Origin of the sequence: Rhodococcus sp. GXMU-t2271 (assembly GCF_041414735.1) — a bacterium.
Lineage (GTDB): Bacteria > Actinomycetota > Actinomycetes > Mycobacteriales > Mycobacteriaceae > Rhodococcus > Rhodococcus indonesiensis.
This window is the reverse complement of the sequence record NZ_JAUIZP010000027.1, coordinates 115,344-173,014: the sequence shown is the minus strand read 5'-3', so window position 1 is coordinate 173,014 and position 57,671 is coordinate 115,344. Positions and strand designations below refer to the sequence as shown.

Sequence of the window (57,671 nt, the reverse complement as noted above, 5' to 3'; positions counted from 1 at the left end):
CGTCGTTCAGTTGCCCGACGTGTCAGCCGCCGCCCCGGAGCGCGCGGCGAGTCTGAGCTCCGCCCACCTCCGAGTCGAAGCAGCGAATCCGCCTCACGATCCCGCTCCGGGCAGGCACAGTGGGAGCGGCGGAGGAGGACGCACATGCGAACATGGAGGAGAGCCGTGCCCGTGGCTGCGGCAGCGCTGACGGTGGCACTCGCGGTCGGCGGCTGCGGCACCGACGACACCTACCCGAGCGAGTCGGCGCAGACGACCACCGAGGCAGCCCCGGAGACGACCCCACCGACCGGGACGGCCGGTTCCGAACCCGGGCAGCCGGGCACCGAGCCGCAGGTCACCGAGGCGACGGGTGGGATCCCGGCCTATCAGCCGTCGACACTCGTGAGCCGATCGATCGGCTCGACCGTCCTGACGACCTCCGACCCGATCGAACAGGTCGGCGCCTTCTACCTCGACTTCGTGGACCGGGAGGGGTGGCAGACGGTCTCCGAAAGCGTCACCCCGTACAGCACGAGTCTCACGATCAGGAAGGAAGGTGAGGGCGCCTCCATCTCGGTCTCGTCGGGCGGTGACGGGACGCTGGTCTCCATCAGCACCTATCCGTCCCCGTGACGGGCCGCCCGGTTGTCTCGGCTCGAATCGGGGACCCGGGGTGGGATACGGTGGATCCGGTGCGCCGGGAAGTCTGGTCGGCAGACGATGACCGCTACCCGAAATCCGAGGACGATCGATGACGACACCCTTCTCCCGCCTGCCGTTGCTCTCACGTGGATCGTGGGAGGAATCCAAGCGGGTGACCGAGATTCTCCGCAAGGAGACGGTCGGCGGTGTCCTGCTGCTCATCGGCGCGCTCGTGGCCCTGATCTGGGCCAACACGCCGTGGTCCGACGCCTACCACAGCCTACGTGACACGACGGTGGGCCCGTCCGCCCTGCATCTGGACCTCTCGCTCGGGACGTGGGCGGCCGACGGTCTGCTGGCCATCTTCTTCTTCGTCGTCGGCTTGGAACTCAAGCGCGAGTTCGTCGCCGGCGACCTGCGCGATCTACGGCGCGCGGCGGTGCCGATCACCGCCGCGGTGGGGGGAATGGCGGTTCCCGCCGTCGTGTTCGTCGCGGTGAATCTGCGCGGCGGAGGGGACGCCCTGGCGGGGTGGGCCGTGCCCACCGCCACCGACATCGCCTTCGCCGTGGCCATCCTGGCCGTCATCGGCACACACCTCCCGGCCGCACTGCGTACCTTCCTGCTCACGCTCGCCGTCGTCGACGACCTGCTCGCCGTCACCGTGATTGCGGTGTTCTACACCGACGACCTCGACTTCGTGTACCTCGGACTGGCGGTGCTGCCGCTGCTCGCCTTCGCGCTCGCGGTGCAGCGCGGCATCCGGTTCTGGTGGCTCCTGGTGCCGCTGGCGGCGCTCACGTGGTTCCTCGTCCACGAATCCGGCGTGCACGCCACCGTGGCCGGCGTCCTGCTCGGGTTCACCGTGCCGGTCGCCCGCCGGACCCGCACCGGCACGGAAGCCATGGCCGAGCAGTTCGAACATCGCCTCCGGCCACTGTCGGCCGGGGTGGCTGTCCCGATCTTCGCGTTCTTCGCCGCCGGCGTGACGATCGGGGGCCTCGACGGCCTGGGTGAGGCGCTCCGCGACCCGATCTCGATCGGTGTCGTCGCGGGCCTCGTGCTCGGCAAGGTCGTCGGGATCTTCGGCGTCACCTACCTGATGGCGCGGTTCACCCGCGCCCACCTGGACGAGGGTCTGAGCTGGCTGGACGTGCTCGGGGTCGCGCTGCTCGGCGGCATCGGCTTCACCGTCTCTCTGCTGATCGGGGATCTCGCGTACGGCGCCGGCACCGTCGCGGCCGACCACATCAAGGTTGCCGTCCTCGTCGGCTCCCTCACGGCGGCACTCGCCGCCTCGGTGGTGCTCCGCTCCCGGAACCGGGCCTACCGCAGGATCGCCGAACTCGAGACCGTCGACGCGGATCACGACGGCATCCCGGACGTCTACCAGCGCTGAGGCTCCGCCGGGTCGCGTGGCAGGGGTCGTCGGTTTCCTGGGCGGGGTGATCGCCCCCGCCTAGAATGGACGGACGGACATCGCGGCGGCACCCGCTCCGGCGTCGCCCCGGGCACCGCGGTGTACGCGGGTGATCGGAGGTGGACGTGCATCCCTCCGAACCCGCACGCGTGCTACCCCGCCGGGCGTATCGGGCGCTCGTCGCGTTTCTGGTCCTCTTCGCTCTGCTCCTCGCCGGACCTCGCCTGGTGGCGGTGTACACCGACTGGCTCTGGTTCGGAGAGGTCGGCTACCGGGACGTGTGGGGCACCGTCCTCGTGACCCGGCTGGTGCTGTTCGCCGTGGTGACGCTCGTGGTGACGGGGCTGCTCTTCGGAGCGACGGTGTGGGCGTACCGATCGCGGCCCCTGTTCGCCACCGGTCCGGACGATCCGATCGAGCGATACCGGATCATGGTCCTGCGGCGCCCGAAACTGTACGCGATCGGCATCCCGCTGCTGCTGGGACTGTTCTTCGGCCTGAGCGCACAGAGCCAGTGGGCCAGGGTGCAGCTCTTCCTCCACGGCGGAGCATTCGGAAGCACCGACGCCGAGTTCGGGCACGACATCGGGTTCTACGTCTTCGACCTGCCCTTCTACCGGCTCCTGCTGACGTGGGCGTTCCTCGCGCTGTTCCTGGCACTCGTGCTCTGCACGGCCACCCACTTTCTCTTCGGCGGACTCCGGGTGCCCTTCGTGACCGGCTCCGGCACTCGGCGCGGCACCACCGGCGCGACGACGCGCGCGGCCCGGATCCAGATCGCGGTTTTCGCCGGGAGTTTCATCGCGCTCAAGGCGGTCGCATACTGGTTCGATCGGTACGAGCTGTTGTGGAGCGGCCGGAAGGAACCGACGTTCACCGGGGCCGGGTTCACCGACATCAACGCGGTCCTGCCGGCGCGCCTGATCCTGGTGGCGATCGCCGTGCTCTGCGCGGCGGCGTTCTTCGCCTCGATCCTGCTGGACGACCTGCGGGTGCCGTTGATGGCGACCGCGCTCCTGGTCCTGTCGTCGATCGTCGTCGGCGGTGTCTTCCCGGCACTCACGGAGCAGTTCTCGGTGCGCCCGAACGCCGCCGATCGTGAGAGCCCGTACATCGAGCGCAACATCGCCGCGACCAGACAGGCGTACGGGATCGAGGCCGATCGCGTCGAGTACCTCGACTATCCCGGGGTCGGAACCCGGCCACCACGGGAGATCCCGGCCGACGTCACCACGATCGCCAACGCCCGGCTGCTGGACCCGAACGTGCTCTCCAGGACCTTCACCCAGCAACAGCAGCTGAAGAACTTCTACGGGTTCACTCCGCAGCTGGACATCGACCGGTACACCATCGACGGGGAGATCGGTGACTACATCGTCGCCGCCCGGGAACTCTCCCCGGACAGCCTGAGCGGCAATCAGACCCAGTGGATCAACCGGCACACCGTCTACACCCACGGCAACGGATTCGTGGCGGCGCCGGCGAACCGGGTCAACGCCGCCGTCCGGGACGCGGCCGCGGCCGGCAGCGGAAGCGACAGCGGATACCCCATCTACACCGTCAGCGACATAGCTTCCCAAGCTTCCGACCGGCAGCTGATCCCGGTCGAGCAACCGCGCATCTACTTCGGTGAGTTGATCGCGGCGTCGGACCCGGACTACGCGATCGTCGGCGGGCCTGCCGGTGCGGCGCCGCGCGAGTACGACACGGACACCTCCCAGTACACCTACACCGGAAGCGGGGGAGTGCCGATCGGGAACTGGATCAACCGGCTGGCCTTCGCGGTGCGCTACGGCGAGCGCAACATTCTGTTCTCCGGCGCCATCGGGGTGGATTCGAAGATCATCTTCGATCGTGATCCGAAGACCCGCGTGGAGCGGGTCGCGCCGTGGCTGCGCACCGACGGCAATCCGTACCCTGCGGTCGTGGACGGCCGGATCGTCTGGATCGTCGACGGCTACACCACCCTCGCGCACTACCCGTATTCCCAGTCCGGCGCGCTGCCCGGCGCCGGCCTCACCGATACCGGCCGGCTGTTGCCGGGTGAGGCCGTCTCCTACATCAGGAACTCGGTCAAGGCCACGGTGGACGCCTACGACGGCACCGTCACCCTCTACCAGGTGGACCTGAACGACCCGGTCCTCGTGGCGTGGATGGGCGCCTTCCCCGGTGCCGTGCAACCGCCGGAATCGATCAGCCCGGAACTGCGCGCCCACTTCCGATACCCGGAGGACCTCTTCGGTCTCCAGCGGGAGCGGCTCGCGAAGTACCACGTCGACGACCCGCGGGAATTCTTCACCAACAATGCGTTCTGGTCCGTCCCCAGCGATCCGACCTCCGAAGCCGTCGGGTCTCAGCCGCCGTACTATGTGCTGGTCGGTGACCGCGAGAACGCGGAACCGTCCTTCCGTCTGGCCAGCGCGATGGTCGGGTTCAACCGGGAATTCCTCTCCGCCTACATCTCGGTGGACTCCGACCCGGACAACTACGGCCGGATGGAGGTGCTGCAGCTGCCGACCGACACGCAGACCCAGGGTCCGCAGCAAACCCAGAACTCGATGATCTCCGACACCCGGGTGGCCTCCGAACGCACCCTGCTCGAGCGGTCCAACCGGATCCACTACGGCAATCTGCTGACGCTGCCGATCGCGGACGGCGGGGTGCTCTACGTCGAGCCCCTGTTCACCGAGCGTCTCACCAGCACCGCCGACGGCTCGACGTTCCCGCAGTTGTCGCGGGTGCTGGTCAGCTATCGCGAACCCAGCGCCGGCGGCGTCCGCGTCGGGTACGCACCCACCCTCGCCGAGGCACTCGACCAGGTCTTCGGTGCGGGAACGGGCCGGGTGGCAACCGCACCCGGCGGTGACGCCGCGACCGCGCCGGATCCTGCTGCGACCGCACCGCCGCCCGAGGAAGGCGCTGCGGTGCCGCCGACCACCGCGCCAGCGGAGCCGACCCCGGAACAGCTGACCGCTGCCGTCGTCGAACTGAACAGTGCCCTGGCGGATCTGCGCGAAGCCCAGCGCACGGGCGACTTCACGTCGTACGGCGCTGCGCTCGACCGGCTCCAACGCGCCGTCGACAACTTCCTGGCGGCTGGGGGAAGCCTCAACTGAAGTTCACGTGGCCGATGTCGGGGACCGTCCGGCACCGCAAGCTCCGTCCCGAGACCGCGGGATTTCGGTCGCGTCCCGGCAGAAAAGCGGTAGCCGTGCCAGGGTGATCCGCCTCGCCGTCGTAGTCGGGCAAGCGCTCGCCACCACGCAGCGGGTCCACCTGGACGTGCGCCCGGTGCACCTCCGCGTACCGCGCAGTGCGCCGGTCAGTCGTCTGACCTTTCGGGGTCGGCGACCTCCACGAGCTGGTCCAGTGCATCGGTCGTGGTGGTGGCCGCCAGCGCGAAGGGGTCGACCACAAGGTCGGCGCTGGCGTCGCGGAGCCGCTCGGAGTCGTGGCTGCCGTGGGCGGTGACGGCGACCTTGCCGCGAAACCCGTGGTGACGCAGTCCGTGCAGGAGCGCGAGATTCGTCTCCAGGACAGGGATCGTGCTGATCACGTACCGCGCGGTCGACAGAGGGAGGGTTTCGAGGAAGTGTGCGTCCTCGGCGCTGCCGTAGACAGCCGTGATGCCGAGCCGACGGTTGGTCGACACGCGGTGCGGATCGAAGTCCACCGCGAGCACGCGGTGGTCGGTCTCGCTCAGCCGGTCGGCGAGGTGCCCACCGAACCGGCCCAGCCCGTAGACGATGCCGTCGACGTCGGCATCGGGCCCGTCGAGAGCGACACGGCGGACGTCGGAACGCTCGAAGAGACGCAGACCGCCCGCGAGGCGCTCGTAGATCCGGTGCGAGTACAAGATCAGGTAGGTCGATCCCCCGATCGTGACCACGCCGACGACGGTGATCAGGCTGACCGTCGCGTTCGTGATGTGCCCCAGGCTCAGCCCGAGTGCCGCCAGGATCAACGAGAACTCGGAGATCTGCGCCACCGTGAGACCGGCGAGGAAGCCCACCCGCACCGGGTACCGCATGAAGGACATGATCGCCACGACGATCAACGGGTTGCCGACCAGTACGAAGACCGAGAAGACGATGGCGGGCACGATCTGTTGCCCGGCGTCCGTGAAGTCGAGCCGGGCGCCCAGATCGAGGAAGAAGAACAGCAGCAGGAAGTCCCGCAGGCTCACCATGCGGGCGCCGAGGGCGTCGCGGTACGGCGTGCTCGCCAGCGACACACCGGCGAGGAAGGCACCCACTTCGGAACTGAAGCCCAGCCACTCGCTGAAGGCAGCAACCGAGACCGCATACGCGACACCGAAGAGCACCAGTAGTTCCTGGGAACGCGCGACGTGGCCGAGCAGCCACGGCAGGACGTAGCGCATCAGCACGACGATGCCGGCGAGCAACCCGAGCCCCTTGACGAGCACGAGTGCGACCCCGACGGCGACGTGATCGTCCGTCGACTGGCCGAAGGCGGTGAGCACGATCATCACCAGCACGACCACGATGTCCTGGACGATGAGGAAGCCCACGGCGATGCGGCCGTGCAACTGCTCGAGCTCGCGCTTGTCCGACAGCAGCTTGACGATGATGATCGTCGACGAGAAGGTCAGGGCGACGGCCACATACATCGCCGATACCGAATCCATGCCGAGCGCCAGCGCGATGAGGTAGCCGACCACCGAGGTGAACAGGACCTGCCCGAGCCCGGTGGCGAGTGCCACGGGACCGGTGGTGCGAACGAGGTGGAGGTCGAGCTTGAGCCCCACCAGGAACAGCAGGATCGCGATTCCCATCCGGGCCAGCAACTCGACGGTGCTGTCCGCGACGACCCACCCCGTACCGGTCGGACCGACGAGGATGCCGACGCCGATGAACGCGACGATCATCGGCTGCCGCAGCCGCGTCGCGAGCAGCCCTGCCAGCGCAGCGAGGGCGAGGATCGCGGCGACGAGCGGGAAGGAGTGCACGTCCACGGCGGGTCACCTACTCACGGTCGGTGCGGCGACGGGACCGCGTCTCCGGCGGGGTGTCGTGGTCCCTCGTGCGGTCCGGGCGCGCAGGGACTTGTCGACGGCGACGACGAGCACCGCCAGCGTGGCGAGGCCGACGATGCGCAGCCATGCGCCGGCGTCGATCGGCGCGGTCTGGAAGAGCGTGTTCATGGCGGGTACATAGGTGATGGCCAGTTGCGCGAGCGTCTGGACGAACACCCCGACGAGGATCCACCGGTTGCCGAAGAACCCGATCCGCCACACCGACGACGTGAGCGAGCGGCAGCTGAAGAGGTAGAACAGCTCCACCGCCACGACGAGATTGACGGCCGAGGTGCGTGCCTCGTCGACGCCGGCGCCGTTGCCCAACTCCCACTCGAACAGCCACCACGCGCCGCCCACGATGAGCCCGGACACCAGCAGGATCCGGGTGACGAGCGCACCGGTCAGCAGCGGGCGAGTGGGGTCCCGCGGGGGCCGGGACATCGTGTCGGGTTCCTTCGGCTCGAAAGCCAGCATGAGACCCAGCGCGACGGCGGTCGTCATGTTGATCCACAGGATCTGGGTGGGCAGGATCGGCAGGGTCGTCCCGAAGACGATGGCGGCGAGGATGACCAGGCCCTGCCCGAGGCTGGTGGGGAGTACCCACACGATGAACTTCGTGAGGTTGTCGAAGACGCCGCGTCCTTCCTCGACGGCGGCCTCGATGGTGGCGAAGTCGTCGTCGGTGAGCACCATGTCGGCGGCCTCCTTGGCGACCTCCGTTCCGCCATGTCCCATGGCCACCCCGATGTCGGCCTGCCGCAGGGCGGGAGCGTCGTTGACGCCGTCACCCGTCATGGCGACGACGTGGCCGCGTTCCTGCAGGGCCCCGACCAACCGGAGCTTCTGTTCGGGGGAGACCCGTGCGAACACCCTCGCCCGGCCGACCGCCTCCGCGAGTTCCTCGACAGGGATCGCGTCGAGATCCTGTCCGGTGAGCACCAGGCCGTCGTCGGCCTCGCCGATCAGCCCGAGTTGCCGCGCGATCGCCGCTGCGGTGGCCGCATGGTCGCCGGTGATCATCTTGACCGCGATGCCGGCGACGTGGCACACGTGCACGGCGTCCACGGCAGCCTGCCGGGGCGGGTCGAGCATCGCGTGCAGGCCGGTGAACACCATCTCGTCCGAGACGACCGGCAGGTCGAACACCGCCTCCGCATCGATCGTGCGGACGGCCGTGGCCAGCACGCGCAACCCCTGCCGCGCCAAGTCCTCGACGGCCCGGTGGACCGAGTCCCGGTCCAGGGGAAGAAGGCCGCCGTCGGGACCCATGGCGTAGCGGCACCGTTCGAGAATCCGCTCGACGGCACCCTTTGCGAGCACGATCCGCTCACTCGGGTGCGACCCGGCGTGCAGTGTCGCCATGAACTGGCGTTCGGAACTGAACGGGATGGTGCCGACACGGGGATGTTCGGCGCGGACCGCGTCGGGCCCGAGGCCGGCCTTGCCCGCCACGACGAGCATCGCGGCCTCGGTGGGATCACCGACGACGGACCACCGGCCGTCCTGCCGGTCGAGGTGGGCGTCGTTGCATCCGGCACCCGCGACGATCGTCCACCGCAGGGCCTCGTCCGAATCGGTCGGCGCGACGGATCCGGTGGGATCGTGGACGGCGCCTTCGGGCGCGTATCCCGATCCGGTCACCGTGTACAGCGAGTGCATCGTCCACAGGTGGCGCACGGTCATCTGGTTCGCGGTGAGAGTTCCCGTCTTGTCCGAACAGATAACGGTCGTGCTGCCGAGCGTCTCCACGGCGGGTAGGCGACGGATCACCGCTCGGCGCCGGGCCATTCGCGCCACGCCGATGGCCATGGTGATGGTGACGACCGCCGGGAGTCCTTCGGGGATCGCACCGACCGCGAGCGCCACCGCGGCGGTGAACGTTTCCGGCGCGTCCTGACCGCGGACGAGACCGATCGCGAAGGTCGCCGCCGCCAGTACGACGATCGCCACGGTCAGAACCCTGCTGAACGAGGTCAGTTTGGCGGTGAGCGGCGTGGCCAGCACGTCCGCCGCCCCGACGAGGCGATGGATCTCCCCGAGTTCGGTCCGGTCGCCGGTCGCGACGGTGATCCCGGCGCCTGTCCCGGCGGTGACCAACGTGCCCGAATGCACCATGTTGCGGCGATCCGCCACGGCGGTGGCGCGCGGAAGGACCACCTCGTCCTTGAGCACCGGGACGGACTCCCCGGTCAGCGCGGACTCGTCGACCTGCAGTTCGGCCACGCGGATCAGGCGCAGGTCCGCGGGAACCTTGTCGCCGGCCTCGAGGACGACGAGATCACCGGGTACGAGGTCGTCCGACGGCAGGGTCTGCTGGCGGCCGCCGCGGATCACACGTGTCTGTGTGCGCACCATGGACCGGAGTGCGTCGAGCGCCGCCTCGGCCTTGGACTCCTGGACGAAGCCGACGGTGGCATTGACCAGCACGACCGCGAGGATGACCGCCGAGTCGACGTATTCGTCCAGCCACAGCGTGATCGCCGCTGCGGACAACAGGACATAGATGAGGGGATTGTGGAACTGGCGCAGAATCCGCCGCAGCAACCCGTGGCCCGACGCCGCCGGCAGGACGTTGGGCCCGAAGCGATCCAGTCTGTGGACGGCCTCGTCCGCGTCGAGGCCGCGATGTGGATCGGTCTCGTGCAGGAGCACGACCTCGTGGGCCGACAGGTCGTGGTAAGTGTCGACGGGCGAGGAATCGAGGGGGGCAACCATCACGCGACCTCCGGCATCGATTGCGGGGATGACGAGAGCAGCAAACGGGGTCGGTCCGGCACGCCGGATGCAGAGCAGGCGGTCGTCGACTCCGACGGTGAGGGCCTCCGGCGATCCGACGTGCAGCCCCGCCCGCCGTGGATGATTGCGAGCACGATGTCGGGCAGATCTTCGACCGTCTGCACGACGCCGAGTGTGGCCGTCACGACGCCCAGCAGTTGCCCGGCGGCGACCTCGAGCATCGACGGATTGGTGTCGACGACCACGATCCGAGACGGCGGGACGCCGTCCCCGAGCATCGCGTCCACCGCGGCACGGCTCATGGTGCCTCCCTGGTCGTGAGATGCGAACACCGATCGCCGACCAGACTTCCCGGCACTCCGGGCATCACCCTATCGTGCGTGCGGCCCGGATCGAAGGGGCTTCGGTCCCTCCTGGAGTCACTGATGCACGAGGCTGAGCCGGCGCCACGACCACAGGGTCAGCCCCGCCGAGACGACCGGAACGGTGAGTGCGAGTGCGAGCTGCGGAGCGTTCACGGAACCGGCTTGCGGTCCCGCCGCCCACAGACCCGGAGCGGAGAACGGGAACCAGCCGCCGGCTCCGGTCATGACCGCCATCTGGGCGGCAATCACCACGGCGATGATCGCCCCGATCGCGGGCAGGTATCCCCGTGCCACGGTGGCGACCCAGGCGCAGGGAAAGGCGAGCCCCGCGGTGAGCAGGGCTACGGCGAGGAATTTGCCGACGAGCGCAGCCGTCCCCGGGTCGAGGGGATCGTCGTCGACGAACGTTCCCGCGACCGCAAGCGCGGCGCCCGTCGCGACGCTGACGGCGACGGACCAGGTCAGCAGGATCAGCAGTTTCGCTGCAGCGACGGCCGAGCGGGAGACCGGGGCGGCCCACAACCCGCTGATCGCCCCGTCGGTGAACTCGCGGCCGAAGACCCAGCCGACGACTACACCGAACCCGAGAAGCCCGCCCACCGAGACGATGGTGTCGGCTGCGGCGAACAGCCCCGCACGGCCTCCGTCCCCGACGATCGCCTGCGCCTTTCCCGCCATCGCGGCGTCGGCACCGTGCACGGATCGCAGAGTCAGCACGCACATGGCCACCACCCCCGTCGTGAGAAGGACAGTGGTGACCCATACGGGACGTGCCCGCCGGAACTTGGCCCATTCCACCGCCAGCGCGGCCCGGACCTGCTCGGACGTGGTCATCGGCGCGCCTCGCTGTCGCGGTACACGAGGTCGAAGAACTGCCGCTCGAGGTCGATGCCGCAGGGGTCGAGGGCACCGACGGTGCGCCCCTCGTTCACGACTGTGATGCGGTCGGCCACGCGGGCGACCTCGTCGAGGTGGTGACTCGACACCAGCGTCGCCGCGCCGCGCTCCCGGCTGCGCTGCAGCAGCGTGCGCAACAGCATGATCCCGGCCGGATCCAGCGCATTGGTCGGCTCGTCCAGGATCAGCACATCCGGGTCCGCGATCAGCGCCGCAGCCAGCCCCAGTCGCTGCCGGTTGCCGAGGGACAGTTTCCGGGCACTGGTCCGTGCCCACCGGGTCAGGACGAGTTCCTCGATCCACCGGTCGGCCGCGGCGGTGGCGCCCGCCGCGGACAGGCCGGCGAGACGCCCCGCGATGCGCAGGTTCTGCGTGACGGTCAGTTCGGGGTAGAGAAGCGGTGTTTCGACGAGGTGCCCGACTCCCGTCCAGTGCCGAGCCGGCATCGATGCCGGTGCCAGGCCTCGGACGCGCACGATTCCGTCGTCGGGCTCGATCATGCCGAGGAACAGGCGCATCAAGGTCGTCTTGCCCGCCCCGTTGAGGCCCACGAAGGCGTGCACCTCGCCCGCGCGCACCTCGGTGGAGACGTTCTCGAGTACGGCCGAGGAGCCGTAGCGTGTGCACACGTTGCGGCACTCGAGCACGACGTCGCCCACCGCGGTCATGACGTCTCCCGCGACTGACGCGAAGGACGGGCCTGCGGTGCGAGCTGGTGCAGGGCCGACACAATTCGGTTGCCGAGAGTCCCGTCGCCGGTCTCTGCCCAGTCCGTCAGCGCCGCCATGAGGGCGCCCATGCAGGCCCCGGCGGCGACGGCGGCGTCGAGTCGTCGGGTGCCCGGTTCGGCGAGCGCGGCAGCGACGGCCTCCTGGGTGCGCAGCGTGTTCTCCCACATCCGCGCGCGCAGCCGGGGGTGCGCCGCGACGATTCTCAGGCGGGTGCGCACGTCCCCGAGGTCGCTCTCGGGAATCTGCGCCCAGGCGTCGAGGACCCCCCGGCACACCCGTTCCAGCGGGCTCCGGTCCGCCGATTGCGCGGCCACGGCCTCCGCGATGACCGGGTCGTAGGGGTCGTCGAGCAGGACCGCGTCCTTGGACGGAAAGTGCCGGAAGAACGTCATGTGCGACACCCCGGCGGCGGCGGCGATCCGGTCCACGGTGACGGCGTCGTAGCCGTCCTCGGTGAACAGTTGCACCGCCGTCGCCTGGATGCGCTGACGGGTTCGCGCGGACTTGGACACCCAGAAATGTTATCGACTAACATTTCGGGGGGCAAGGAGATTCCACCGCGGGTGAGTCATGCGCTCAGGAGGTCGCGGCGCCGGAACGCGGCCAGCCCGGCCGCCGTGACGAGCGCGGCAAGAGCGACGAGAGCGACGAAGGAACCCGCGGCGAACGGTTCGAGCGGCATCTGCCGTACATGGTTCAGCGGGGAGAAGGCGCCGGCGCCGTCGGGCAGATTCAGGATCGGTCCGAAACTGCCCACCAGGTAGCCGCAGACGACCAGCACCCAGACCAGATCGAAGGCGCGAGGGACGAGACCGAACAGCGCCGCTGCGATCGCCGCGATGCCGAGCACGGCGGGAACGTAGCCGACATGCGCCCATACCGACGCGGCCGCCCGGGTCGGCTCGCCGGTGGACGCCGCGGCCCCCAGCCCGGTCCCCAAGCCGGCGAGTGCGAGGAGCGCCACCACGCCCACGGCGGTCACGGACAGCCCCGATGCCATCCATCCGGCGCGGCTCGTGGCGGTCGCCAAGACGGGCTCGATCCGGCCCGACTGCTCCTCGCTCCGCAAGCGACGGACCGACAGGATCGCGAAGCAGGAGGCGAGGAAGGCCATCGTGTACCCGGTCAGGCCCAGGAAGCCGTCGACGAGATTCGCGGTCGAACCACCCATGAGAACAAGAATGTCCTCGGGCAGGTTCGCGAAGCTCTCGGCGATCGAGCCGGTCAGGGAGCCGTAGAACAATCCCGTCAGTGCCAGGCCCGTGCCCCACCCGGCGATACTTCCGCGCTGCAACCGAAGCGCCAGCGCGAACGGGGTCGCCAGCGCCGGTGCCGCCTCGTCCCGGCCCGGCCGCGGGGGCACCAGTCCGGCGCCGAGGTCGCGACGGTCCACGACACGGTACGCGGCCGCTGCGGCGACCGCCGCGAACCCGAACGACAGGGCCAGCGGGCCCCACCGCGGATCGACGAATGCTCGCGTCTGCTGGGACCAGGCGATGGGGGACAGCCAGGACACCGCGCTGCCGTGCCGCTCCAGGACGTCGCCGACGCCCCGCACGACGAAGGCCGTTCCCAGTGCCGCTGCGGCCAGTCCTGTGGCGGTGCGCGCGTGTTCGCACACCTGGCACACCACGGCGGTGAGTGCGGCGAAGAACAGCCCCAGCGCCGCGAACCCGGCGGCGAACAGTACCGCCCCGCCGGCGTCCACCCCGGCCGCCGTCATCGCCGCGCCGCCGGCCACGACGAGGGCGGCGTTCGCGACGAGCGCGGTGGCCAGGGCCGCGGTCAGCGGGGCGCGCCGTCCCACCCGGCCTGCCAGGACGAGTTCGGTGCGACCGTTCTCCTCCTCGCCCCGGGTGTGCCGGACGACGAGGAGGATATTCATGAACGCGGCGGCGACCAGCAGGTACAGCCCGTACTGGTTCGCCACGAATGCCTCGAGCGTGGGGTCGTCCATCCCGTAGCCGGGACCCGACATCATCACCCCCGCCGGGTTGTCGGCGAAACCGGCCACGCTGCGGAGGTCCTCGGCGTCCGGGTACGCCAGCCGCAGGGCCGCGACGAAGTACGCCGCCAGCGCCGAGATGCCGCTCACCCACAGCGGCAGCCGGATCCGGTCCCGGCGCAGGTCGAAGCGGACCAGGGAGGCGGTCCCGGCGAAGGCGTTCATCGCCCGCCGCCCACGCCGGCAACCTGTCGATCGCTGCCGTAGTGGCGCAGGAACAGCTCCTCGAGCGACGGCGGTGCGCTCTCGAGGCTGCGGACGCCGTACTCCGCGAGCCGGCGGACCACCTCGTCGAGGTGACCATTGTCGACCTCGAACACGATGTGCCCGTGCTCGTTTCGCAGCTCGTGCACCCCTTCGGCCTGCGCCAGGTCGGACGCGTCGAGGTCGGTGCGGACCGTGATCGTCGACCGGGTGAGATGCCGCAGCTGGGCCAGCGACCCGGATTCCACGGTCCGTCCGTCCCGGATGATCGTGACGGTGTCGCAGAGCTTTTCCACCTCGGCGAGGATGTGACTCGACAGCAACACCGAGGAGCCGCGCCGGGTCGCTTCGGCAACACAGTCCTGAAACACCCGTTCCATCAACGGGTCGAGGCCGGACGTCGGCTCGTCGAGGACGAGGAGATCTACGTCCGAGGCGAGTGCCGAGATCAGCGCCACCTTCTGGCGGTTGCCCTTGGAATAGGCGCGGCACTTCTTGCGAGGGTCCAGTTCGAAGCGTTCGACCAACTCGGTGCGACGTGCGCGGTCGGCCCCTCCCCGCAGGCGGCACAGGAAGTCGATGGCCTCGCCGCCCGTGAGCGACGGCCACAGGTTCACCTCGCCCGGGACGTACGCGAGGTGCCGGTGCAATTCGACGGCATCGCGCCACGGATCGAACCCGAGCACGGTTGCGGAGCCGCCGTCGGCGCGCAGGAGCCCCAGCAGGATCCGGATGGTCGTGGACTTGCCGGCACCGTTGGGGCCGAGGAAGCCGGCCACCTCACCGCGGCCGACCTGAAAGCTGAGACCGTCCAGCGCGGTCGTGGCGCCGAACGTCTTGGTGAGGTCGTGGACCTCGACGATCGTGTTCATGACTGTGTCCTGAAGGTAGGCGGGTTCCGGATCAGGAAGGGGGAGCGGCGGATTCGCCGCCCCCGGCGCCCACCGGCGGGTCCGGGACGTACATCAGGTACTCGTCGAGCAGCTTGCGGCTGGTGAGCAGGCCCTCGGAATACAGCTCGAGGGCCGGTGCAGTGACGGTCTCGGTCAGGTGCCGGAAGAACCCGGTGAAGTCCCCGCCCTGCAGGAGTTCCGGGTGCAGGGTCATCTGCAGCAGCATCGACCCCACGTTCATGCCGGTGAGCAGGCGGGCCCGGGCGTGGTTGTCCCGGGACGGCCGGATCAGGCCGCTGCGTTCGCCCTCGGCGAGGTAGTCGACCGCGTCGTCGACCAAGTGGTCGAAGAACTCGGCCGCGCTTTCGCCGCCGGCCTGAAAGGTGCGGGCGACGTAGACGGCGAGCGGAGCGTACCGCTCTGCCCGGCCGAGTTGGGCCAGCCACGGGCCGGAGTCGCCGGCCGCGAGAGTCGTCCGCTTGGAATCGCGGATCTGTTCCAGGACCCACGCGTCGCACGCGCGTCGCAGATCCTTCTTGGATCCGAAATGGTGCACGATCAACGCCCCGCTCACCCCTGCGTCCGCGGCGATGGTCCGCAGGGGCGCGCCGAAGCCGTCGCGGGCGAAACGGAGGATTGCGGCCTCCCGGATGCGCGCGGCGGACGTGAGATCCCGGCGCTCGGCCGCCGAGAGCCGACCCGGCGTTGAACTCATGATCAGTATGTTAAACGCGTGTTCAGCCGCGGGCAAGAAGGGAGTGCTGGCTCCGCCCGTCGACAAACGAGGAGCGCCTACGGCGAGCCCTGCACGCGCGCGTTGTCGAGCATGCGCATCACGCGCGTCGCGCTGACCCCGTGTATCAGGACGGAGAGGACGACGGTGAAGGCGACGGCCGCCCACAACTCCTGCTCCTGTGCGAGGTCGAATTCCGCCGCTGCGTACGCCAGGTAGTAGACGGAGCCGATGCCGCGTACGCCGAAGAAAGCCGTGACGCGACGTTCCCGACCGTCCAGCTCGTCGCAGCCCAGGAGCGAGAGCCAGCCGACCACGGGCCGGATCACCAGGACCAGGGCGGCACCGACGAGAACCGAACCCCACGACAACTCGGCGAGCAGACCGGTGGTGAGGCCGGCCCCCAGCAGGAGCAGGACGGCGAGCGTGAGGACGTGCTCGAGCTGCTCGATGAGGCTGTGCATCTCCGCGTGGTACTCGTGTGCGCGTTCGATGCGTCGCATGGCGACCGCGCACACGAAGACGGCGAGGAAGCCGTAGCCGCCGACCAGTTCGGCGATTCCGTACACCGCGAAGGTGGCCGCGAGCGCGACGATCGGTTCACCCCGGTCCGCGAGCCGGACGTGTTCGACCGGGAAATGGAACACCGCCCGGCCGACGAGATGACCCGCCACCGCTCCCACCACGGCGCCCACGACGATCTTGCCGAGCAGCTCCCACAGGACCCAGGAGACGATCCAGTCCTCGATCGGTCCCTTGGTGTACAGGAAGAGCGCGAGGTAGACGAACGGAAACGCCAGCGCGTCGTTGAGGCCGGCCTCGGAAGTGAGCGCGAAGCGCACCTCGTCGTCCTCGCGATGAGAACCCTCCCCGGAGGTGGGTCCCTCGACCTGCACGTCGGACGCGAGAACGGGATCGGTGGGGGCGAGGGCCGCCCCGAGCAGCACGGCGGCCGCGGGGGTGAGGGCCGCGGCCCACCAGCCGAGCACCGCGACGGCCGCGATGCCGAGGGGCATCGCGATCAACAGCAGCCGCCGGGTGGACTTCCACGACCGCCACCCGAGGGGACGGTCGATCGCGAGGCCGACGCCCATGAGCGCGACGATCACGCAGACCTCGCTGAGGTACTCCGCCACGGCCGGATGCCAGCCGGGAGTGACGGCTTCGACGTTGTCGAATACCAGCCCGAGCAACGCGCCGGCTACCAGCACGATCATCGGTGCCGAGATCGCCCGGTTGTCGAAGAGCCGCGGCACTGTGACGGCGAAGAGCAACGCAAGTCCGGCGGAAACGTAGATGATCGCGGTGTCCAGTGCCGTGGCCTTCGTTCGCTGCGACGTGGTCGGACCAGGGATGCCCACGCGACCCCCACCCGAAACGCGCGATCACGCCCTCGGCACCCGGTCAGATGTCGAAGAACACGGTCTCGAGCCCGCCTGCCGGGGTGTCCTGCAGGTACACATCGAAGGTGTAGACGACCCGGCCGTCGCGTTCGGAGCGCTTCGCGACCAACGTGTCGCGGCGGGTCTCCCACTCGATCCCGTTCAGGACGGGATCGGCGGCGTTGGCGTCGGCCTCGTCGTCGAAGTAGACCCGGGTGTGCAGGCCGAGGTTGATCCCCCGGGCGAAGAGCACCATGAGGATGTGCGGGGCCTGGGTTCCGCCGTTGCTCGCCGGCACCGGTCCCGGCTTGATCGTCTCGAAGGTGTAGACGCCGGTGTCGAAGTCACCGCCCGTGCGGCCCCAGCCGCGGAACGTCGGATCGAGCTCCCTGCCCTGGGTGTCGCCGTCCGGGGTGTCGCCGGGGTGGGCGTACCTGCCTGCGGCGTTGGCCTGCCAGATCTCGATCAGCACGTCGCGCACGGGGGTGCCGGTGCCGTCGAAGACCCGGCCTTCGAGGGTGATGTGCTCGCCCTTCGTCTCCGGGGTGGTGAGGACGTTGCCGAAGTTGTTGTCGAAGATGTCGAACCCGGCCTGCTGCGGCGCGAGCCCGATGTGTACGTACGGGCCGCCGGTCTGCGAGGGGGTCTCCGGGTGGCGCGTGACCATGCTGTGCGGGGAAAGGCTCATCGGGGGGCTCCGGGAAGGGTGACGTTGTCGAAGAAGGTGGCGCGGCGGCCGCGCAGGGTGAGGTCGAAGCGGTAGGTACGCGCATCGAACGGGGCGTTGTTGGCCGGATCCTCCTGCGCGATCAGGCTGCGCAACTGGTCCAGGGTGGGAACGGTCTTCGCGATGGGGCACCGCTCGATGAGCGGGTCGCCTTCGAAGTACATCTGGGTGATCAGGCGCTGTGCCCAGCCGGTGCCGTGGATCGAGAAGTGGATGTGCGCGGGCCGCCACGCGTTGGTGCTGTTGGCCCACGGGTACGGTCCGGGCTTGATGGTGCGGAAGAAGTAGTAGCCGTTGTCGTCGGTGATCATGCGGCCGCAGCCGCCGAAGTTGGGGTCGATCGGTGCGAGGTAGCGGTCCTTCTTGTGGCGGTAGCGACCCCCGGCATTGGCCTGCCAGGCCTCGACCAGGGCGCCCTTCACCGGGTTGCCGAACTCGTCGCGGACGTAGCCGTGCACGATCAGCCGTTCACCGATCGGCAGGCCGTCCCTGGCGAAGTTGAGGATCAGGTCGTTGTCCTTCTCGCCCAGCTCGCGCGGGTCGAACACCGGTCCGGTCGTTTCGGAGAGCGTGTTGCGCGGCGCGATGAGCGCATTGCGCGGGGAACGCAACACCGAGGTGCGGTACCCGGGGGTCAGGGCGGGCGGGTGCTGGGTGTGGTCGCGTTCGACGAACTCGCCGGACGCGGCGCCGGGGGCGGCGATGATCATGAGCGGTACTCCTGGGAACTGTCGCACTGCGACGGACGGGATGTACATCACGCTATGGGTGAGCGATAGTCATGTAAATTGACGATTTCGGCGATTGTGCATAACTTTTGGTGATGCAAAGTGATGTCGTGCCACCGGGCGACCGGGCATCGCGGCTTGTCGATCGCATCCGGCTACGTCACCTGACGTGCTTCGTTGCCGTCGCCCAGGAAGGCAACCTCGGGCGGGCGGCGGCCCGGCTGCATCTGAGCCAGCCGGCGGTCACCAAGACGCTCAACGAACTCGAAGCCCTCTCCGGCGTGCGCCTGGTGGACCGGGGACGGCACGGCGCCCGGCTCACGCCCGCGGGAGAGGAATTCCTGAGTCGTGCCGTCGAGGTCACCGACGCGCTGGCATCCGCCGCGGGTGTGCTGGCTGGAACGGGACAACCGGCCGTCGCCCCGGTGCGGGTCGGCGCCCTGCCCACCGTTGCGAGCACCCTGCTGCCCGGCGCGGTCACGCGGCTGCGGCACCGGCGTCCGCATGTCGGCGTGCAGATCCGGACGGCCCCGAACACCGCCCTGCTGGGCGCGGTGCGCGCCGGTGAGCTGGACTTCGTCCTCGGCCGGACGGCCGACCCGGAGACGATGCGAGGGCTCTCGTTCGAGCTGCTGTACGCCGAGTCGCTGGCCCTCGTCGTGCGCCCCGATCATCCGCTGGCCGGGGGGCCGGTGTCCGTGCCGTCGGTGCTGAACCACCCCCTCGTCGTCGCCACCGCCGGGACGGTGCCGCGGCACCACACCGAGGGTTTCCTCGCCCGGCACGGCCTGCGGCTGCCGGCCGGCACCGTCGAGACCCTCGACGTGTCGGTCGCGCGGGGGCTGGTCCGCGCCGGTGACGCGGTGTGGCTGACCCCCGAGCGGGTGCCTCAGGGCGACCTCGACGACGGCACGCTCGTGCGGCTGCCGGTGCCCACGCCCGGCACCGCCGAACCCGTCGGGCTGCTGCGCCGCACCAGCACCGACACGCCCGTCGCCGCCGAGGAGCTCATCGCGATCCTGCGCGAACTGGCCGTCGGGTGATCATGGCAGGATCTCCCGCATGGCCGAACAGACTTCCGACACCCCGACGACCGAGCTGTGGGTCGAACGCACCGGCACCCGCCGCTACACCGGGCGCAGCTCCCGCGGTGCCGAGGTCCTGATCGGATCGGAGACCGTCGAGGGTGTCTTCACTCCCGGAGAACTGCTGAAGATCGCGCTGGCAGCCTGCTCAGGGATGAGCTCGGACTTCCCGCTCTCGCGCCGCCTCGGCGACGACTACGACGCCACGATCCGGGTCTCCGGCGCCGCGGACCGGGAGAACGAGGTATACCCCCACCTCGTCGAGGAGATGATGCTGGACTTGAGCGAGCTCGACGAGGAGGCGCAGCGGCGCCTCGTCGCGCTCGTCGAGCGATCCGTCGACAAGGTGTGCACCGTCGGCCGTACCCTCGAGGCCGGCACCGAGGTGACGCTGAACATCGTTCCGGACGCGTGAGCGGCGGACATCGGCAGGGAGGGCGGATGAAGCGGACAGCGACCGGACTCGCGCTCGCCGGCGCACTCCTGGCGGGCGGAGCGCCGGCGGCGGCCGCACCCGCCGCGGCGGACTGCACGCCGTGGCGGGTGGACGTCGTCGCGTCCGGGCTCGGCATCCTGGAGAATCTCGCCTTCGACGGTCGGGGCCGCTTGCTGGTCTCGGCGTCCACCCCGGCTGGCGGCGGGTCGCTGTCGAGCCTCACCCCCGACGGGCGGACCGATACCGTGGTGGCCGAGGTCCCGGCGCCCGGCGGCATCGTCGTCGACGAGGGCACCGCGTTCTTCACGACAGGCAACGGCACCGTCTCCGGGCTGCTCGGCCGCACCGACGGCACCCTGGAGGCCGTCGACCTCGACACCGGGGACCGGCGCACCGTCGCGGCGGGCCTGACCATGCCCAACGGTCTCGTCCGTCTCCCCGGCGGCGACTTCCTCGTCAGCCGGAATCTGGGCAGCCCCCCGGGCCTGACACGGGTCCCGGTCGACGGCCGCGCTCCGCAGACGCTCCGCACGGATCTCGGATCCGTCAACGGACTCGCTGTCGACGGCGAAACCGTGTATGCGGCTACGACATTCGATCCGACCACTCGGATTCATGCGCTCGACGCCGACGATCTCGACGGCCCCGTCCGGACTCTGGAACCGTCCGGGCCCGGCCCCCTCGAAACCGCCGACGACCTCGACGTGGGCCCCGACGGCGCGCTGTACGTCCCGCTCAACGTCGCCGGCCGGATCCTGCGCGTCGACCCCGTGACCGGCGCCGGCTGCACGATCGCCACCGGGGTGCCCTTCGTCTCCGCCGTCGCGTTCGGTGACGGTCCCGGCTGGGACCCGGAGGTCCTCTACACCACCGGATTCGACGGCTCCGTCCACGCCGTGCGTCCGGTTCGCGGTTCCGGGGAGGCGTCGTGACGCAGTCGTCGCCGGATGCGGTCCGGCTCACCGCCTGGGTGCACGGGTATGTCCAAGGTGTGGGATTCCGCTGGTGGACGCGCTCGCGCGCCCTCGAACTCGGTGTCGTCGGTCACGCCACCAACCATCCCGACGGACGCGTGCTCGTCATCGCCGAGGGGCCCCGCGACGCCCTCGAACGCCTGCTCGCCGCGCTGCGCTCGGGGGAGACCCCGGGCACGGTGCGGCTGGTGGTGGAGAGCTGGGAGCCGGCGCGCGGCGACCTGACCGGCTTCGTCGAGCGGTGACGGCCCGCCGGTAAGGTTCTCGCACATGTATTTGAAGGGTCTGACGCTCAAAGGCTTCAAGTCTTTCGCGTCCGCGACGACTCTGCGGTTCGAACCTGGCATCACGTGTGTCGTGGGGCCGAACGGCTCCGGCAAGTCCAACGTCGTCGACGCCCTCACCTGGGTGATGGGCGAGCAGGGCGCCAAGGCGCTGCGCGGCGGCAAGATGCAGGACGTCATCTTCGCCGGCACCGCCGGCCGGCAACCCCTGGGCCGGGCCGAGGTCACCCTCACCATCGACAACTCGGACGGCGCACTGCCCATCGAGTACTCCGAGGTGTCCATCACCCGGCGGATGTTCCGCGACGGCGCGGGGGAATACGAGATCAACGGGAACTCGTGCCGGTTGATGGACGTGCAGGAACTGCTGTCCGACTCCGGCATCGGCCGGGAGATGCACGTCATCGTCGGTCAGGGCCGCCTGTCCGCCATCCTCGAGTCCCGGCCGGAGGACCGCCGTGCCTTCATCGAGGAGGCGGCCGGAGTCCTCAAGCATCGCAAACGCAAGGAGAAGGCGGTCCGCAAGCTCGACGCGATGCAGGCCAACCTCGCCCGCCTGACCGACCTCACCGCCGAGCTGCGCCGCCAGCTCAAACCGCTCGGCCGTCAGGCCGAGGTGGCGCGCCGCGCCCAGACCATCCAGGCCGACCTGCGCGACGCCCGCCTCCGGCTCGCCGCCGACGATCTCGTGACCCGGCGCGCCGAATTCGCCGATCAGGACGAGCAGGAACGCGTCCTGCGCGAACGACTCGACCACGTCGCCGCCGAACTGGACGACGCCGGCGCCGAACTCGCGCGCCACGAGAAGGCGGTCGCTCGGCTCACCCCCGGCGCCGAGGCCGCGTCGCAGACCTGGTTCCGCCTGTCCGCGCTCGCCGAACGCCTCGGTGCCACCGTGCGCATCGCCCAGGAACGCGCCCGCCACCTCGACACCGCCCCGGCAACCCGCGACGGCCAGGACCCGGACGAGATGGAGGCTCGCGCCGACCGGATCGCCCAAGAGGAGGCCGAACTCCTCGAAGCCGTCGAGATCGCCCACGGCACCCTCGAAGCCGCAAAGGAGCAGCTCGCCGTCCAGGAGGAGGCCGCCGCGGCCGCCGAGCGGGCGCACCTGGCGGCCGTGCGGGCCGTCGCCGACCGGCGGGAGGGACTCGCCCGCCTGGCCGGCCAGGTCGAGACCGTGCGCACGCGTGCCGAGTCCATCGACGCCGAGGTCACCCGGCTGACCGTCGCCATCGAGGAGGCCCGGCTGCGGGGTGTCGCCGCCCAGGCCGAGTTCGAGACGGCCCAGGCCCGCATCGACGACCTCGACGCCGGCGAGATCGACGCCGACGCCCAGCACGAACGCGCCCTCGAGGCGCTGCGGCTCGCCGACGCGCGGGTGAAGGAACTGCAGGACGCCGAGCGCGCGGCCGGCAAGGAGGTCGCCTCCCTCGGGGCGCGCATCGAGGCACTGTCGATTGGCCTCGAACGCAAGGACGGCGCCGCCTGGCTCCTCGAGCACCGCCCCGACCTGGGACTGGCGGGACCCCTCGCGGAACGCGTCCGCATCGAGACCGGATACGAGGTCGCCGTCGCAGCGGCGATGGGCCCGGCCGCCGATGCGCTCGCCGCGGACTCCGTCCCGGCGGCCGCCGCGGCCGTCGCCGCGCTGGTGGACGCCGACCAGGGCCGGGTCGCGTTCGTCGCCGGCGGCATCACCGCGCCGGCCGAGCCGGCAGGACTGCCGGACGGGACGCGCTGGGTGCGGGACGTGATCGACTGCCCCCCGGAACTGCGCGGCGGACTCGACGCGCTGCTGGCGCGCACCGTCGTCGTGGACGACCTGCCCTCCGCGCTCGAACTGTGCCACGTGCGCCCCGACCTGCGGGCCGTGACCCGCAGCGGTGATCTCGCGGGCTCCGGCTGGGTCGTCGGCGGATCCGGGCGTGCCCCGAGCACGCTCGAGGTGCAGGCCGCGATCGACGCGTCCCGCACCGACCTCGACCGTGCGGTGCGGCGTTCCGAGGAGCTCTCGGCGGCACTCGCCGGCGCCCTGGCCGAGCAGGCGGCGCGTGCCGAGGTGGCCGAACAGACCCTCGCCGCCCTCAACGAATCCGACGCCGCGATGTCCGCGGTGTACGAGCAACTCGGCCGGCTCGGGCAGGCCGCGCGCGCCGCCCACGCCGAGTCCGAGCGGCTCGCCGCGCAGCGCACCCGCGCCGAGACGGAACGGGACACGGCCCGCCGCGAGGTCGTCGAACTCGAGGAGCGGCTGCGGCTGGCCGAACAGGAGCAGAGCGACGACGGCGCCGACCCGGGCACGGACGCGACGGCCGTCGACCGGGAGGTCGCTGCGGCCGCCCTCGCCGAGGTCCGCGCGGTGGAGATGGAGGCGAGGCTTGCGGCCCGCACCGCGGAGGAACGCGCCCAGGCGTTGCGTGGCAAGGCGGACTCGCTGCGCCGCGCCGCCCAGGCCGAACGGGAGGCGCGGGCGCGGGCGGAGCGGGCGCAGCGGGCCCGCAAGCAGGCCGCGACCGTCGCCGCGGCGGTGGCCGAGTCCGGGGCCCGGGTCGCCGCCCACCTGGACGAGGTGATCGCCGCCGCGTCGGACCACCGCGACGAGCTGACCCGTCAGCGCGCCGAGCGCGCCGAACAACTCGACCGGGTCAAGGAACGGGTACGCGACCTCGGTGCGCAGCGGGAGCAGCTCACCGACGCCGTGCACCGGGACGAGGTCGCCCGCGCGCAGGCGGCACTGCGGATCGAACAGCTCGAGCAGGCCGTCGTCGAGCAGTTCGCCGTTGCGCCCGACGACCTGGTCGCCGAGTACGGCCCCGACGTGCCGCTGCCGCCCAGCGAACTCGAGATCGCCGAGTACGAGCAGGCGCGCGAGCGCGGCGAGCAGGTCGTCGCGCCGCAGCCGCTGCCGTACGACCGTGCCACCCAGGAGCGACGCGCCAAGCGCGCGGAGAAGGACCTGACGACCCTCGGCAAGGTCAACCCGTTGGCCCTCGAGGAGTTCGCCGCCCTCGAGGAGCGGTACAACTTTCTCGCCACACAGCTCGAGGACGTCAAGAACGCCCGCAAGGACCTGCTCGGCGTGGTCGCCGATGTCGACGCCCGCATCCTGCAGGTGTTCACCGAGGCGTATGCGGACGTCGAGCGCGAGTTCGAGCAGGTCTTCGCCAAGCTCTTCCCCGGCGGCGAAGGCCGCCTCGTGCTGACGGATCCGTCGGACATGCTCACCACCGGGATCGAGGTGGAGGCCCGGCCACCGGGCAAGAAGGTCAAGCGCCTGTCGCTGCTCTCCGGGGGCGAGAAGTCGCTGACCGCGGTGGCGATGCTCGTGGCGATCTTCCGGGCCCGGCCCTCGCCGTTCTACGTGATGGACGAGGTGGAGGCCGCCCTCGACGACACGAACCTGCGCCGGTTGATCGGATTGTTCGAGCAACTGCGGGAGAAGTCCCAGCTCATCGTCATCACCCACCAGAAGCCGACGATGGAGATCGCCGACGCCCTGTACGGAGTCAGCATGCGCGGTGACGGCATCACCCGCGTCATCTCCCAGCGGATGCGCGGTCAGGATCTTTCTCGCCCAGAGCTGAACGCCTCCGCGGCGCCTGACAGTATGGGGGCGTGAGTACCGGAGCCTGGATAGCCATCGCGGCGGCGCTTGCCGTCCTCCTCGTCGCGCTCGTCGTCGGCTTGACGCTGTACCGGAGACGGCAGGTGTCGCTGACGGCGCGGCAGACGCCGCAGCTCGAAACCACCGAGCAGAAGGACCGATCCGGCGGCTACAAGGCCGCGGGTGGATTCAGCTTCAGTCAGGGTGCGACCGCGGCGGCGCCCCCGCAGCCGGTCGAGCGGCCGGCCCCGGCACCTCCGGTGGTCCCGGAACCGCCGGCGTCCCCCAAACCGCCGGTCGCTCCGGAATCGACGGTGATACCGGAACCGAAGGTCGTGCCCCTCCCGGAGGAGGTGTCGGAGGCTCCGGCACCGACGATCGAACCCGAGCAGGCTCCCGAAACCGGCGCCGCGCCCACCGTCGAACCGACTCCCCGGGTCGAGCCCGTGCCGGGCGTCGAGCCGCAGACCGCGCCGGCACCGTCCGAGGTCGTCCCGCCGGTCGAGGAAGCCGCACCGGTCGAGGAAGCCGCACCGGTCGAGGAGGCCGCGCCGGCGCCCGCCGCCGAACCCGAGGTGGTCGCCCCGCCGGCCGCCGAACCCGAGGTGGTCGCCCCGCCGACCGTCGAACCAGCGCCGGTCCCGCAGGTGCCCCCGATCGAGGAGATCGCCCCGACCGAGGGCCGGCTCGACCGTCTGCGGGGTCGTCTCGCCCGGTCGCAGTCGGCCGTCGGCAAGAGCCTGCTCGGTCTGCTCGGCGGTGGCGACCTCGACGAGGACTCGTGGGAGGAGATCGAGGACACCCTGCTGATCGCCGACCTCGGCGCCGCGACCACCACGCAGATCGTCGAGCGGCTGCGCGTGCAGATGGCCGCCCGCAGCGTGCGCACCGAGGCCGAGGCCAGAGCCGTCCTGCGGGACGTGCTGGTCGAGGCGCTGCACCCGGAACTGGATCGGTCGATCCGGGCCCTGCCGCACCAGGATCACCCGGCGGTGCTGCTGGTCGTCGGGGTCAACGGCACCGGGAAGACCACCACCACCGGCAAGCTCGCCCGGGTCCTCGTCGCCGACGGCCGCCGCGTCCTGCTGGGCGCCGCCGACACCTTCCGCGCGGCCGCCGCCGACCAGTTGCAGACGTGGGCCGAGCGGGTCGGGGCCGAGGTCGTGCGCGGCAAGGAGGGGGCCGACCCGGCCGCGATCGCCTTCGACGCCGTCGCCCGGGGCACCGATCAGGGCGTGGACGCCGTGCTCGTCGACACCGCCGGCCGCCTGCACACCAAGACCGGTCTGATGGACGAGCTCGGCAAGGTCAAGAGGGTCGTGGAGAAGAAGGCCGCGGTCGACGAGGTCCTGCTGGTGCTCGACGCGACGATCGGGCAGAACGGCCTGATGCAGGCACGTGTGTTCGCCGAGGTCGTCGACATCACCGGTGTGGTGTTGACCAAGCTGGACGGCACCGCCAAGGGCGGAATCGTGTTCCAGGTTCAGCACGAACTCGGGGTCCCGGTGAAGCTCGTCGGCCTCGGGGAGGGCGCGGACGATCTCGCGCCGTTCGAGCCGGGCGCGTTCGTCGACGCCCTGCTGGGCTGACGCTCCCGCACCTCACCGCCACCTCGCGACCGAAACCGGCCACCCGGCCTCCGACCGGGTGGCCGATTTTTGTCACGGAAAGATAACAAATTGTCACTCGGTTCCCATGCGCCACTCGGGTTCGGTAGAAACAGGTGCCGGACGGATCCCGCGGGCGCGGGTGGCGACGGGGAAGCAGCGACGAGAAGCTCCTGCGGGAGTTCGCCGCGCTGGCCACCCGGTCCCGCCGGATCCGTTCGGCCCGAGTTCCGCGTCGATCCGCAGTCGTTGTTTCCCGCGAGCACTCCCGCAGCACTCGTGGGCCGGCCCACGGCGTGCGCCGGCGCGCGCGACGAAACAGGAACGAAACACATGTCCGATTTGCGTTCACTGCGCTGAAACAGCGCGGCGCTCCCACCGAAACATCACCACAGCATTCTTCTCTCGACGACGCGCTGACCGGCGCGGCCAACAGGGAGGTTGCAAGTGGAGGAAGTGGTGAACACCGGCGACGCGGCATGGATGCTGATATCGGCGTCCCTGGTGCTGTTGATGACGCCCGGTCTGGCGTTCTTCTACGGTGGCATGTCGCGCACGAAGGCCGTCCTGAACATGATGATGATGTCCTTCGGGGCGATGGCGGTCATCGCGGTGATCTACGTCCTGTGGGGTTGGTCGATGTCCTACGGCACCGAGGACATCGGGGGCATCTTCGCCAACCCGTTCCAGATGTTCGGTCTGCAGGGCGCCATCTACGACGACGCCGGTGAGTTCCTGCCCGGTCTCGGCGACTATCCGCAGATCATCGACATCGGCTTCCAGGTCACGTTCGCGGTCGTCACCACCGCCCTGATCAGCGGTGCCCTGGCCGAGCGCGTGAAGTTCGGCACCTGGCTGGTCTTCGCCGGCGTCTGGGTCACCGTCGCGTACTTCCCCCTCGCCCACATGGTGTGGGGCGGTGGCCTGCTCTCCGGCTCCGCGGACAGCATCGCCGCCAAGATCTTCGGCACCTCCGACGACGGTGAAGGCGGGCTCGTCGCGACCGTCGCGCCCATCGACTTCGCCGGTGGCACCGTCGTGCACATCAACGCCGGCATCGCCGCGTTCGTCCTGGCGCTGATCATCGGCAAGCGCACCGGGTTCGGCCGCACCGCCTTCCGTCCGCACAACCTGCCGTTCGTCATGCTCGGCGCGGCACTGCTCTGGTTCGGGTGGTTCGGGTTCAACGCCGGTTCCGCGTTCGCCGCCGACGGTGTGGCCGGCCTGGCCTGGGTCAACACCACCACGGCCGCCGCCGCCGCGATCCTCGGCTGGCTTCTCGCCGAACGCATCCGCGACGGCAAGGGCACCAGCCTGGGTGCCGCCTCTGGTGCGGTCGCCGGCCTGGTCGCCATCACCCCGGCCGCCGGTGCGCTCAGCCCGGTGGGGTCCATCGTGCTCGGAGCGACCGCCGGCGTCCTGTCCGCCCTGGCGGTCGGCCTGAAGTACCGGTTCGGGTACGACGACTCGCTCGACGTCGTCGGTGTGCACCTCGTCGCGGGCCTGTGGGGCACCGTCGCGATCGGTTTCCTCGGCACCGAGACGGGCCTGTTCTACGGCGGCGACTACAAGCAGCTCGTGATCCAGATCGTCATCGCAGTATTTGCCCTGGTCTACACCGGCATCGTCACCGCGATCGTCGCCTTCGCGCTCAAGCCGCTCGGCTGGCGGGTGTCGGAGGAGGAAGAGGCACGCGGCATCGACGAGGCCGAGCATGCGGAGTCGGCATACGACTTCGCGGCCGCCCTCAAGTGATAAGAAGACAGCAGGGCACTGGAGACTGGGAAGGGATGAGGATATGAAGCTGATCACGGCAATTGTCAAGCCGTTCACCCTCGAGGACGTCAAGGCAGGCCTCGAGCAGGCGGGTGTGCTCGGCATGACCGTCAGCGAGGTGCAGGGATACGGTCGCCAGAAGGGCCACACCGAGGTCTACCGCGGAGCCGAGTACTCCGTCGACTTCGTCCCCAAGGTCCGCGTCGAGGTCGTCGTCGACGACGCCACCGTCGACAAGGTCGTCGAGACCATCGTCGAGGCATCCCGCACCGGCAAGATCGGCGACGGCAAGGTATGGGTCACCCCGGTCGAAACGGTGGTCCGGGTGCGCACCGGCGAACGAGGTACCGATGCACTCTGACCCCAACGGGTCCGGAACTCGCGGCCCTGGTCCCGCTGCCTCCGCAGCGGGATCGGGGCCGCCGGTGTCTGCGGGGCCGACCGGAACCGGTACCGCCGCCACCGACCTCGCCCTGGCCCGAACCCAGCTGCTCTCCGGTGGTGTCCGCCATCGCCGGCTCGACGCCCCGGCCCTGCGTCACGCCCTCGTCGACCTCCACGAGTTCTGGCTCGTCACCAAGGGCGCCGAACTCGGCATCCAATCCGACTGCGGCTTCGCCGTCGTCGCCGTCGGCGGCCTCGGCCGCCGCGAGATGCTGCCCTGCTCCGACCTGGACCTGGTCCTCCTGCACGACGACATGGATCCCGCGGTCGTGTCCCGGATCGCCGATCGGTTGTGGTACCCCCTCTGGGATGCCCACATCAAGCTCGACCACAGCGTCCGGACCGTCCCGCAGGCACTGCAGGTGGCCGCTTCCGACCTGACCGCCGCGCTCGGCATGCTCGAAGCTCGTCACATCGCCGGCGACCCCGAACTGAGCAACCTGCTGATCGGCGGCGTGCGGCGGCAGTGGCGCACCGGCATCCGCAACCGGTTCGACGAACTCATCGCGCTGACCGAGGCCCGGTGGGAGCGTAGCGGGCAGATCGCGCACCGGGCCGAACCCGACCTCAAGAGCGGCCGCGGCGGGCTGCGGGACGTGCAACTGCTCAACGCCCTGTCCGTCGCGCAGCTCACCGACGGCATGCCGGGTCTCGGACCCGACGTTCCCGGCGGCGGGCTCGCGGCGGCGCACCGCCGCCTGCTCGACGTGCGCACCGAGCTGCACCGCGTCGCCGGCCGGCCCCGGGACCAGCTCCGCGCCCAGGACGCGGACGAGATCGCCGCCGCCCTGCGTATCGGCGACCGGTTCGACCTGGCACGCGTGCTCACCGAGGCCGCGCGGACCGTGAGCTACTCGGTGGAGGTCGGGGTACGCACGGCCGGGAACGCGCTGCCCCGCAAGGGCCTGTCCCGGTTGCGGCGCGTCCCCGTCCGCCGTCCCCTCGACGAGGGCGTCGTGGAGCACGGTGGGGAGGTGGCACTGGCCCGCGACGCGAATCCCCGCAAGGACCCCGGTCTGATCACGCGGGTCGCGGCGGCGGCGGCGCAGCACGATCTCCCGATCTCCGCGTCCACTCTCGGCCGGCTGGCCGACAACGCCCCGGAACTGCGCGAACCGTGGCCGCGCACCGCACTGAACGACCTGCTCGTGCTGCTCGGTTCGGGCACCCGCGCGATCGACCCCATCGAGGCGCTCGACCGGACGGGACTGTGGGGCCGGTTGCTGCCCGAGTGGGGAGCGGTGCGCGATCTGCCCCCGCGCGACGCCGTGCACATCTGGACGGTGGACCGGCACCTGGTGGAGACCGCGGTGCAGGCCGGCGGCCTGACCACCCGCGTCGCACGCCCCGATCTGCTGGTGCTCGGGGCGTTGCTGCACGACATCGGCAAGGGCCGCGGCGGCGACCACAGCGTCGTCGGAGCCGAACTCGCCACGCGGATCGGACGCCGGATGGGGCTGTGGCCCTCCGACGTCGCCGTGCTGTCCGCGATGGTCCGTCACCATCTGCTGCTTCCGCAGACCGCGACCCGCCGCGATCTCGACGACCCCGCCACGGTGGAGTCCGTCGTCGAGGCCATCGACGGCGACCCGGTGCTGCTCGAGCTGCTGCACGCCCTCGCCGAGGCGGACTCGCTCGCGACGGGGCCGGGGGTATGGGGTGACTGGAAGGCGGCGCTCATCCGGGAACTGGTCCGGCGCTGCCGGCTGGTGATGGCGGGGGAGGAGCTGCCGCACCCCGACCCGATCGATCCGCAGCTCGCCGAGCGGGCGGAACAGGGCGGTACCCACGTCGACCTGCAACCCGGCGAGAACCCGCACGCCTACACCGTGACGGTCGTCGCGCCCGACGAGCCGGGTCTGCTGTCCGACGCCGCCGGAGTGCTGGCGCTGCACGGCCTGCGCGTGCTGTCCGCCTCGGTGGGCAGCCACGCCGGCAGCGCGGTCAACAGCTTCGCCGTCGCCCCGCTGTTCGGGTCGCCACCGGTGGCGGGCCTGCTGCGGCAGGAACTCGTCCGGGCCCGGTCCGGGGACCTGGATCTGCTCGCCGCACTCGACGCGAAGGAGCAGGCCGCCCGCGAGGCGCAGCTGCCCGAACGACCGGAGCGGGCCGTGCCGGGCACCTACGCGCAGGCACCTCCGCACCTGATCTGGATCGACGCTCCGGAGCAGGGGCAGGCGATCCTCGAACTGCGCGCCGAGGACCGGCTCGGCATGCTGTGCCGGCTCGCGGACGCGTTCGAACGGTGCGGTGCCGACGTGCGCTGGGCCCGGGTCGCCACCCTCGGACGCACCGTCGTGGACTCGTTCTGCATCGATTTCGCAGGCTCCGACACCCGGGAGAACCGGGAGCGGATCGAGCGGGCCGTGCTGGCCGTGGTGCCTGCGCCGGAACCGAAGAAACCCGAGGACAACGGCTGAGTACGGGACGGGCGCTCGTGCACGTGCGAGAACTCGTGCCGCGAACGGCTACCCTGGAACGCAGAACTGTCCGCATCTTCGCCAGACCCAGGAGCGCATTCGGTGTTCGAATCCCTTTCCGACAGGTTGACCGGAGCCCTCAAGGACCTGCGCGGCAAGGGGCGCCTCTCCGACGCCGACATCGACGCGACCGCCCGGGAGATCCGCCTGGCGCTGCTCGAGGCCGACGTCGCACTGCCCGTGGTGCGCTCGTTCATCGCCAAGATCAAGGAACGCGCCAAGGGCGCCGAGGTGCACGGCGCGCTCAACCCTGCCCAACAGGTCGTCAAGATCGTCAACGAGGAACTCGTCGGGATCCTCGGCGGTGAGACCCGCCGGCTGCAGTTCGCCAAGACCCCGCCCACGGTGATCATGCTCGCCGGTCTGCAGGGTTCCGGTAAGACCACCCTCGCCGGCAAGCTCGCCAAGTGGCTCAAGGACCAAGGGCACACCCCGCTGCTCGTCGCCTGTGACCTGCAGCGACCCGGTGCGGTCACCCAGCTGCAGATCGTCGGCGAGCGCGCCGGCGCGACGGTGTTCGCCCCGCACCCCGGCACCTCGATCGGCGGAGGCGAGAACCCGCTCGGCATCACCGCCGCCGACCCGGTGCACGTCGCCCGCGACGGCGTCGCGGAGGCCCGCGCCAAGCACTACGACGTCGTCGTCGTCGACACCGCCGGCCGCCTCGGCATCGACGAGGAGCTGATGGCCCAGGCCGCCGGCATCCGCGACGCCGTGCAGCCCGACGAGACGCTGTTCGTGCTCGATGCCATGATCGGCCAGGACGCCGTGAGCACCGCCGAGGCGTTCCGCGCCGGCGTGGGCTTCACCGGCGTGGTGCTCACCAAGCTCGACGGCGACGCCCGCGGCGGTGCCGCCCTCAGCGTCCGCGAGCTGACCGGCCAGCCGATCCTGTTCGCGTCGACCGGTGAGAAGCTCGAGGATTTCGACGTCTTCCACCCCGAGCGCATGGCCAGCCGCATCCTCGGCATGGGCGACGTGCTCACCCTCATCGAGCAGGCCGAGCAGGTCTTCGACGCGCAGCAGGCCGAGGCCACCGCCGCGAAGATCGGTTCCGGTGAGCTCACCCTCGAGGACTTCCTCGACCAGATGATGGCCGTGCGGAAGATGGGTCCGATCGCGAACCTGCTCGGCATGCTGCCGGGTGCGGGCCAGATGAAGGATGCTCTCGCGAACGTCGACGAGAAGCAGCTCGACCGCATCCAGGCGATCATCCGCGGCATGACCCCGGCGGAACGTGCCAACCCGAAGATCATCAACGCCTCCCGGCGGCTGCGCATCGCCAACGGCTCCGGCGTCAAGGTCTCCGACGTCAACCAGCTCGTCGACCGGTTCTTCGAAGCCCGCAAGATGATGGCCGCGATGGCCGGGCGGATGGGAATGCCCGGATCCCGCAAGCCGCAGCGCGCGAAGAAGGGCAAGAAGGGCAAGAAGGGCGGCCGCGGGCCGACCCCGCCGAAGATCAAGGGCGGGTTCCCCGGCGGCATGCCCGCCGGCATGCCCGGCATGGGGGGCATGCCCGCCGGGTTCCCGGATCTGTCGAAGATGCCGAAGGGCCTCGACGAGCTGCCGCCCGGTCTCGAGAACTTCGACCTCTCGCAGCTGAAGTTGCCGAAGAAGTAGACCGCCGTGGCGTTCACCCTGCGCGGACGGTCCCTGCCGGACGGCGAACCGATCGAGCTGTGGATCGACGACGACGGCACGTTCGCCGCCGAGCCGATCCCCGGGGCCGAACTGCTCGCCGCCGACGGCTGGATCCTGCCCGGTCTCGTCGACGCCCACTGCCACGTCGGGATCCGCTTCGGTGGCGGCGCGGAGGACGCGGACGGACTGGTCGCGCAGGCCGTCACCGAACGTGACGCCGGGGTGCTGTTGCTGCGCGACGCGGGATCGCCGGTCGACACCCGGCATCTCGACGAGCGGGCCGACCTGCCGCGGATCGTGCGCGCGGGACGGCACATCGCCGCGCCCAAGCGCTACATCCGCGGCCTGCCCGTCGACCTCGAAGACGAATCGCAACTGCCGGCCGAAGTGGTACGGCAGGCCCGTGCCGGTGACGGCTGGGTCAAGCTCGTCGGTGACTGGATCGACCGCGACACCGGCGATCTCGCCCCGCTGTGGTCGGACGAGATCCTCGTCGAGGCGATCGCCGCGGCCCACCGGGAGGGGGCGCGCGTGACCGCGCACGTGTTCGGGGAGGACGCACTGCCCGGCCTGCTCGCCGCCGGGATCGACTGTGTCGAACACGGCACGGGACTGACCGACGACACCATCGCCGCCATGGCCGCGCAGGGCACCGCCCTCGTGCCGACGCTGGTCAACATCGACAACTTCCCGGAGATCGCCGACTCGGCCACCCGCTTCCCGGTCTATGCGGCGCACATGCGGGACCTGCACGCCCGCGTCGCGGACACCGTCGCCGCCGCCCGCGACGCCGGAATCCCGATCTACGCCGGCACCGACGCCGGCGGCTCGGTGCGGCACGGTCGCATCGCCGACGAGGTCGCCGCCCTCGGGAAGGCGGGGCTGACCCCGACCGAGGCGCTCGGCGCCGCCAGCTGGGCGGCCCGCACCTGGCTGGGGTACCCGAGCCTCCAGCTGGGCACGTCGGCGGACCTCACGGTGTACGCACAGGACCCGCGTAGCGGCCCGGACGTGCTGGCCCGGCCCGATCTGGTGATGCTCCGGGGTGCCGTCGTCACCCGTCGTGCCGCCTGCGCATGACCGCCCCCGAACCACCCGACCCGGACACCGCTGCGGCTCCCGCACGGCCCGCCCCGTCCCGGCCCGCGCACCGGTGGGGCATTCCCGCCGCGCTGATGGTGCTGGCCGTCAACCTCGTCGGGTTCACGCTGGGACCGGTCCTGGCCGGGGAGGGCTTCGTCGCCGAGACGTACGTGCTCGCCATCATGGCCCCCACCCTGCTCGCCGGAGCGGCGGCCCTCGCGTTCAGCGTGTGGCGTGGGTGCGGGCCCGTCGCCGACTTCGGACTGCCGCGGTCGTGGCCCGAGTTCCGCGACCAGCTCGGGATCGGCCTGCTCGGCGGGGGGATCGCGCTGCTCGGCGCGTTGATCCTGGCAGCGATCCTCGTCGTCGCCCTGGGAATCGACGCGGCCGATTCCCCGTTCACGGCGCTGGTCGGGTTGCCCGTGGGATGGAAACTGCTGCTCGTGGCCTGGGTGTGGTTCGGCGCTCCCCTCGGCGAGGAACTGATGTTCCGCGGCATGCTGTGGGGGGCGCTCGAACGCCGGCCCGACCGGTGGTGGGGACGCCCGATCGGCGTCCTGACGATCACCACGGTCGTGTTCGCCATGTGGCATCAGGAATGGTGGCGGCTGCCGGTGCTGCTGTGGGGCGGCGCGGCGATGGGGTTCGCGCGGCTGCGCGGCCGGTCGGTGTTCTCGTCCTGGGTGGCGCATTCGCTCAACAACACCCTGCCCGCGTTGGGCCTGCTGCTGCTGCTCTGACCTGTCGTTTTCGTCCCACCGGGCGGATCTGGCAGAATGGTCCGCTGTCGTCGCATCCGGTTACGTACCGCGCGGCGGTCACAGGATAGAGGCAAAACCGGGCGTGCCAGAAGGGCGCGTCGTCCGAATTGCACGTGACAGGCGTATTTCGCATGCGCCGAAGGAGATTCGCAGCAGTGGCTGTCAAGATCAAGCTCACCCGTCTCGGCAAGATCCGCAACCCGCAGTACCGCATCGTGGTTGCCGACTCGCGCACCCGCCGCAACGGCCGCGCCATCGAGACCATCGGCAAGTACCACCCGAAGGAAGAGCCCTCGCTGATCGAGATCGACTCGGAGCGGGCGCAGTACTGGCTCGGCGTCGGTGCGCAGCCGACCGAGCCGGTCGAGAACCTCCTCAAGATCACCGGCGACTGGCAGAAGTTCAAGGGCCTGCCCGGCACCGAGGGCACCCTGCGCACGGCCGAGCCCAAGCCGTCCAAGCTCGAGCTGTTCCAGGCTGCCCTCGCGCAGGCCGAGAACGAGCCGGCTGCCGAGGCCATCACGCCCAAGAAGAAGAAGGCCGCCAAGGAAGACGCCGCGGAGGAGTCCTCCGAGTCCACCGAGGCTGCCGAGTAATGAGCGCCGTTGTCGCCGATGCCGTCGAGCATCTCGTCCGTGGGATCGTCGCCAACCCCGACGACGTGCGCGTCGAGCTGATCACGGGCCGTCGGGGGCGCACCGTCGAGGTGCACGTGCACCCCGACGATCTCGGCAAGGTCATCGGTCGCGGTGGCCGCACCGCGACCGCCCTGCGGACCCTCGTCTCCGGCATCGGAGGCCGCGGGATCCGTGTCGACGTCGTCGACACCGACCAGTAGGCGCACCGCGGTGGAGCTCGTGGTGGGCCGTGTCGCCAAGTCGCACGGCATCAAGGGTGAGGTGGTCGTCGAGGTTCGCACCGACGAACCCGAGGAGCGCTTCGCCGTCGGCGCGGTGCTGCACGGCCGCAAGCCCCGCGAGCAGACCCTGCAGACGTACACGGTGGAAGCCGCCCGGGAACACTCCGGGCGGCTTCTGCTGCGCCTGCGGGGCGTCACCGACCGCAGCGCCGCCGACGCCCTGCGCGGCACCCTGTTCGTCGTCGACAGCGCCGATCTGCCGCCGTCCGACGATCCGGACGAGTTCTACGACCACGAACTCGAGGGACTGTCCGTACGCATCGTCGCGGGCCGGCCCGACGCCGGCACCGAGATCGGCACCGTCCGCGAGGTGCTGCACACCGCCGCCGGCGAACTGCTCTCCGTCCGGCCGGCCGGCGACGAACAGCGCGAACTGCTGATCCCGTTCGTCACCGCGATCGTCCCGACGGTCTCGCTCGCGGACGGTGTCATCGAGATCGATCCGCCCGAGGGTCTGCTCGACCCCGACTTCGGCTCGGAGACATAACCTCCCGTGCGTTTCGACGTCGTCACCATCTTCCCCGAATACCTCGAGCCGCTGCGTGTCGCGCTGCTCGGCAAGGCCATCGACAAGGGGCTCGTCTCCGTCGGGATCCACAATCTGCGGGACTGGACCCACGACGTGCACAAGGCCGTCGACGACGCGCCGTACGGCGGGGGACCGGGCATGGTCATGAAACCCACGGTGTGGGGGCCCGCCCTCGACGACGTGCTCGCCGGACCCGACGGTGAACCCGACCCGGACGTGCTGCTCGTCGTCCCCACCCCGGCCGGTGCGCCGTTCGACCAGGCCACCGCGCAGCGCTGGGCCGGCGAGAAGCGCATCGTGTTCGCCTGCGGCCGCTACGAAGGCATCGACCAGCGCGTCTTCGACGACGCCGCGCGCCGGGTACGCGTCGAAGAGGTCAGCATCGGCGACTACGTCCTCATCGGCGGCGAGGTCGCCGTCCTCGTCATGACCGAGGCCGTCGTGCGGCTGCTGCCCGGCGTCCTCGGCAATCAGCAGTCCCACCAGGAGGACTCGTTCTCCGACGGTCTGCTCGAGGGTCCCAGCTACACCCGCCCCGTCAGCTGGCGCGGCCTCGACGTGCCGCCGGTGCTGCTGTCCGGGGACCACGCCAAGGTGGCCGCGTGGCGCCGGGAACAGGCGCTCGAACGCACCCGCGAACGCCGACCCGACCTGCTCGCCGACTGACCGACCGCGCTCAGTGCGTCCCGGCGCTGCCGAACACCGTGCGGACCACCTCGGTGACCGTCTCGCGCGCGTGCTGCGCGCTCGCATCCCCGGTCACATCGAACAGCGCCGTGTCCGGCAGGTCGGTCCACCGGTCGTCGTCCACGTCGTAGTGCACGAGTTCGCGGGAGAGCACCACCAGCACGTACCGCTCGTCCTCCCCGACGAACCCCGTGGACAGATGGATCCAGCGCCCGTCCAGGCAGCACATCCAGCCCTGCTTGACGCCGAGCCCGGTGGTGTCGCTCAGCCCGTCCGGCAACCCGAATCGCTGGTCGTACCCGTCGGCGCCGACGGGACCGGCGGCACGCAGGTGCCCCACGATCGTCGCGCGGCCCCACTCGTCGAGCCCGCCCGTGCCGTCGAGAAGATCCGCGTACCAGGTGAGCAGGTCCGACGCGGTGGTGACGGTGTTCCACCACAGCCCGTCCGCCGGCGCGACGGTACCGGTGAGCGCGTGCCGGGCGGCGGTGCGCTCGACGATCTCCGAGTCGCCGTGCCGGAACCACAGGTCGTTGGCCGCGGAGTCGTCCGACGACTCGAGCATCGCGGCGATCCGGTCGTAGTCGCTGCCGCCGAGCGGCAATTCGCCCGTCGCCGCCCGGTACAGCAGGTCGTCGGCGATGAACAGCTTGGCCACCGACGCGGTCTCGACGGGTGCGTCGACGCCACCGACGACCCGGAGCCCGGTCCGCCGGTCGAGCGCGGCGATCGTGACGTCCGCGCCGCGACCGGCCGCGGTCGCCGCCGCCGCCGTCATCCGGTCGGCCAGCGACCCGAGTGGTTCGAGCGGACCGGGGGACTCGGCGGCGGCGGACGGCAGAGCGACCGGCGACATGACCGGTTCCGGACCGCACGCCCCCACCGTCGCTGCCGTCAGCAACGACAGCGCCAGCATCGCCCAGCGTCCGCCGCGCACCCGGGACATGCCTGCCCACCCTCCTGCTCTCGATTGTCCGACGTACTCGTCCCACCGTCGAGGAGACGGGCACACCCGTCCGCGTCACCGAGGGCGGAGCCCGTCCGCGTCACCGAGGGCGGAGCCCGTCCGCGTCACCGAGGGCGGAGCCCGTCCGCGTCACCGAGGGCGGAGCCCGTCCGCGTCACCGAGGGCGGAGCCCGTCCGCGTCACCGAGGGCGGAGCCCGTCCGCGTCACCGAGGGCGGAGCCCGTCCGCGTCACCGAGGGCGGAGCCCGTCCGCGTCACCGAGGGCGGAGCCCGTCCGCGTCACCGAGGGCGGAGCCCGTCCGCGTCACCGAGGGCGGAGCCCGTCCGCGTCACCGAGGGCGGAGCCCGTCCGCGTCACCGAGGGCGGAGCCCGTCCGCGTCACCGAGGGCGGAGCCCGTCCGCGTCACCGAGGGCGGAGCCCGTCCGCGTCACCGAGGGCGGAGCCCGTCCGCGTCACCGAGGGCGGAGCCCGTCCGCGTCACCGAGGGCGGAGCCCGTCCGCGTCACCGAGGGCGGAGCCCGTCCGCGTCACCGAGGGCGGAGCCCGTCCGCGTCACCGAGGGCGGAGCCCGTCCGCGTCACCGAGGGCGGAGCCCGTCCGCGTCACCGAGGGCGGAGCCCGTCCGCGTCACCGAGGGCGGAGCCCGTCCGCGTCACCGAGGGCGGAGCCCGTCCGCGTCACCGAGGGCGGAGCCCGTCCGCGTCACCGAGGGCGGAGCCCGTCCGCGTCACCGAGGGCGGAGCCCGTCCGCGTCACCGAGGGCGGAGCCCGTCCGCGTCACCGAGGGCGGAGCCCGTCCGCGTCACCGAGGGCGGAGCCCGTCCGCGTCACCGAGGGCGGAGCCCGTCCGCGTCACCGAGGGCGGAGCCCGTCCGCGTCACCGAGGGCGGAGGAAGGATAGCGGTAGGGTCGACCGCTGTGACGACCGCTCTCAAGACCGTGAATCAGCGCATCGCCGAGGAACTCGACGTCCGGGAAGGTCAGGTCGCTGCGGCGGTCGACCTGCTCGACGGCGGCGCGACGGTGCCGTTCATCGCCCGCTACCGCAAGGAGGTCACCGGCGGGCTCGACGACGCCCAGCTCCGGCAGCTCGAGGAACGTCTGCGATACCTGCGTGAACTCGACGAGCGCCGCACGGCGGTGCTCGAGTCCGTCGAATCCCAGGGCAAGCTCGACGACGAGCTGCGCACGCAGATCCTGCTCGCCGACACCAAGGCCCGGCTCGAGGACATCTACCTGCCGTTCAAGCCGAAGCGCCGTACCAAGGCGCAGATCGCGCGGGAGGCCGGCCACGAGCCCGTCGCCGACGCCCTCCTCGGCGACCCCGCCACCGATCCCACGCAGTACAGCGCCGAACAGCTCGACGGCGCCCGCGCCATCCTCGTCGAACGCTTCGCCGAGGACGCCGACCTGGTGGGCGAGCTGCGTGAGGCGATGTGGACCCGCGGCCAGCTGAAGTCCACCGTCCGTCCCGGCAAGGAAACCGAGGGCGCCAAGTTCGCCGACTACTTCGAGTTCTCCGAGCCGTTCCCCGACCTGCCCTCGCATCGCATCCTGGCGGCGTTGCGCGGCGAGAAGGAGGAGGTGCTGAGCCTGTCGCTCGAACCGGACTCCGAGGAACCCGAGCCCGGGCAGCGCACCTACTACGAAGGCCGCATCGCCGCCCGCTTCGGCATCGCCGACGAGGGCCGGGCCGCCGACAAGTGGCTGCTCGACACCGTCCGCTGGGCGTGGCGCACCAAACTGCTCGTCTCCCTCGCCCTCGACATCCGCATGCGGCTGCGGCAGTCCGCCGAGAAGGACGCCGTCGACGTGTTCGCCGCGAATCTGCGCGACCTGCTGCTCGCCGCCCCCGCCGGCACCCGGCCGACGATGGGACTCGACCCCGGCTTCCGCACCGGCACCAAGGTCGCCGTCGTCGACGCCACCGGCAAGGTCGTCGCGCACGACACGATCTACCCGCACCAGCCGCACAACAAGCGCGAGCAGGCCCTGGCCACCCTGGCACGGCTCGTCGCGCAGCACGGTGTGGAACTGATCGCGATCGGCAACGGCACCGCCTCCCGCGAGACCGATGCCCTCGCCACCGAACTGATCGCGAAATCCGGCGCCACGAACCTCACCAAGATCGTGGTGTCCGAGGCCGGCGCGTCCGTGTACTCGGCGTCGGCGTACGCGTCGAAGGAACTGCCGGACCTCGACGTGTCGATCCGCGGTGCCGTGTCCATCGCCCGGCGCCTGCAGGACCCGCTCGCCGAGCTCGTCAAGATCGACCCCAAGTCCATCGGTGTCGGCCAGTACCAGCACGACGTGTCCGAGACGCTGCTCGCCCGCTCCCTCGGCACGGTCGTCGAGGACGCGGTCAACGCCGTCGGCGTGGACGTCAACACCGCATCGGTGCCGCTCCTGGCCCGGGTGTCGGGTATCGCGTCGTCCCTCGCCGAGAGCATCGTCGCGCACCGCGACGGGAACGGACCGTTCCGCAGCCGCAGGGACCTCACCGCGGTGCCGCGCCTCGGCCCGAAGGCGTTCGAGCAGTGTGCCGGCTTCCTTCGCATCCCGAACGGCGACGATCCGCTCGACGCGTCGAGTGTGCACCCGGAGGCGTATCCGGTCGTGCGGCGCATCGTCGAACGCACCGGCAGCGACGTGCGCGAACTGGTCGGCAACACCGCGGTGCTGCGGCGCCTGCGCCCGGAGGAATTCGTCGACGACCGCTTCGGCCTGCCCACGGTCACCGACATCATCGCCGAACTCGAGAAGCCGGGCCGCGACCCGCGCCCGGAGTTCAAGACCGCGACGTTCGCCGCCGGCGTCGAGAAGGTCGCCGACCTGAAACCCGGCATGGTGCTCGAGGGCGTGGTCACCAACGTCGCGGCGTTCGGCGCGTTCGTCGACGTCGGGGTGCACCAGGACGGTCTCGTGCACGTGTCCGCGATGTCCCGCAGCTTCGTCAAGGATCCGCGCGACGTCGTCAAGTCCGGCGAGGTGGTCAAGGTCAAGGTGCTCGACGTGGACGTGCCGCGGCAGCGGATCGGCCTGACGCTGCGCCTCGACGACGAGATCCCGGCCTCCGGGGCCCCGTCCGGCGACGACCCGCGCGGTCCGCAGGACCGGGGCGGACGTCGGCCGGGCGGCCGGCAGCAGGGCAGGCGTCAGGACGGACAGGGGCATGGTGCTCGCCGCGGCGGCCGTCGCCAGGATGCTCCGCCGGCCGCCGGTTCGATGGCGGACGCGTTGCGGCGCGCCGGATTCGGCAAGTAGATGCCGCCCGGGCCGCGCCGACTACCGGCGCGGCCCGGTTCCTGACATCCTCGGGAGCATGCAGCCCACGGTGACGACCGGCCGCGCGCCGAAGGACCCGCCCCGCCCCGCCGGCGGAGTCCCGAGGGCGATGGCGCCGTGACGGCCGTGACCGAGTGGCTGCAACGCGAGATCGTCGACCGCGGGCGCCTGCCCCTGCTGTTCTTCCTGCTCGGCTTCCTCCTCGCGTTCCTGTTCATCCGGTTCAGCGTCCGCATGATCCGCGCCCAGGTACGCTGGTGGCCCGGCAACGTCACCCCCGGCGGCCACCACGTGCACCACGTGGTGTTCGGCGTCGTCACCATGGTGGTCGCGGGCGGATCCCTCATCGCCGTCTACGAGGACGGCACGCAGACCACCGGGGCGGCTCTGGCCGCGCTCTTCGGCATCGGCACCGCGCTCGTGCTCGACGAGTTCGCCCTGATCTTCTACCTCAACGACGTGTACTGGGAGCAGGAGGGGCGCGTCTCGGTCGATGCGGTCTTCGTCGCGATCGCCGTCACCGGCCTGGTGCTGCTCGGCCTGCAGCCCCTCGAATTCGCCGACGTCACCAATTTCCGGGAGGACCCGTCGTGGGTGACCCGCACCCTGATCGCCGTCTCCGCCCTCGGCAATCTGGCCCTCGCGGCGGTCGTGCTGGCCAAGGGCAAGATCTGGACGGGCCTGATCGGTCTGTTCGTCTTCCCTCTGCTGCTGGTCGGGGCGGTGCGCCTGTCGCGGCCCGGCGCACCCTGGGCCCGCTGGCGCTACACCGGCAAGACCCGCAAGATGCGTCGCGCGATCGAACGCGAGCGGCGCTACCGACGCCCGGTGATCCGGGCGAAGATCTTCGTGCAGGACCTGGTCGCGGGCAAACCCACGATGAACACCGTGCAGGGAGCCGTCCAGCATTCCCGCGTCGCCGCCGAAGCCGAACTGGCCCGCACCGTGCACGCCGCACCCCCGCCGATTTCCGCCACCCCGGCACCGTCTGGCACAATTGACGGGTTGCCCGGCTCGGGCACGCATACCTGACCTGGGCACGAACCAGTCGAGTACCGCCTTCCGGTGGATGCCGCTCGGTTCCTCTGCTCATGCGAACAAGCGAGGATGACAACCGATGAACACCCTGGACTTCCTGGACGCCAAGTCCCTGCGCGACGACATTCCGGACTTCCGTGCCGGCGACACCCTGAACGTGCACGTGAAGGTCATCGAGGGCTCGAAGGAGCGCGTGCAGGTCTTCAAGGGCGTCGTGATCCGTCGCCAGAACGGTGGCATCCGCGAGACCTTCACCGTGCGCAAGGTCTCGTTCGGTGTCGGCGTCGAGCGGACCTTCCCGGTGCACAGCCCCAACCTCGCCAAGATCGAGGTCGTCACCCGCGGTGACGTGCGCCGCGCCAAGCTGTACTACCTGCGCGAGCTGCGCGGCAAGGCCGCCAAGATCAAGGAAAAGCGCTGATCGTCACGCGCTGACCGTCAGGCCCCGAGTAGCCCGGTCCGGATCCGTTCCGGGCCGGGCTACTCTGATTCGGTGGCAGATTCATCGCGAGACCCGGCCGTGCCGGAGATGCAGCAGCACAGCACCGACGACACGCCCGGACGCGATCGGAAGCAGGACAAGAAGGAGAAGTCGTTCCTGCGGGAACTGCCCGTCCTGATCCTCGTCGCGCTCGTGCTGAGCTTCCTGCTCCAGACCTTCGTCGCGCGGGTGTACCTGATTCCCTCGGAGTCGATGGAGCCCACCCTGCACGGCTGCCCCGGCTGCACCGGCGACCGGATCGTCGTCGAGAAGATCGGCTACCGCTTCGGCGATCCCCGGCCCGGTGACGTCGTGGTCTTCCGCGGCCCCGACTCCTGGTCCACCGGCTACGTCTCCACCCGCTCCGACAACGTCGTGATCCGCGGCATGCAGGAGGTCGGCTCCCTCGTCGGCCTCGTCCCACCCGACGAGAACGACCTCGTCAAGCGCGTGATCGCCGTCGGCGGGCAGACCGTCGAATGCTGCGACGACCAGGGCCGTGTCCTCGTCGACGGCCGGCCCCTCGACGAGCCGTACATCGAGATGGACTTCCCGTTCACCCCCGGCGTGGTCACCTGCGAGACCGAGGTGCGCTCGGGCCGCTGCTTCGGTCCGGTCACCGTGCCGGACGGCCACCTCTGGGTCATGGGCGACAACCGCTCCAACTCCGCGGACTCGCGCTACCACGTCGCCGACGAGAACCAGGGCACCATCCCGGTCGACAACGTCATCGGCAAGGCCCGGTTCATCGTCCTGCCGCCCTCGCGGTGGGGCACCATCGACTCCCCGGAGATCCAGCAACCGTGACCCCGTGGCCGCCGCGCGCTGTGATCCGCAGGTCCGCGGGCCTGCGCACCATGGAGTCGACGCTCGTGCGGTGCGGGCTCGGGCCGGTTGCGGGGGTCGACGAGGCGGGCCGGGGCGCCTGCGCCGGACCGCTCGTCGTCGCCGCGTGCATCCTCGATCCCCGACCGCACCCGACGCTCGCGCGTCTCGACGACTCCAAGAAGCTCACCGAGAAGACCCGGGAGGAGCTGTTCCCGATCATCCGACGCCGCGCGGTGGCGTGGAGCGTGGTGATCGTGCCGGCCGCCGAGATCGACGCCATCGGTGTGCACGTGGCCAACATCGAGGGCATGCGCCGTGCGGTGATGCGGCTGTCCGTCGCGCCCGGGTACGTTCTCACCGACGGGTTCCGGGTTCCGGGCCTGCCGGCGCCGTCGCTGCCGGTCATCGGCGGGGACGCCGCAGCGGCCTGCATCGCGGCGGCGAGCGTGCTCGCCAAGGTCACCCGGGACCGGATCATGGTCGACCTCGACGGCGAGCTGCCCGGCTACGGCTTCGCCGTCCACAAGGGTTACAGCACCGCCGCGCACATGGCGGCGCTGCGCGATCTCGGCCCCAGCCGGGAGCATCGCCTGCGATACGCCAACGTCGCCGCCCTCCTCGGCGACGACCCCGGCCACGGCCGATTCGGCTCCGACGAGGCAGATGCGGGATGATGGATCGACACACCAGAACGGGAGGACACCGAGACCGATGAGTGCCGAGGATCTCGAGAAGTACGAAACCGAGATGGAACTCTCGCTGTACCGGGAGTACCGGGACATCGTTGGTCAGTTCGCGTACGTCGTGGAGACCGAGCGACGGTTCTATCTCGCCAATGCGGTCGAGCTGCTCCCGCACAACTCCGGCGGCGAGGTGTACTTCGAAGTGCGCATGTCCGACGCGTGGGTGTGGGACATGTACCGCCCCGCCCGCTTCGTCAAGCACGTCCGGGTCATCACCTTCAAGGACGTCAACATCGAAGAGCTCGACAAGCCCGACCTGCGCCTGCCCGACAAGCTGGGATAGCCCGCTCACCCCCTTCGCGTCCCGTCGGCCGAATGTCACATTCCTTCGATTCGATCGAAGCGGTGTGACATTCGGCCACGCGCTTTCCCCGGCCGCGCCCCGTCGGCCGCAGTTGTCCACACCCGGCGCGTTCATCCACAGATTCCGTGATCCGGGCCGGTGCGGGCCATGGACGTCCCTCGTGTGCCGCACAGTGGTTGCCACACAGGGAGGGACGGGGATGGGACGCAATCAGCAGGTGGGGGCGCTGGGGGAGGACCTGGCCGCCGAGTTTCTCGAGTCGGCGGGCCTGGTGGTGCTCGCGCGCAACTGGCGCTGCCGGTACGGGGAACTCGATCTGATCGCCGAGGACGGCGACACGGTGGTGTTCGTGGAGGTCAAGACCCGCACCGGCCTCGGGTACGGCACGCCGGCCGAGGCGGTGACCGCGGTCAAGGCGGATCGGATTCGCCGGCTGGCCGCGCTGTGGCTCTCCAGCCACGAGCGACGGTGGCGGCGCATCCGGGTCGACGTGGTCACGGTGCTGCTCCCATCCCGGGGCGAACCCTTGATCACCCATCGCCGGCAGGTGCTGTGATGGCACTGGGGAAGGCCTACTCGGTGGCGGTCACCGGGGTGGACGGGCAGGTCGTGGAGATCGAGGCCGACATCGGCCGCGGACTGCCGGGGGTGAGGATGGTGGGACTGCCCGATACCGCGCTGCAGGAGTCCCGGGACCGAGTCCGGGCGGCGGTGACGAATTCCGGCGGCGACTGGCCGGATTCACGGGTGGTGCTGGCCCTGTCGCCGGCGACGCTGCCGAAGGTGGGCAGCGTCTACGATCTCGCCCTCGCGTGCGCGGTGCTCAACGCCGCCGAATCGATTCCGCCCGAGTCGGTTTCGCGGACGATTCTGCTCGGAGAGCTGGCGCTCGACGGTCGGATCCGGGCGGTGCGCGGGGTCCTTCCGGCGGTGCTCTCCGCCAAGCGTGCCGGATGGCAGCGGGTGGTGGTCCCGGCCGCCACGATGCCCGAGGCCGGGCTGGTCGACGGCATCGACATCTACGGGGCGGGCACTCTCGCCGAGGTGGTGCTGTGGCTGCGCGGCGACGGACCGCTCGAGCGACCCGGTCCCCGCCCGCCGGGGGAGCGGCCGGGACGAGCGGACATGAGCGAGGTGGTCGGTCAGCACGAGGCACGGCGGGCCATCGAGATCGCGGCCGCCGGTGCGCACCATCTGATGCTCACCGGCCCGCCCGGCATCGGGAAGACGATGCTCGCCCAGCGGCTTCCCGGCGTGTTGCCGGCGTTGACGGAGGAACAGGCCCTCGAGGTGACCGCGATCCACTCCGTCGCCGGAACGCTGTCGGCGGATCAGCCGCTCGTCACCGACCCGCCGTTCATCGCTCCCCACCACACCGCGTCGGTCAGCTCGCTCGTCGGTGGGGGCAGCGGCATGGCCAAGCCCGGTGCGGTCAGTCGTGCCCACCGGGGCGTCCTCTTCCTGGACGAGGTCGCCGAGATGGGCACCAAGGCGCTCGAGGCGTTGCGGACCCCGCTCGAGGACGGGGAGGTGCGTATCGCCCGCCGCGACGGGGTTGCGCGCTACCCGGCGCGATTCCAACTGATCCTCGCCGCGAATCCGTGCCCGTGTGCGCCGCCTCGCGACGCCGACTGCGTGTGCCCGCCCGCCGCGCGCCGACGCTATCTGGGGAGGTTGTCGGGCCCGCTGCTCGACCGGGTGGACCTGCGGGTTCGGATGGAGACGGTGGCGACCGGCGCGCTCATGGGAGAGGCCGGGGAGAGCACCGAGGATGTTCGCACCCGGGTGGCCCGGGCCCGGGATGCTGCGGCCGCCCGCTGGAGCGCGCACGGGTGGAGTACCAACGCCGAGGTGCCCGGTCCCGCGCTGCGGCAGAAATTCCGTCTGCCCCGCGCGGCGCTCGGACCTGTGGAGTGGGCGCTGCGGAAGGGAGCGATCACCGCGCGCGGCGCGGATCGCGCGTTGCGGGTCGCGTGGACGCTGGCAGATCTCGCGGGGCTCGACGCTCCGGGAGAAATGCACGTGGCGACGGCTCTGGATTTCCGGGATCGGGGGACGGCATGAGCGCACCGGATCCGCGTCGGCTGGCGTGGGCCTATCTGTCGGTCGTGGCGCAGGGGGCGTCGCGGATCCTGAACGCCGCTATCACGGAGGACGGCCCGGAGGCGGTCGCGGCGGCGGTGCGGGACGGCTCGATCGGTGGCGCGCTGGGCAGACGTACTGCCGCCCGTGCCCATCTCGACTCCGCGGCGAGGGATCTGGAGCTGGTGGAGCGGCTGGGCGGTCGTCTGGTCACGCCCGACGACGACGAGTGGCCGGCATGGCAACTGCTGGCGTTCGACGGTCTCGACGGCGCGGACGTCGATGCCGCGCCGCCGGCGTTGTGGGTGCTGGGGCGACGGCGGATCGACGAGCTGGTGGAGCGGGCCGTGGCCGTCGTCGGCACGCGCGCGGCCAGTGGCTACGGCGAGAACGTGACCGCGGAGATCGCCGGGGACCTGGCGACCGACGGGTGGACGGTGCTGTCGGGGGCGGCCTTCGGGATCGACGCGGCGGCGCACCGGGCGGCCCTGGGGGTCGGTGGCGTGACGATGGCGGTCCTCGCGTGCGGGGTGGACCGGGCGTACCCGGCGGCGCACACCGGGTTGTTGCGGCAGATCGCCGAGCACGGGGCGGTGGTCAGCGAGTATCCGCCCGGCACGCTCCCGGCGCGGTTCCGGTTCCTGGCCCGCAACCGTCTGGTCGCGGGGCTGGGTGGTGGCGTTCTGGTGGTGGAGGCGGGCTGGCGCAGTGGGGCACGGAACACGGCGGCGTGGGGCAGACGGCTGGGGCGGCCGGTGCTGGCGGTTCCGGGGCCCGTGACCTCGGCGGCGTCGCAGGGCTGTCATCGGATGATCCGGGAGCAGGAGGCGCGACTGGTGGGCACCGCACGCGAGGTGGTCGAGGAGGTCGGCCCGATGGGTGTGGCCGACGACGGCGACGGACGCTGGGTGCGGGCGCTCGACGGACTCTCGGGCGACATGGCAGCCGTCTACGAAGCTCTGCCCGCGGCGGGGGCGGTATCGGTGCAGCACCTGTCGGAAACGTCGGGGCTGCTCCCGGAGCGGGTGCGGGCCGCGTTGCCGTTGCTCGAGCTCGAAGGACATGTGCAGCGGGAGGCGGCCGGGTGGGCACGCAGCAGGTGAGTGTCAGGGCTGGTCGTGCCCGCGTAGTTCCTCGGCTTTGGCCAGGATGGGCTTGTAGTACTTGTCGCCGAGCACCCTGGTCACCTGGGCGGCGAGCTCGGTCTCCCCGGTCTGGAGCAGGACGTACTCGAGCTCGGCCAGCTGTGCGCCGATCGCCTCGCGCCTGCGGTCCGTCTCCTCGAGGGCGCCGACGAGGCTCGTCAGGTACTGCGACGTGACGGTGTTCATCGTTTCTCGCATACCGCAACGATGGCGGAATTCCGGCGCGATGTCGGCGGATCGGATGATCCCGGTGGTGTTGCGTCGGCGCGGGGCGGTGGCCGCCGACGGACCGCACGCGTACGCTGCGATAGTTAGGTAAGCCTGAGCAAATACGGAGGTGGGCGTGGCCCCGAAGACCCCGCGATCGACGACCCTGACGGTGACGGGCAGCGAACGCCTGACTCCGCACCTGGTTCGGGTCCACCTCGGCGGCCCCGGGTTCGACGAGTTCGAACCAGGTCCGCACACGGACTCGTACGTCAAACTCGAGCTGGAGGCCGGCGGCGAGACGGTCCTGCGCACGTACACGGTGCGGGCCGTGGACCGGGAGGCCCGGCAGATCGCGATCGATTTCGTCGTCCACGGCGATCAGGGTGTCGCCGGTCCCTGGGCGGCGTCCGTGCAGCCGGGGCAGACCGTCGTGGTCCGCGGGCCCGGTGGTGCCTACCGCCCGGATCCGGACGCCGACTGGCACCTCCTCGCCGGTGACGACACCGCGATACCGGCCGTCGCCGCGGCGCTCGAAGCCCTGGCCCCGGATGCGCGGGGCCGGGTGTTCCTCGAGGTGGCCGGCCCCGACGACGAAATCGCCCTCTCGGCTCCCGCCGGCGTCGAGGTCACCTGGCTGCACCGCGGCTCCGCCACCGGGCCGGACCTGACCGGCGCGAACGCGCCCCTGGTCTCGGCGGTGACGGGCGCGGAGTGGCTGCCGGGCGACCCGCAGGTGTTCATCCACGGGGAAGCGGAGACCGTCATGCAGTACCTGCGGCCGTACGTCCGCAAGATCCGCGGGGTTCCGGCTGCCCGTGCGTCGATCTCCGGGTACTGGCGTCGCGGCCGCACCGAGGAGGGCTTCCGGGAATGGAAGCGCGAACTCGCGACGGCCGAAGCGCGGTGAACGCGCTCACACGCGTTCGCGGGTGAGGGTGAGCAGGGCGGTCATGGACAGCGCGGCCGAGATCGCGATCGCCAGCGCCATCGGCAGCGCGGTGTTCTCCCCGCCGAGCCCGACCAGTGGTGACACCAGGGCAGCCAGGCCGAACTGCGACGCGCCCATGACCGCGGAGCCGGTGCCCGCCGTCTTCGGCACCTGCCCCTGTGCCAGCGCCGTCGCGTTACCCATGACGAAGCCCAGGCTGGAGACGACGAGGAACAGCAGTGGCAGCACCAGCCGGCGGGCGGTGTCCGCGACCAGGACCGCGAGCACCAGCAGGATCCCGGCGGTCAGCATCTGGGCTACGCCGTACCGCAGCAGGTTCCGCACCTCGAAACGTCCGATGAGCCGGGTGTTGACGATGTTGCCCGCGACGAGGCCCACCGAGTTGACGGCGAAGACGAGGGAGAATTGTCCCGGCGTCATCCCCAGGACCTCCTGGACCACGAACGGTGATGCGGAGATGTACGAGAACATGGCGCCGAAGCCGAGCGCGAACGTCGCGGCGTAACCCACGAAGCGCCGATTGCCGATCACCGTGCCGAAGTTGCGGGCGAGTGTCGCCAGGCCCCCGCTGTGGCGGCGTTCGGGCGGCAACGTCTCCGGCACGACCGTGAGCACAGCGACGACCATCACCACGGCCAGGCCGGCCAGGACCCAGAAGATGCCGCGCCAGCCGATCGGCCCCAGCAGGACGCCGCCGAGCAGGGGTGCGACGATCGGCGCCACCCCGCCGATGATCATCATGATGCTGAACAGGCGGGCGGCCTCGTTGCCGCGGGAGCGGTCCGCAATCACCGCGCGCGCCAGCACGATTCCCGTGCCGCCGCTGAAGCCCTGGATCAGGCGGGCTGCGATGAGCACCTCCACCGTCGGCGCCGTCGCGCACAGGGCGCTGCTCAGGGCGAGGACGACGGTGCCCGCCAGCAGCAGGCGACGCCGGCCCCACCCGTCGGAGAGTGGTCCCACCACGAGTTGCCCGACGCCGAGGCCGGCCATGAAGGTGGTGAGCGTGAGCTGGATGCCGACCGTGCTGGTGCCGAGACTCTCGGACATGATCGGGAGTCCGGGCAGATACATGTCGGTGGCCAGCGGCGCGGTAGCGGAGAGCAGTGCCAGACCGAACAGCATCGGCAACGGAATCGTTTTACTCACGAACTAACCCTAGTGGGCGCCTGATCGGCGTGTGCGGTTGCGTGGGCGGTGCCCACAGCGCACGGTGACGGCCATGGACACCGCGCTGCCGCCGCCTCTCGCCGTGCATCTCGAGGAGTTCGCCGAGCATCTCGACCTGCGGGGCGGACGGTCCGCCCACACGATCCGCGCGTACACGACCGACATCCGAAGTCTGCTGGCCCACCTCGAGGCCGGCCACCCGGATGCGCGGATCGACGACCTCACCCTCGAGGTGCTGCGCTCCTGGCTGGCCGACCAGGTGGCGGGCGGCGCTGCCCGCACGACCTTGGCGCGGCGCACCTCCTCCGCCCGCACCTTCTGCGCGTGGCTGGCCCGCACCGGCCGGCTCGACCACGATCCCGCGGCTCGGTTGGTGTCGGCCCGCACCCACCGCACCCTTCCGCCGGTGTTGCGTGCCGATCAGGCATCCGAGGTGATGGCGGCTGCGGAGGCCGGTGCGCGCGAGCTGGACCCGGTGGCGCTGCGCGATCGGCTCGTGCTGGAACTGCTGTACGCGACGGGGATCCGGGTCGGGGAGCTGTGCGGGCTCGACGTCGACGACGTCGATGCCGACCGTCGGTCGCTGCGCGTGCTCGGTAAGGGCAACCGGGAACGGACCGTGCCGTACGGAGCGCCCGCGGCCGCCGCGCTCGACGCGTGGCTGCACAGCGGGCGGCCCGCCCTCGCGCGCCCGGATTCCGGGCCTGCGCTTCTGCTCGGTGTACGCGGCGGCCGGCTGGGCCCGCGCCAGGTCCGGTCCGTGGTGCACGAGAACGTAGCCGCAGTCCCCGGCGCACCCGATCTCGCGCCGCACGGGCTGCGGCACAGCGCCGCGACCCATCTGCTCGAGGGCGGTGCCGACCTGCGGGTGGTGCAGGAGTTGCTGGGTCACGCGAGCCTTGCGACGACCCAGCTCTACACCCATGTGTCGGTAGCGCGGTTGCGGGCGGCGCACGAACAGGCGCATCCGCGGGCGTGACCCGGGCGACGAAGACCCCGAGGTTTGGTACCGTCGCCGCCGCATCTGCTGCGCAATCCGGGGGGAATTCGTGGGGTACGAGGAGTCGACGCACGCTCTGCCTGCCTGGCTTCGGGACGAACCGGAGCCGGCGGGCCGCCGCGGAAGGCGACGGGGCGGCGACCGTGCGGTCGTGCCGCCCGAGCAGCCGGAGCCGTCTCCGCAGCCCGTACAACGACCATCCGGGACCACATCCCCGCCCGTGGATGTGGACCGACCGGCCGGTCCACCGGCCCCGGTGCCGTCTGTCCCGTTCGGCATGCCGTCTTCGGACCGTCCCGCGTCTGTGCCCGAAGCGCGGGTCGTCGAGCCGACGGTTCCCGCCCCGCCCGATGCCGAACCTGACACCGCCGAGCCTGACACCGCCGAGCCCGGCACCCCCGAGCCCGGCACGCCCGAGCCCCGCACCCCCGAACCTGCGGACCCGGAACCGGTGGTCACCGCGCAACCGGCCGATGCCGTTGCCGGACCCACCACTGCGGGGGAGGAGACCGCGGCGCGAAACGGCCCCGGGGAGCATCCCCGCGCCGAGCCCGCGCCGCCTCCACCGACGCCCGGCTCGGAAGCCACCGGGTCGCCCCTGCGGGAGGCGGACGACCCCGAAAACCGTCCGTCGTCGATCCGTTCCGGGCTTTCCACCCCAGGGCACTGCCGGGAAGCCGGCCCGGTGGAGTCCGGCGCCCCGGAGCCGCGGCCGTCCGATCAGGACCTGACCTCCGGCGCGCTGGTCCGGCGGTCCCGGCGCTCTCCCGCGGCCGGTTGGCGGCGCAGCGTGCACCGGTTCACCGGCGGAATCCTCGCGCCCGGCGAATCGACCGACGAGACGTACCGGCGTGAGCTCGAGGACCGGGTCCGGCAGCCGATCAGCGGCGACTACCGGATCGCGGTGCTGTCCCTCAAGGGCGGTGTCGGAAAGACGACGACCACCGTCGGACTCGGCTCCACGTTCGCCTCGCTGCGGGGGGACTGTGTGATCGCGGTCGACGCGAATCCCGACTTCGGGACGCTCGCGCAGCGAGTGCCCCAGCAGACCGGGTCCACGGTGCGCGACCTGCTCGCCGCGGCCCCGCGGATCTCCCGCTACGCCGACGTCCGCGCCCACACGTCGCAGGCGCCGAGCCGTCTCGAAGTGCTTGCGAGCGAACGCGACCCGGCGGTGTCGGAGGCGTTCAGCGAGGACGACTACCGCCGCGTCGTGGACATCCTGCGGGTGTACTACAACGTCGTCCTGACCGACTGCGGCACGGGCATCATGCATTCGGCGATGCGGGGGGTGCTCGATCTCGCCCACGCACTCGTGCTGGTCGCGTCCCCGGCGATCGACGGGGCGCGGAGCGCGGCCGCGACACTCGACTGGTTGCAGCACCACGGTTTCGGGGCACTCGTCGAGCGCACCGTCGTGGTGATCAGCGCTGCCCGGCCCGGGGCCACCAACATCGACATGCAGGCACTGACGGGACACTTCCTCGCGCGGTGCCGGGCCGTGCAGGTGGTGCCGTTCGACGAACACCTTGCCGAGGGGGCCGAGATCGACCTCGCTCTGCTCCGGCCTGCCACTCGTCGCGCCTTCCTCGAACTCGCCGCCATGGTTGCCGACGACTTCGCGGCAGTGTCGGGACGCCACGCCGCGGACCGCCGCCCGTAGCCGAGCCGCGGGCGCGGCTGAGCGGTTCCGCCGCCGCGCCCGGACACGGGCTCGAGACGGATCACCGACCGCACGAGCGGCAACGGGTCGAGGTAGTCGTCGCGGCCTCGGCGCAGACCCCAGTGCAGGCAGGCCGCCGCGGGGCAGCCCTCGTGGCCCGGCTCGAGGGTGCCGAGCGGATCCCCCCGTTCCACGCGCCGGCCTGCGGCGACCGTCGCGGTCACCGGCTCGTAGGTGGTGCGCAGCCCACCGGCGTGCTCCACCGAGACGACAGGTTTGCCGGCGACGGTCCCCGCGAACACCACCACGCCGGCGCCGGCGGCGAACACCGGCTGCCCGGGCCGGCCGGCGAGGTCGGCGCCTCGGTGCCCGGGCAGCCAGTCGTGCTCGGGACCGTCGAACGGGCGGGCCACGACCGGCCGTGGCTGCAGCGGCCAGCCGAACTCGCGGGGGGACGCCGCGGCGGGAACCGACCCCGCGAGCGCGGCGAGCGCGATCAGGACGGCGATCCCGGTGATCTTCATCCGCCCAGCGTGCCGGGCGGTGCCGGCGACGGACAGAGCCTTCCCGGCATTGTGGACAACCCTCCGATTCGTCCACAGATCGGCCGAACCGGCCCGCTGATCAGGCAGTTGTGGTTCCCGGCGGGCAAGGCCGTACACTGTTCGAGCGGTCTGTGTTCGCAGATCGACTTCGCGCGTCCGCGCGCTGATCGCCGCCCGGTGTTCCGGGCGCCATCGGAAATTGGCCGTCGGCCGGTCCCGCAAGGGTCCGACGGGCATGCGGACGCCAGGGCGGGGATCACCCGATCTCCCGCGGCAACCGAATCGAAAGAGAGAACAGCCATGGCTGTCGTAACAATGAAGCAGCTGCTCGACAGCGGCGCCCACTTCGGTCACCAGACCCGTCGCTGGAACCCGAAGATGAAGCGGTTCATCTTCACCGACCGCAACGGCATCTACATCATCGACCTGCAGCAGACCCTGACGTACATCGACAAGGCGTACGAGTTCATCAAGGAGACGGTCGCCCACGGTGGCACCGTGCTGTTCGTCGGCACCAAGAAGCAGGCGCAGGAGTCCATCGCGGAAGAGGCCACCCGGGTCGGGATGCCCTACGTGAACCAGCGCTGGCTCGGCGGCATGCTCACCAACTTCTCCACCGTCCACAAGCGCCTGCAGCGCCTGAAGGAGCTGGAGTCGATGGAGCAGACCGGTGGGTTCGAGGGTCGCACCAAGAAGGAAATCCTCATGCTCACGCGTGAGAAGACCAAGCTCGAGCGCACCCTCGGTGGCATCCGCGACATGGCCAAGGTGCCGTCGGCGATCTGGGTCGTCGACACCAACAAGGAGCACATCGCCGTCGGCGAGGCCCGCAAGCTGAACATCCCGGTCGTCGCGATCCTCGACACCAACTGCGATCCCGACGTCGTCGACTACCCGATCCCGGGCAACGACGATGCGATCCGTTCGGCTGCGCTGCTGACCAAGGTCGTCGCCTCCGCCGTCGCCGAGGGCGTGCAGGCCCGCGCCGGCCAGAGCGCCGACAAGGACGCCAAGCCGGAGGCCGGCGCCGGCGAGCCGCTCGCCGAGTGGGAGCAGGAGCTGCTCGCGCAGGCCACCCCGGCCGCCGAAGCCGAGGCCCCCGCCGCCGACGCGGCGCCCTCCGCCGAAGCCTGATCCGATGCGCGGCCCCGACCGGTAGATCCTGAGATCATGGTCGGGGCCGTCGCACGCGACCGCGCCGCATCAGTGCACCCGCACGCGACCGAGCCGCATCAGAGGAAACTTCCGCGCGAGCACCCATCGCGCACAACAGACACAGGAGGCTCGCTTCCCATGGCGAACTACACCGCCGCCGACGTCAAGCGTCTGCGTGAGCTCACCGGCTCCGGAATGCTGGCGTGCAAGAACGCCCTCGCCGACAACGACGGCGACTTCGACAAGGCCGTCGAGCAGCTGCGCATCAAGGGCGCCAAGGACGTGGGCAAGCGCGCCGAGCGCTCCACCGCCGAGGGCCTGGTCGCCGCGAAGAACGGCGTGCTCATCGAGCTCAACTCCGAGACCGACTTCGTCGCCAAGAACGACGAGTTCCAGGCTCTCGCCGAGAAGATCGTCACCGCTGCGGCCGAGGCCGAGCCGGCCGACCTCGAGGCCCTCAAGGCCGTCGAGGTCGACGGCAAGACCGTCGACACCCTCGTGCAGGAGCTCTCCGCCAAGATCGGCGAGAAGCTCGAGCTGCGCCGTCTCGCCGTCTTCGACGGCCCCGTCGCGGTGTACCTGCACAAGCGTGCGTCCGACCTGCCGCCGGCTGTCGGCGTGCTCGTCGAGTACTCCGGTGAGGGTGACGCCGCCGCAGAGGCCGCCCGTGCCGCCGCGATGCAGGTCGCCGCGCTGAAGGCGAAGTACCTCTCCCGCGACGAGGTTCCGGCCGACACGGTCGAGAACGAGCGCCGCATCGCGGAGGAGACCGCCAAGAACGAGGGCAAGCCGGAGGCCGCCCTGCCGAAGATCGTCGAGGGCCGGCTCAACGGCTTCTTCAAGGACGTCGTGCTGCTCGAGCAGGCCTCGGTGACGGACTCGAAGAAGACCGTCAAGGCGCTGCTCGACGATGCCGGTGCCACCGTGTCGCGCTTCGTGCGTTTCGAGGTCGGCGGCAGCTAGACCTCTCGTTTCCTCGACCCCGTCGGCGCTCGCCGGCGGGGTCGAGGCGCGTCGGCGACCCGATATCGGGCCGATCGGACACTCGCGCCCCCGTCTCGGTTCCACGGGGTCGGATGAGGCAGGATGAAAGGGCCGACCCACCGCTCGACCCGAGGAGAACCATGTCCGAACACGCCCAGGAACGTCCCGGTTTCCGTCGGGTGCTGCTCAAGCTCGGTGGGGAGATGTTCGGCGGGGGCAAGGTCGGTCTCGACCCGGACGTGGTGACGACCGTGGCCGAGGAGATCGCCGAGGTCGTCCGCTCCGGGGTGGAGGTGGCGGTGGTCATCGGCGGCGGCAACTTCTTCCGGGGCGCCGAACTGCAGCAGCGCGGTCTCGACCGCGCTCGCTCCGACTACATGGGCATGCTCGGCACGGTAATGAATTCCCTTGCGTTGCAGGATTTCCTGGAGAAGCAGGGCGTGGACACCCGCGTCCAGACCGCTATCACGATGGGGCAGGTCGCCGAGCCGTACCTGCCGCTGCGTGCCCGCCGGCATCTCGAGAAGGGCCGCGTGGTGATCTTCGGTGCCGGCATGGGCATGCCGTACTTCTCCACCGACACCACCGCCGCGCAGCGCGCCCTCGAGATCGGCGCGGAGGTGGTCCTGATGGCCAAGGCCGTCGACGGGGTCTACTCGGCCGACCCCCGGATCGACGCCGACGCGACCCTGTTCACCGAGATCACCCACCGCGAGGTCATCGAGAAGGGCCTCAAGGTCGCGGATGCGACCGCCTTCAGTCTCTGCATGGACAACGACATGCCGATCATGGTCTTCAACCTGCTCACCGAGGGGAATATCGCTCGGGCTGTCGCCGGTGAGAAGATCGGAACACTCGTACGGTCATGAACGGACAACGGAACATGGAGGAACAGCCGTGATCGATGAAGCTCTCTTCGAAGCCGAGGAGAAGATGGAAAAGGCCGTCACGGTGGCCAAGGACGATCTCGGATCCATCCGCACCGGCCGCGCGAACCCCGGCATGTTCTCCAGGATCGTCGTCGACTACTACGGCGCGCCCACCCCGGTCACGCAGATGGCCAGCATCAACGTCCCCGAGGCGCGCATGGTGGTCGTCAAACCCTACGAGGCCTCGCAGCTCGGCCCGATCGAGACCGCGATCCGCAACTCCGACCTGGGCGTCAATCCGACCAACGACGGGTCCCTGATCCGCATCTCCATCCCGCAGCTGACCGAGGAACGCCGCCGCGAGCTGGTCAAGCAGGCCAAGGCCAAGGGCGAGGACGCCAAGGTGTCCGTGCGCAACGTGCGACGGAAGGCGATGGAGGAGCTGCACCGCATCCAGAAGGACGGCGAGGCCGGCGAGGACGACGTCACCCGCGCGGAAAAGGAGCTCGACAAGACCACGGCGAAGTACGTGGCGCAGATCGACGAGCTGGTCAAGCACAAGGAAGCCGAGCTGCTGGAGGTTTAACCGTGGGTACCGCCGCCGGGTCGTCCGATCCGCAGCTCCCCCTGGGCGTCACCGACGCCGACTCGGCGGCCGACGCCGCGAAGGCGGGCACCGAGGTCCCGCCGGGCCGGCCCGATCCGACCCCTGCCGCGGAGCCGGAGAAGAAGGCGTCCCGCGCCGGCCGGAACCTGCCCGCCGCCGTGGGCGTGGGCGCCGGGCTCGGTGGCCTCGTCATCGGCGTGCTCGCGTTCGCCCCCAAGGCCTGGCTCCTCGTCGTCGCGGTGGCCATCGCGATCGCCACCTGGGAGGTCACCAAGCGCCTGCGTGAGGCGGACGTCCTGGTTCCCCGGGTCCCGCTCCTGGTCGGGGGGCAGGCGATGATCTGGCTCGGCTGGCCCTACGGCACCACCGGCGTGCTCGGCGCCTTCGCCGGCACCACCGTCGTGTCGATGCTGTGGCGGCTGTTCGACCGCGGACTGCGCGGCCGGCCCCGCAACTACCTGCGCGACACCGCGGTCACCGTCTTCACCGCGGCATGGGTACCTTTCCTCGCGTCGTTCGCGACGCTGATGGTCCTCGAGGACGACGGTGCCGCCCGGGTGTTCTGCCTGATGATCGTGTGCGTCGCATCCGACGTCGGCGGATACGCGTCCGGGGTGCTGTTCGGCAAGCACCCGATGGCGCCCGCGATCAGCCCGAAGAAGTCCTGGGAGGGTTTCGGCGGCTCGGTTCTCGCCTGCACCGTCGCCGGTGTGCTCACGGTGACCCTGCTGCTCGACGCCGCCTGGTGGATCGGTGTGCTCCTCGGCGTCGTGCTCGCCGCCACGGCCACGGCGAGCGACCTGATCGAGTCGCAGGTCAAACGGGATCTCGGCATCAAGGACATG

The 57,671-nt window shown here is 70.8% G+C and carries 51 protein-coding genes and 2 pseudogenes (2 of these 53 cut by a window edge); 37 read left to right on the top strand and 16 right to left on the bottom strand.

The genetic code is table 11. The features are described 5' to 3' along the window. From mutM to QYS60_RS10805, 4 genes are all read left to right on the top strand, one after another. Positions 1-56 carry the final stretch of a bifunctional DNA-formamidopyrimidine glycosylase/DNA-(apurinic or apyrimidinic site) lyase gene (mutM, locus tag QYS60_RS10820; RefSeq protein ID WP_010592786.1) on the top strand. It extends 814 nt beyond the left edge of the window, so only the last 56 of its 870 coding nucleotides appear in the window; its start codon lies beyond the left edge, outside the window; its stop codon occupies positions 54-56. A gap of 115 nt (positions 57-171) precedes the next feature. After that, the gene (locus tag QYS60_RS10815) at positions 172-615 is read left to right on the top strand and encodes a hypothetical protein (RefSeq protein ID WP_003939049.1); all 444 of its coding nucleotides are present in this window, start codon (positions 172-174) and stop codon (positions 613-615) included. 181 nt (positions 616-796) lie between these two features. Further along, positions 797-2,023, top strand: a complete 1,227-nt coding sequence (gene nhaA, locus QYS60_RS10810; protein WP_371383169.1) for a Na+/H+ antiporter NhaA — start codon at positions 797-799, stop codon at positions 2,021-2,023. Positions 2,024-2,163: 140 nt separating this feature from the next. After that, positions 2,164-5,160, top strand: coding sequence for a UPF0182 family protein (locus QYS60_RS10805; RefSeq protein WP_371383117.1), 2,997 nt, complete (start codon positions 2,164-2,166; stop codon positions 5,158-5,160). Between the two features lie 206 nt (positions 5,161-5,366). On the opposite strand, the gene QYS60_RS10800 is transcribed toward QYS60_RS10805, so the two are convergent. The 12 genes and pseudogenes from QYS60_RS10800 to pcaH all read right to left on the bottom strand — a co-directional run bounded on the left by QYS60_RS10800 (position 5,367) and on the right by pcaH (position 18,465). Continuing rightward, positions 5,367-7,019: a cation:proton antiporter gene (locus QYS60_RS10800; RefSeq protein WP_371383116.1), complete on the bottom strand. Its 1,653-nt coding sequence runs from the start codon at positions 7,017-7,019 to the stop codon at positions 5,367-5,369. Positions 7,020-7,025: 6 nt separating this feature from the next. Beyond that, positions 7,026-9,797: a cation-transporting P-type ATPase gene (locus QYS60_RS10795; RefSeq protein WP_371383115.1), complete on the bottom strand. Its 2,772-nt coding sequence runs from the start codon at positions 9,795-9,797 to the stop codon at positions 7,026-7,028. A 200-nt stretch (positions 9,798-9,997) separates the two neighbouring features. Continuing rightward, a pseudogene (locus QYS60_RS10790) lies at positions 9,998-10,126 on the bottom strand (potassium transporter Kef); the annotation flags it as partial. 111 nt (positions 10,127-10,237) lie between these two features. Then, positions 10,238-11,017: an ABC transporter permease gene (locus tag QYS60_RS10785; RefSeq protein ID WP_371383114.1), complete on the bottom strand. Its 780-nt coding sequence runs from the start codon at positions 11,015-11,017 to the stop codon at positions 10,238-10,240. Then, positions 11,014-11,748, bottom strand: a complete 735-nt coding sequence (locus tag QYS60_RS10780; RefSeq protein ID WP_371383112.1) for an ABC transporter ATP-binding protein — start codon at positions 11,746-11,748, stop codon at positions 11,014-11,016. The genes QYS60_RS10785 and QYS60_RS10780 overlap by 4 nt, the downstream gene beginning before the upstream one ends. Continuing rightward, positions 11,745-12,323, bottom strand: coding sequence for a TetR/AcrR family transcriptional regulator (locus tag QYS60_RS10775; RefSeq protein WP_371383111.1), 579 nt, complete (start codon positions 12,321-12,323; stop codon positions 11,745-11,747). The genes QYS60_RS10780 and QYS60_RS10775 overlap by 4 nt, the downstream gene beginning before the upstream one ends. Positions 12,324-12,379: 56 nt before the next feature. Further along, the gene (locus QYS60_RS10770; RefSeq protein WP_371383110.1) at positions 12,380-13,981 is read right to left on the bottom strand and encodes an ABC transporter permease; all 1,602 of its coding nucleotides are present in this window, start codon (positions 13,979-13,981) and stop codon (positions 12,380-12,382) included. After that, positions 13,978-14,892, bottom strand: a complete 915-nt coding sequence (locus QYS60_RS10765; RefSeq protein ID WP_371383109.1) for an ATP-binding cassette domain-containing protein — start codon at positions 14,890-14,892, stop codon at positions 13,978-13,980. The genes QYS60_RS10770 and QYS60_RS10765 overlap by 4 nt, the downstream gene beginning before the upstream one ends. Positions 14,893-14,923: 31 nt before the next feature. Continuing rightward, positions 14,924-15,628 carry a TetR family transcriptional regulator gene (locus QYS60_RS10760; RefSeq protein ID WP_371383108.1) on the bottom strand — a complete coding sequence of 235 codons (705 nt, stop codon included), beginning with the start codon at positions 15,626-15,628 and terminating at the stop codon, positions 14,924-14,926. Between the two features lie 77 nt (positions 15,629-15,705). After that, on the bottom strand, positions 15,706-16,944 hold the full coding sequence (locus tag QYS60_RS10755) for a cation:proton antiporter (protein WP_371383168.1): 1,239 nt from the start codon (positions 16,942-16,944) through the stop codon (positions 15,706-15,708). Positions 16,945-17,050: 106 nt separating this feature from the next. Next, a complete protein-coding gene (gene pcaG, locus QYS60_RS10750) occupies positions 17,051-17,716 on the bottom strand; it encodes a protocatechuate 3,4-dioxygenase subunit alpha (protein WP_289381720.1) in 666 nt (221 codons plus the stop codon). Further along, complete coding sequence (gene pcaH, locus QYS60_RS10745) at positions 17,713-18,465, bottom strand: protocatechuate 3,4-dioxygenase subunit beta (RefSeq protein WP_003939037.1); 753 nt, start codon at positions 18,463-18,465, stop codon at positions 17,713-17,715. The genes pcaG and pcaH overlap by 4 nt, the downstream gene beginning before the upstream one ends. Positions 18,466-18,578: 113 nt before the next feature. Here pcaH and QYS60_RS10740 point away from each other — a divergent pair, with 113 nt between their 5' ends. From QYS60_RS10740 to trmD, 16 genes are all read left to right on the top strand, one after another. Beyond that, positions 18,579-19,526 (top strand): LysR substrate-binding domain-containing protein, encoded by a 948-nt coding sequence (locus tag QYS60_RS10740; protein ID WP_289381472.1) that lies wholly within the window; start codon positions 18,579-18,581, stop codon positions 19,524-19,526. A 19-nt stretch (positions 19,527-19,545) separates the two neighbouring features. Next, complete coding sequence (locus QYS60_RS10735; RefSeq protein WP_003939035.1) at positions 19,546-19,983, top strand: OsmC family protein; 438 nt, start codon at positions 19,546-19,548, stop codon at positions 19,981-19,983. A 26-nt stretch (positions 19,984-20,009) separates the two neighbouring features. Continuing rightward, on the top strand, positions 20,010-20,936 hold the full coding sequence (locus QYS60_RS10730; RefSeq protein WP_371383107.1) for an SMP-30/gluconolactonase/LRE family protein: 927 nt from the start codon (positions 20,010-20,012) through the stop codon (positions 20,934-20,936). Next, positions 20,933-21,223: an acylphosphatase gene (locus tag QYS60_RS10725; protein ID WP_054374635.1), complete on the top strand. Its 291-nt coding sequence runs from the start codon at positions 20,933-20,935 to the stop codon at positions 21,221-21,223. Before QYS60_RS10730 ends, QYS60_RS10725 begins: the two co-directional genes overlap by 4 nt. A 25-nt stretch (positions 21,224-21,248) precedes the next feature. Then, a complete protein-coding gene (gene smc / locus QYS60_RS10720; protein ID WP_371383106.1) occupies positions 21,249-24,884 on the top strand; it encodes a chromosome segregation protein SMC in 3,636 nt (1,211 codons plus the stop codon). After that, positions 24,881-26,458, top strand: a complete 1,578-nt coding sequence (gene ftsY / locus QYS60_RS10715; RefSeq protein ID WP_371383105.1) for a signal recognition particle-docking protein FtsY — start codon at positions 24,881-24,883, stop codon at positions 26,456-26,458. Before smc ends, ftsY begins: the two co-directional genes overlap by 4 nt. 465 nt (positions 26,459-26,923) lie before the next feature. Continuing rightward, entirely contained in the window at positions 26,924-28,231 is a 1,308-nt protein-coding gene (locus QYS60_RS10710; protein WP_003939030.1) for an ammonium transporter, read from the top strand. Positions 28,232-28,274: 43 nt separating this feature from the next. Beyond that, on the top strand, positions 28,275-28,613 hold the full coding sequence (locus QYS60_RS10705) for a P-II family nitrogen regulator (protein WP_003939029.1): 339 nt from the start codon (positions 28,275-28,277) through the stop codon (positions 28,611-28,613). Then, on the top strand, positions 28,603-31,116 hold the full coding sequence (locus QYS60_RS10700; RefSeq protein WP_371383104.1) for a [protein-PII] uridylyltransferase: 2,514 nt from the start codon (positions 28,603-28,605) through the stop codon (positions 31,114-31,116). Before QYS60_RS10705 ends, QYS60_RS10700 begins: the two co-directional genes overlap by 11 nt. A gap of 102 nt (positions 31,117-31,218) precedes the next feature. After that, positions 31,219-32,799, top strand: coding sequence for a signal recognition particle protein (gene ffh / locus QYS60_RS10695; RefSeq protein WP_371383103.1), 1,581 nt, complete (start codon positions 31,219-31,221; stop codon positions 32,797-32,799). A 6-nt stretch (positions 32,800-32,805) separates the two neighbouring features. Further along, on the top strand, positions 32,806-33,900 hold the full coding sequence (locus QYS60_RS10690; protein WP_371383102.1) for an amidohydrolase family protein: 1,095 nt from the start codon (positions 32,806-32,808) through the stop codon (positions 33,898-33,900). Continuing rightward, a complete protein-coding gene (locus QYS60_RS10685; protein ID WP_371383101.1) occupies positions 33,897-34,643 on the top strand; it encodes a lysostaphin resistance A-like protein in 747 nt (248 codons plus the stop codon). Before QYS60_RS10690 ends, QYS60_RS10685 begins: the two co-directional genes overlap by 4 nt. 176 nt (positions 34,644-34,819) lie before the next feature. Then, the gene (gene rpsP, locus QYS60_RS10680; RefSeq protein WP_371383100.1) at positions 34,820-35,260 is read left to right on the top strand and encodes a 30S ribosomal protein S16; all 441 of its coding nucleotides are present in this window, start codon (positions 34,820-34,822) and stop codon (positions 35,258-35,260) included. Continuing rightward, entirely contained in the window at positions 35,260-35,502 is a 243-nt protein-coding gene (locus QYS60_RS10675) for an RNA-binding protein (protein ID WP_003939023.1), read from the top strand. The genes rpsP and QYS60_RS10675 overlap by 1 nt, the downstream gene beginning before the upstream one ends. A gap of 10 nt (positions 35,503-35,512) precedes the next feature. Beyond that, on the top strand, positions 35,513-36,070 hold the full coding sequence (gene rimM, locus QYS60_RS10670) for a ribosome maturation factor RimM (protein ID WP_054374001.1): 558 nt from the start codon (positions 35,513-35,515) through the stop codon (positions 36,068-36,070). 6 nt (positions 36,071-36,076) lie between these two features. Beyond that, on the top strand, positions 36,077-36,778 hold the full coding sequence (gene trmD, locus QYS60_RS10665; RefSeq protein ID WP_371383099.1) for a tRNA (guanosine(37)-N1)-methyltransferase TrmD: 702 nt from the start codon (positions 36,077-36,079) through the stop codon (positions 36,776-36,778). Between the two features lie 10 nt (positions 36,779-36,788). Here trmD and QYS60_RS10660 read toward each other — a convergent pair whose 3' ends face one another. Then, positions 36,789-37,745 carry a hypothetical protein gene (locus QYS60_RS10660; protein WP_371383098.1) on the bottom strand — a complete coding sequence of 319 codons (957 nt, stop codon included), beginning with the start codon at positions 37,743-37,745 and terminating at the stop codon, positions 36,789-36,791. A gap of 941 nt (positions 37,746-38,686) precedes the next feature. On the opposite strand from QYS60_RS10660, the gene QYS60_RS10655 reads away from it, so the two are divergent. The 9 genes from QYS60_RS10655 (at position 38,687) to dprA (ending at position 47,632) form a co-directional block, all read left to right on the top strand. Then, positions 38,687-41,032 (top strand): Tex family protein, encoded by a 2,346-nt coding sequence (locus QYS60_RS10655; protein ID WP_371383097.1) that lies wholly within the window; start codon positions 38,687-38,689, stop codon positions 41,030-41,032. Positions 41,033-41,179: 147 nt separating this feature from the next. Beyond that, positions 41,180-42,085, top strand: coding sequence for a hypothetical protein (locus QYS60_RS10650; protein ID WP_371383167.1), 906 nt, complete (start codon positions 41,180-41,182; stop codon positions 42,083-42,085). A gap of 85 nt (positions 42,086-42,170) precedes the next feature. Then, positions 42,171-42,512: a 50S ribosomal protein L19 gene (rplS, locus tag QYS60_RS10645; protein ID WP_003939017.1), complete on the top strand. Its 342-nt coding sequence runs from the start codon at positions 42,171-42,173 to the stop codon at positions 42,510-42,512. A 108-nt stretch (positions 42,513-42,620) separates the two neighbouring features. Beyond that, entirely contained in the window at positions 42,621-43,379 is a 759-nt protein-coding gene (lepB, locus tag QYS60_RS10640) for a signal peptidase I (protein ID WP_052034044.1), read from the top strand. Continuing rightward, positions 43,376-44,074, top strand: a complete 699-nt coding sequence (locus QYS60_RS10635; RefSeq protein ID WP_003939015.1) for a ribonuclease HII — start codon at positions 43,376-43,378, stop codon at positions 44,072-44,074. Before lepB ends, QYS60_RS10635 begins: the two co-directional genes overlap by 4 nt. 37 nt (positions 44,075-44,111) lie before the next feature. Further along, positions 44,112-44,426, top strand: a complete 315-nt coding sequence (locus tag QYS60_RS10630; protein WP_003939014.1) for a DUF2469 domain-containing protein — start codon at positions 44,112-44,114, stop codon at positions 44,424-44,426. A 220-nt stretch (positions 44,427-44,646) separates the two neighbouring features. Continuing rightward, entirely contained in the window at positions 44,647-45,003 is a 357-nt protein-coding gene (locus QYS60_RS10625; RefSeq protein WP_371383096.1) for a YraN family protein, read from the top strand. Further along, entirely contained in the window at positions 45,003-46,511 is a 1,509-nt protein-coding gene (locus QYS60_RS10620) for a YifB family Mg chelatase-like AAA ATPase (protein WP_371383095.1), read from the top strand. Before QYS60_RS10625 ends, QYS60_RS10620 begins: the two co-directional genes overlap by 1 nt. Beyond that, positions 46,508-47,632, top strand: a complete 1,125-nt coding sequence (gene dprA / locus QYS60_RS10615) for a DNA-processing protein DprA (RefSeq protein WP_371383094.1) — start codon at positions 46,508-46,510, stop codon at positions 47,630-47,632. The genes QYS60_RS10620 and dprA overlap by 4 nt, the downstream gene beginning before the upstream one ends. Positions 47,633-47,635: 3 nt before the next feature. Here dprA and QYS60_RS10610 read toward each other — a convergent pair whose 3' ends face one another. Continuing rightward, positions 47,636-47,872, bottom strand: coding sequence for a hypothetical protein (locus tag QYS60_RS10610; RefSeq protein WP_235157695.1), 237 nt, complete (start codon positions 47,870-47,872; stop codon positions 47,636-47,638). A 145-nt stretch (positions 47,873-48,017) separates the two neighbouring features. Between QYS60_RS10610 and QYS60_RS10605 the strand changes: the two genes are divergently transcribed. Continuing rightward, on the top strand, positions 48,018-48,791 hold the full coding sequence (locus tag QYS60_RS10605) for a siderophore-interacting protein (RefSeq protein WP_371383093.1): 774 nt from the start codon (positions 48,018-48,020) through the stop codon (positions 48,789-48,791). 6 nt (positions 48,792-48,797) lie between these two features. Here the strand turns inward: QYS60_RS10605 and QYS60_RS10600 are convergent, their stop codons facing one another. After that, on the bottom strand, positions 48,798-49,958 hold the full coding sequence (locus QYS60_RS10600) for a multidrug effflux MFS transporter (RefSeq protein WP_371383164.1): 1,161 nt from the start codon (positions 49,956-49,958) through the stop codon (positions 48,798-48,800). A 97-nt stretch (positions 49,959-50,055) separates the two neighbouring features. Between QYS60_RS10600 and QYS60_RS10595 the strand changes: the two genes are divergently transcribed. Both QYS60_RS10595 and QYS60_RS10590 read left to right on the top strand, forming a co-directional pair. After that, positions 50,056-50,982: a tyrosine recombinase XerC gene (locus tag QYS60_RS10595; RefSeq protein ID WP_289379239.1), complete on the top strand. Its 927-nt coding sequence runs from the start codon at positions 50,056-50,058 to the stop codon at positions 50,980-50,982. A 706-nt stretch (positions 50,983-51,688) separates the two neighbouring features. Then, a complete protein-coding gene (locus QYS60_RS10590; RefSeq protein ID WP_371383163.1) occupies positions 51,689-52,666 on the top strand; it encodes a MinD/ParA family protein in 978 nt (325 codons plus the stop codon). A gap of 38 nt (positions 52,667-52,704) precedes the next feature. Here the strand turns inward: QYS60_RS10590 and QYS60_RS10585 are convergent. Continuing rightward, a pseudogene (locus tag QYS60_RS10585) lies at positions 52,705-53,190 on the bottom strand (M23 family metallopeptidase); the annotation flags it as partial. 321 nt (positions 53,191-53,511) lie between these two features. On the opposite strand from QYS60_RS10585, the gene rpsB reads away from it, so the two are divergent. The 5 genes from rpsB to QYS60_RS10560 all read left to right on the top strand — a co-directional run. Further along, entirely contained in the window at positions 53,512-54,345 is an 834-nt protein-coding gene (gene rpsB, locus QYS60_RS10580) for a 30S ribosomal protein S2 (RefSeq protein ID WP_003939003.1), read from the top strand. A 159-nt stretch (positions 54,346-54,504) separates the two neighbouring features. Then, the gene (tsf, locus tag QYS60_RS10575; RefSeq protein ID WP_064066627.1) at positions 54,505-55,329 is read left to right on the top strand and encodes a translation elongation factor Ts; all 825 of its coding nucleotides are present in this window, start codon (positions 54,505-54,507) and stop codon (positions 55,327-55,329) included. Between the two features lie 161 nt (positions 55,330-55,490). Beyond that, positions 55,491-56,219: a UMP kinase gene (pyrH, locus tag QYS60_RS10570; protein ID WP_003939001.1), complete on the top strand. Its 729-nt coding sequence runs from the start codon at positions 55,491-55,493 to the stop codon at positions 56,217-56,219. A gap of 28 nt (positions 56,220-56,247) precedes the next feature. Further along, positions 56,248-56,805 carry a ribosome recycling factor gene (gene frr, locus QYS60_RS10565; protein WP_006937444.1) on the top strand — a complete coding sequence of 186 codons (558 nt, stop codon included), beginning with the start codon at positions 56,248-56,250 and terminating at the stop codon, positions 56,803-56,805. A 2-nt stretch (positions 56,806-56,807) separates the two neighbouring features. Continuing rightward, positions 56,808-57,671 carry the 5' portion of a phosphatidate cytidylyltransferase gene (locus QYS60_RS10560; RefSeq protein ID WP_010592738.1) on the top strand. The gene runs 99 nt beyond the window's last position, so the window shows 864 of its 963 coding nt (coding positions 1-864); the start codon lies at positions 56,808-56,810; its stop codon lies off the right edge, out of view.

What these genes read in the sequence shown, in the direction of transcription:
- pcaG (WP_289381720.1), bottom strand. Translation starts at nt 17,716, where the DNA reads ATGAGCCTTTCCCCGCACAGCATGGTCACGCGCCACCCGGAGACCCCC.
- QYS60_RS10700 (WP_371383104.1), top strand. Translation starts at nt 28,603, where the DNA reads ATGCACTCTGACCCCAACGGGTCCGGAACTCGCGGCCCTGGTCCCGCT.
- QYS60_RS10610 (WP_235157695.1), bottom strand. Translation starts at nt 47,872, where the DNA reads ATGCGAGAAACGATGAACACCGTCACGTCGCAGTACCTGACGAGCCTC.
- QYS60_RS10600 (WP_371383164.1), bottom strand. Translation starts at nt 49,958, where the DNA reads ATGCTGTTCGGTCTGGCACTGCTCTCCGCTACCGCGCCGCTGGCCACC.
- rpsB (WP_003939003.1), top strand. Translation starts at nt 53,512, where the DNA reads ATGGCTGTCGTAACAATGAAGCAGCTGCTCGACAGCGGCGCCCACTTC.
- QYS60_RS10760 (WP_371383108.1), bottom strand. Translation starts at nt 15,628, where the DNA reads ATGAGTTCAACGCCGGGTCGGCTCTCGGCGGCCGAGCGCCGGGATCTC.
- rplS (WP_003939017.1), top strand. Translation starts at nt 42,171, where the DNA reads ATGAACACCCTGGACTTCCTGGACGCCAAGTCCCTGCGCGACGACATT.
- QYS60_RS10595 (WP_289379239.1), top strand. Translation starts at nt 50,056, where the DNA reads ATGGACACCGCGCTGCCGCCGCCTCTCGCCGTGCATCTCGAGGAGTTC.
- QYS60_RS10630 (WP_003939014.1), top strand. Translation starts at nt 44,112, where the DNA reads ATGAGTGCCGAGGATCTCGAGAAGTACGAAACCGAGATGGAACTCTCG.
- QYS60_RS10685 (WP_371383101.1), top strand. Translation starts at nt 33,897, where the DNA reads ATGACCGCCCCCGAACCACCCGACCCGGACACCGCTGCGGCTCCCGCA.
- QYS60_RS10705 (WP_003939029.1), top strand. Translation starts at nt 28,275, where the DNA reads ATGAAGCTGATCACGGCAATTGTCAAGCCGTTCACCCTCGAGGACGTC.
- pyrH (WP_003939001.1), top strand. Translation starts at nt 55,491, where the DNA reads ATGTCCGAACACGCCCAGGAACGTCCCGGTTTCCGTCGGGTGCTGCTC.
- QYS60_RS10675 (WP_003939023.1), top strand. Translation starts at nt 35,260, where the DNA reads ATGAGCGCCGTTGTCGCCGATGCCGTCGAGCATCTCGTCCGTGGGATC.
- QYS60_RS10660 (WP_371383098.1), bottom strand. Translation starts at nt 37,745, where the DNA reads ATGTCCCGGGTGCGCGGCGGACGCTGGGCGATGCTGGCGCTGTCGTTG.
- QYS60_RS10625 (WP_371383096.1), top strand. Translation starts at nt 44,647, where the DNA reads ATGGGACGCAATCAGCAGGTGGGGGCGCTGGGGGAGGACCTGGCCGCC.
- QYS60_RS10735 (WP_003939035.1), top strand. Translation starts at nt 19,546, where the DNA reads ATGGCCGAACAGACTTCCGACACCCCGACGACCGAGCTGTGGGTCGAA.
- QYS60_RS10785 (WP_371383114.1), bottom strand. Translation starts at nt 11,017, where the DNA reads ATGACCACGTCCGAGCAGGTCCGGGCCGCGCTGGCGGTGGAATGGGCC.
- QYS60_RS10740 (WP_289381472.1), top strand. Translation starts at nt 18,579, where the DNA reads ATGCAAAGTGATGTCGTGCCACCGGGCGACCGGGCATCGCGGCTTGTC.
- QYS60_RS10730 (WP_371383107.1), top strand. Translation starts at nt 20,010, where the DNA reads ATGAAGCGGACAGCGACCGGACTCGCGCTCGCCGGCGCACTCCTGGCG.
- QYS60_RS10780 (WP_371383112.1), bottom strand. Translation starts at nt 11,748, where the DNA reads ATGACCGCGGTGGGCGACGTCGTGCTCGAGTGCCGCAACGTGTGCACA.
- lepB (WP_052034044.1), top strand. Translation starts at nt 42,621, where the DNA reads ATGCAGCAGCACAGCACCGACGACACGCCCGGACGCGATCGGAAGCAG.
- QYS60_RS10765 (WP_371383109.1), bottom strand. Translation starts at nt 14,892, where the DNA reads ATGAACACGATCGTCGAGGTCCACGACCTCACCAAGACGTTCGGCGCC.
- pcaH (WP_003939037.1), bottom strand. Translation starts at nt 18,465, where the DNA reads ATGATCATCGCCGCCCCCGGCGCCGCGTCCGGCGAGTTCGTCGAACGC.
- tsf (WP_064066627.1), top strand. Translation starts at nt 54,505, where the DNA reads ATGGCGAACTACACCGCCGCCGACGTCAAGCGTCTGCGTGAGCTCACC.
- dprA (WP_371383094.1), top strand. Translation starts at nt 46,508, where the DNA reads ATGAGCGCACCGGATCCGCGTCGGCTGGCGTGGGCCTATCTGTCGGTC.
- QYS60_RS10795 (WP_371383115.1), bottom strand. Translation starts at nt 9,797, where the DNA reads ATGGTTGCCCCCCTCGATTCCTCGCCCGTCGACACTTACCACGACCTG.
- smc (WP_371383106.1), top strand. Translation starts at nt 21,249, where the DNA reads ATGTATTTGAAGGGTCTGACGCTCAAAGGCTTCAAGTCTTTCGCGTCC.
- QYS60_RS10620 (WP_371383095.1), top strand. Translation starts at nt 45,003, where the DNA reads ATGGCACTGGGGAAGGCCTACTCGGTGGCGGTCACCGGGGTGGACGGG.
- QYS60_RS10770 (WP_371383110.1), bottom strand. Translation starts at nt 13,981, where the DNA reads ATGAACGCCTTCGCCGGGACCGCCTCCCTGGTCCGCTTCGACCTGCGC.